The sequence below is a fragment of the Sporosarcina sp. CAU 1771 genome (assembly GCF_054482775.1).
On record NZ_JBTLRN010000026.1, the window covers coordinates 1 to 48911 of the forward strand.

A 48911-nucleotide genomic window follows, 5' to 3' on the forward strand; every position below is an offset into this window, starting at 1 on the left:
GTGGTGAAGTAGACCAGTTTTCAGTACGGATTCGAGATCCAAAGTCCAATTCGGTCTATTCTTCACCTCTACTATACAAAAAAATAGTAGTGCAAACCAATGCCTTGGTCTACACTACTAATCTTAGTATGTTTTCAGTGGCTTCCCTCTAGGCTGAGTGGATTTTTACGTTAAGTGTATCAAACAGTTCAAAGCTTCCATTTCCATTTTGAATAGACCCAAAGCATGATGAAGTTCGCAGCTGCACTAATAACGGTTCCATAGGCAATTGCTGAAGGACCCATTGAATCGATGAATAGATAAATCACCAATAAATTAATTCCAAAAACACTGATGGCACTAAATAGAACCGGGATCAATGAATTCCCTTTTGCATAATAAAATCGAGTAATGTATGTATTTGCAGCTAGGAAAAACATAGACAGTGTGAATGCTTGAAATATCGGCAAGGTCAATGCAACGGACTGCTCATCAAAACTCCCACGTTCAAACACAAGACGAATGATAGGTTCTGCAAAAAAGTAAGCAACTACCGTCGCCGGAACAAGTAGTCCAACTAAATAAAGCAACCCTTTTTTGTACAGGCGACGAATCGTTTCCGTATCCCCTATCCCTTCCTTTTTACTTAAAAGAGGATAAATAACGGTTGTTACAGCAGTCATCATAATTGCCTGGGGAAATCCGGTTAATTTGGAAGCGTAGTTGACGGAAGAAATTACGCCTTCGCCTAACGTATCCGCAACAATACGGTGAATGACAAAATAAAATTGCAACGATGCCCCGCCGAATAAGATTGGAAGAGCAATTACCCAGACACGCTTAACGTCATCAGACATCTTAAACTGTGGCTTAAGTGAATAAAGTTTTGACTTTCTGAGTCCGATGAAAAGAAATAAGCCCATCAAAATAGCTCCAACTAAGGCTCCGATTCCATACGATTCAACCCCGAATTGACGCGTGAGTACGACTCCAACGCCTACAAATACAACATTATAAATAAGTACCGAGATGCTTGATAAATTGAACTTCCCATTGATATTTAAAAGCCCACTCATCCACGTCGATAAAACAAGGATGATTGTCGATGGCATCATCCAAAGAAAAAGTTTGCGAACGAGTAGATAATCATCCTGTTCCAAGTCTTTAAAGAACAAATTAAGGAGCGGGTCTGTCAAAAGCATTAAAAGAACTGTAATTGAAACCGCAGCAAGTAGTACCGTCGCAAACGTCTTACGCACGAAAACCTCTTTATTTGTCTTCGTTGAATGATAAACAGAAATAAATGCTGTCGTAAGTGCCCCGCCGACAACTAAGTAAATGAAATTTGGAATTGTATAAGCTGTAGTTATTGCATCCGCTGCAGTCGAAGTCCCATATTCATGACTGATTGCAACTTCCCTAAGAAAACCAAACAATCTTGCCACAATATTAATGATCGCTACTGCACCTATGATTTTCATTAGCTTATTCATTCAATCGCTCCTACCGCTTTCCTACAGACTCATAAATACGAAGTAGCTTTCGCTCAATCGTTACAAATGAATGACTCGCTACAACTTCCTCACATACTGCTTGATTCACTGCTTCCGATTCTGGATTAAGTGCTTCTTGAAGCCCTGTAACCAAGGACCCCACATTTTTTGGTTCGACTAAAATCCCCGCTTGATTCGCCAATAAATAGGATAATCCACCAACGTCTGTCCCAACCACTTTCGTACCTACAGCCATTGCCTCCAATGCAACAAGTCCAAAACCTTCATGGTAGGAAGGTAGTACAAGTACATCGGCGGAATTCATCCAGTGAACAAGACTCTGTTGCGCTTGTGGTTCTATAAAATGAATGTCTTCCATCTTAAGTTCGTCAATTCGCGCCTTCAACTCGTCTACAAATTGTTGGTTTTTCTGCGAGCCCATAATATATAAAGTTGCATCGTCCTTCGTTTCTTTCAATGAATGGAACGCTTCTACAAGTTCAAGAAGTCCTTTTTCACGAATTACATTTCCTACAAAGAGAACGATATTTCCTTTATCATCAAGGCCAATGTTACGCATGCTCTCCTGTTTCGGTGAGCGCTTAAAAATAGACGTATCTACTCCCATGCTGATCACTTCAACCTGCTTCGCTGGAACCTCAAACTTAGCTGTTACATCTTCTTGTAATTTTTCACCAACAACGATAACAGAGCCTGCTTCATTCAATATCTTCTTTGTTAATTTTTCAATAAGCGGACTTTTCGCAGCCATTTTGTCAATATCCCCACCATGAACAGTAACTACATAGGGAATGCCCAACATTTTTTTACCGATCAATGAAATGAAACCTGTAGGGAAAGCATAATGTGCATGCGTTAACGCAAGGTGTTTTTTGTTCTTCACCATATAAATAAAAGAATGGAAAAACCACGACATGTATTTCTTTACTGTCGTAATTTTTCCTTTACCTGGATTTTGTATTGTTGAAACATCGACTTGTACGCCGGCTGACTCTAGAAGTTTCACTTGATTCTTCACGAAAATACCATAAGTCGGATGTTCGCTTGACGGATACATATTACTTAGAACGAATATCTTTTTCATTTACTTGTCCTTCCCCGCAGCTAGGAACTGTTTCATACCTAGCTTAGCCATGTTCCTCATTTTATCGCCAAGGTTCTCAGCTTCTTCAATTTTCGCCGTCCAGTCCTTGTCCATTAATTCTAAAATAGCAATTAAAGAATTTCTGTCTTTCGTTAAATCTTCAATTCCGATTGTTCGTTCACTCATTTCAACCATCGCCATAAAGTCAGCAACCTTATGGTGGTATGATATCGCCATTATAGGTGTATCTGCATTTGCAGCTAGGTATAACGAATGGAGCCTTGTCCCGATTATTAAATCTTGGGCGGCACTTATCTTAATGATCTCTTCTGGAGATAAATTCTCCTTATTTACAGTCACTCGGTCTTGGTGCACCATTCGATTAAAAACATCGACCGTTACGTCTACATCATGTGGATATTTTGTCGAAAACAAAGTGATTTCAACATCTTTTTTCTCAAGTATTTCATCCAAGTTTTCTGCCATACCTTGAACATAGTTTTCATACTTCACATCATTCGCTTCTGGCCAATAAGCAAGACTGTAATATGGAACGACTGTCACGCCTATTTTATGTATTCGGTCTTTCGACTTCTCAATCGGCGTTGCAGGTAGCGCAAATGATGGATCACCTATTAGTTGTATGTCTCTTCGTACGCCAATTTTCTTGAGCAATTTCAACGAATCAGGATCGCGGACCGATGCACTTTTTGCACGACCAACGAGATGCCGTATAAAGAATTTACCCATCAAAGAATTTATGGGGCCTGCTCCACATCCGTAAACGATGTAGGGGACCTTACCTCGTTTGGCCATAATTCCATAGGAACCAAACAACTGTGCTTCACGGTTATAAAAATCCATTAATATTCCACCACCACCAATAATAAGCATGTCCAACTCTTGGATTAGTGGGGAATTCTTTTTGATTGTTTCGAAAAAAGTTAAGATTGAAGAAGATCTTTTATAGTAAAGTGGAGCAGATGATACACCGAAACGATTCGACGTTTGTGGTGGATTATTACTGAAGACGCAAATATTTCTTGCCGGTAAATCGAATTGAACCTTAAGCTGTTCAATGATTCCTGCAAGAATTGCTTCGTCTCCATTATTATTATTTCCATAGTTACCAACAATGCCTATTTTCATTAAGTTTCTTCCTTTATAAAACGATAATCATGATAAATAAGTATAGCATAGTTTCCCCTAAAAACGACACTAGAAACAACCCGGCTAAATTAAGTCGGAAAACCTACACAATAAAGCCCCTAAACATGTATATTTCAACGGAATACGATTCCAACAATGACAATCGCTTACAACTTGTAATGCACTTGTAACACAACTGTAATCAAAGGCATGACTTTTCTATGTTAAGATTACGTCAGATAAAGCACACAAGGAACTTTAAAGGTACCTGTGCGAAAGGGGAAATTGAGATATTTATGAAACGTTTCTTAGTCGTTTTTTTAGCAAGCATATTGATTTCAACATCCATACCCGCTATGGCATCAGCAAGTTCATTCACTTCATTATTAAACACTGCAGAAAAATATATTGGAGTCCCATACAAATACGGAGGAACAACTACTTCCGGCATTGATTGTTCAGCGTATACGCAAAGAGTATTTCGCGAAAACGGAATTACAATACCACGTGATACAGTTTCACAGTATGCACAAGGTACACCCGTTTCAAAATCGAATTTACAACCTGGAGACTTAGTATTCTTTAACACGAATGGAAGAAGAGTTTCTCACGTTGGTGTTTACATCGGTTCGAATAACTTTATTCATGCATCTACGAGTCGTGGTGTAATGATTTCATCAATTTATGATAAATACTATTGGGGTAGCCGTTATATCGGTGCACGTCGAGTGAAGGACTTTACGCCAACACCACCACCTGTTGTTGTTGCAAAGCCGGCTCCACCAGTTGTCGCTAAACCAGCACCAGTAGCACCTAAGCCTGTCGCTATACCTTATCCAACACGCGCAGAAATTGCGGACACGTTAGCAAATGAATTAGATTTACCTACAACAAACACTACTATTCCTTTCAACGATGTAACTACTGATCATCCGAAAGTAGATGCTATCTTAGCTGTAGCAGATGCAGGTATTTTCACAGGAAGTAATGGAAATTTCATGCCAAACGGTAACTTGACACGTTCTCAACTTGCTAAAGTACTTGTCGAAGCGTTTGGACTTGAAGGTCAATCCGCTATTACTTTTAAAGACGTTCCACAAGATCATGAAGCTTACGAGTACATTGCAATTCTTTACCACAATGGAATTACAACAGGTTATGAGGATGGAAACTTTGGAGTTGCTGATCGAGTAACAATGTCACAGTTTAAAACATTCATTGACCGTATTAGTAAATAATTCAATTGTTATTCTGGGAATTCCGTTCACGGGATTCCCTTTTTTATACCCATACACTTATTCCTGCTACAAAGTTCCTTCTATTAAATGCGAATTTAACAAAATTCCCCAACGTTTAGTTATATTTTCTCATAGCTTAATAGTTTAGTAGTTGGTACACTAAATCTACATCTTCATAATATAGGGAGGGCATCATGAAAATACTAAGATGTGCAGCATTACTACTCATTTTTACAACTATTGTTTCTTTGGCCCCTGTTAAGTCATACGCACAGACTTCATTCAAGGATGTAAAAGTCAGTGACGAATATTTTAAAGAAGTAAATTACATAGCAAATAAAGATATTATTAGTGGCTATACCGAAAAAGATGGAACAAAAAGTTACCGACCAGAAAAAAACATCACACGCTTCCAAGCAGCTAAAATGGTCGTTGAAGCGTCTGGCAATCAAAATTACAATGCCAACCACATTACTTTAAAAAACATACGGCCTGGCACTGAAGAATACCATTACATTAGTAAAGCCGTTGCGTTAGGATTCTTTAAAACACAATCGGACGGAAGCCTTAAGCTAAACGAACATATTGATCGAGCCGAGCTTGCGTACGCTCTTTCAAAAGCTTTCAACCTTTCAACAAATATTACTGAAAATCAACCAACTATATTTAGCGACATTAATCAAGGCGATTCTTACATTAATGGCCTTTATTATGCCGGTGTTACGAGAGGTAGTAATGGGAAATTTGGTAAATCTCAATTATTAACACGAGGTCAATTTGCTTTGTTTGTTGCCCGCGCTTTGGACAAACAGTTTGCATTGCCAGTCCAATCTACAAACTCTAACTCGATCGCTCAAGGTAAAGTAAATGAAGACAGCCTGAACGTCAGAACAAGTCCAAGTGTCTCATCAGGAAATGTTATTGGTTCACTTAAAAAGGGACAGAATGTTACTGTTATTAAAGACGATGGGGATTGGGTAGAAATTAAACACTGGAGCCGTCCAGCATTTGTATCTAAGAAATATATCAACTTTTTAGATTCAGATTCAAAACCTATCGGCAGTGCATCCTATTTCGCGAAAATCAAAACGGATGGTACACTCCTAAACGTTCGTACGCTTCCTTCTACATCAGGTACTATTATCGGCAAGTTAAATTCCGATGATGTTGTCGAGGTATATGGCATTAAAGGAAGTTGGAGCTTAATTTTAGTGAATGGAATTCCAGGTTACATTCATTCGAACTATACAGTTCCCGTTCAGGATGAAATTGAAACTCCTACTCCCCCATCACAAACAACTGGGGATCTTATCGGTAAAGTAACTGTTTCTAGTCTTAATGTTCGAGCTTCCGCGAGTACTGGGTCTGCTATTTTAAGCAAGTTAAGTTTAGGTACAAAAGTAGATGTTCTTTCTTTAGAAGGGACTTGGGCTAAAATTAAATTTAATACGAACGATATTGGTTTTGTCGACAAGACGTTCTTGAAGTTACTAAACACAAACCCAAATGAACCTCTTAAAAATCGCATCATTGTCCTTGATCCTGGTCATGGAGCTCATGACCCTGGAGCAAACCGGGCAGGTGTCACTGAAAAAAGCATTGCTTTAACCGTTTCGAATCTTGTCTCTGAGAAATTAAAAAAAGCAGGTGCAAAAGTATTAGTTACTCGTTCAAATGATACGTACCTTACGTTGCAACAGCGGACTGATTTTGCAAAGAAATCATACGCAGAAACATTTGTCTCAATTCACGTAAACGCAGCTTCCAGTACCGCGGCAAAAGGTACTGAGGTTTGGATTGATTCAGCTACAAATCCAAATGGATCAGAAAGTAAAGTATTAGCTAGATATGTTCTAAATAACCTTGTTCGAGACGCCGGTATGGTGAATCGAGGGGTAAAAGACACAAACTTCTTTGTTATTCGAAATAACAATGTAGCTGCTATCCTGATTGAACTTGGTTTTATTTCAAACAAAGATGACTTTGCAAAACTTACCAACAGTAGATTTCTAGAAATCTATGCAGAGTCCATCTATCAAGGGCTTGTACAATACTATTCTATTGATTAATGAATTAGAACCAGAGAAACCTTAAATGGTCACTCTGGTTTTTTTATTACTTTTCGATAGTTTGTATAATTCGGAAAGGACGGGTATAATTAACATAATTGGTGTTTTGAAATCATTCAAACTTTTGATTCGACAAGAATGCACCAATAAAATGGAAAAAGGATGTGTAGCATGAAGAAAAGTATTTTTAATATTTTCGCTGTCGCAATTCTCTTATTCAGCATGTCAGGTTTCTCACCAGTATCAGCTGCTGACTCAACACCTGGAAGTTTTAAAATGACTGTATTCCATACCAACGACACACATGCAAATCTTGCTAACTTTTCAAAACGGGCAGCACAACTCAATGATCTTCGTGCAGAGTTCCCGAACAACCTCCTTCTTGACGCCGGTGATGTATTTTCTGGCACCCTTTATTTCAACGAATTTGAAGGGCAAGCGGATATTGTCGCAATGAATTACTTAAAGTACGATGCGATGACATTTGGTAACCACGAATTTGACCTTGGAAGTTCTCCGGATGGTCATAAGTCGCTTGTTGATTTTATTAAAGCAGCCGAATTTCCACTCGTAGGCGCTAACCTTAATTTTTCTCAAGATCCACTATTTGATGGTTTACAATCTCGTACGATTACAGAAACACCAGAAGATGGAAACATTTATAATGGAATCATTAAAGAAGTGAACGGCGAAAAAGTTGGAATCTTCGGATTAACAACAGAAGAAACCGTAGATATTTCTAGTCCAGATAAAGTAGTTTTTTCGAATTATATTGATGAAGCAAAACAAGCAGTTGCTGATTTTGAAGCTGCAGGCATTAACAAAATCATTGCAATTACACATATCGGTTTCGATGATTCTGATTTAGTTGACAATGATAAGTTACTTGCCGCAAATGTACCTGGCATTGATATTATCGTAGGTGGTCATACACACAAAAAACTTGAACCTACTTTTGTTACGAATGAAGATTCAGAACCTACTCTAATTGTACAAGCTAATGAGTATAATAAATTCCTTGGTCAACTTGACGTCACTTTCAATCAACAAGGAGTGATTACTGATTATGACGGTAAACTTCATACAGTACCTGGAGCTAAGGATGAAGACGCAAAAGTAGATGAAGTGGCTGCTGCCCTTATGAAACCTTTTGACGATAAAGTAAATGAAACAATGACGAAACAGACGGAAGCAACAGCAGGTGTATTCCTAAGCGGTCTTCGTAGCCTTGGTGGTGTTCGCGCAGGCGAAACAAACCTTGGAAACATTATTACCGACGGCATGCTTTCTAAAGCAAAAGAGATTCAACCGAAGACTGTTCTTGCGTTCCAAAATGGAGGCGGAATTCGCCAATCAATTCCAGTAGGGCCGATTACGTACGGTCAAGCAATTTCAGTACTTCCTTTCGGAAATACGCTAGCACTTATGGAATTAAGCGGTAAAGAGCTAAAAGCTGTTTTCGAACATTCTGTAAGAGATTATCCTAAAGAATCAGGTGCATTTCTTCATATTTCAGGAATGCAACTCGTTTTCGACGGTAAAGCTACTTCCGGCGATCGTGTAGTTTCAATGATGGTTGACGGTAAAGAAATTGAAATGGACAAGATGTATCACGTCACGACAAACGTTTTCACTGCAACAGGTGGAGATGGCTACGATATGCTGAAAGCTGCATACGATGAAGGTCGTGCAAGTGAACCAGGTTTTAGCGACTGGGAAAACTTTGTGAATCAAATGGAATCTATCGGAACGATTAAAACAGGTCTTGAGGGACGTATCCTAGCACAAGTTCCATTCACCGATATGTCAGTTAAGAATTGGTCGTATCAGTATGTTTCCGATTTATATTATCGCGATCTAGTAAACGGAACTACGCCTACTACATTCTCTCCAGCTACTCAATTGACACGTTCACAAGCTGCTTCTTTACTTGTTCGTGCATTGGATTTAAAGGCAGAGAATGCAGCACCATTTACTGATCTTGGCAAAGTCGGCGATGCAACGAAATCTGAAATTGCTGCTGCATTTGAAAATGGATTAGTAGTTAATAACGATGGAAAATTCAAGCCAGCTGAGTTAGTAACTCGCTCTCAATTAGCATTAATGATTAACCGCGCGTTTGAGAACTATACGGGTGAAAAAATAACAGCTTCTGCAAAAGCTCCTTTCACGGACTTTGGTAGCTCTGATGAAGAAACAGAAAATGCAATTTCCGTACTTTATGAGCTGGGCATTGCAACAGGTTCTGCAGGGAAATATATGCCTGCACAACCAACATCACGCGATCAAGCAGCAAAAATCATTTCTAACTTTATTTATAACACGAAACAAATGACAAAAGCAGAATAACGACAGAAACAAAAAGACCAGAACCGCCTCTCTCGAGAGAAGGGCTCTGGTCTTTTTTTCGATTAATTCAGCTCAACAAGTTCTGCAAAAACATGCCCATTATCTACCGTTCGAATCAATCCTACATTCGGTGCATAGAAATAGTGCCATCCATCTGCATCTTTTACTTCAATGACATTCTTATATATTTTCGCCCGTATGCTTACTTCCTGGCTTATTGATACGACAGTACGGCTAGTTGAATTTAACCCCCACTTCTTCCCTACATACAATGGATAGTGTAGTTCGGGCGAAGGTTCCTCACCATAGGATTCGCAAACAATACGATCAAAATAACGACACCCTATTTCAAACAAACCTTTTTCACTTTCATTTGCAATAAAATAACCTTCACTTGCTCCATCTTGTTCTTTCCATAAATCCCAACTTGATGGCCCTGAATACTCTAGATCTGATTTTTGCAGTTTCGTTTCAATTACTTCACCGTCATCGTAGTAAATCCATGAATAGGTTTTCGTCCTATCCTTAAGAAAACTAGGAGCTTTATTAACTTCAGATGGTTTGAATCGATCCTCTAACATTCGGGCAACAAAGACTGCAAAGTGCAGGCGGGAAATGTTATTGGCTGGTCGATACGTACCGTCTGCATAGCCTCCTGTAATGCGTTCGGAAGCAAGGGTCGATATGTAATCATGAAATCCATCTGAAGGCGGTACATCTAAAAAAAATGTAGTTTGTTTGATTGCTAGTTTTTTAGATTCCACAATTACCTTCGCCATTTGACCACGCGTTAAATGATTATCTGGATCGAAGAATTTCGTTCCGTCTTTAGCGGTCTTTCCTGAAATAATACCAAGTTGGACAGCTTTCGCGACTTCCTTATATCCATAACTCTTCGGATTCATATCTGTGAAGTTTGGATTGGGTGCTGTAAAATCAGTAATTTCAATCGCATCCAATAATATTTTGATTGCATGAAGTCGTGTTAATGGGTTCTCAGGTCGATACAAACCGTCTTCGTACCCACGAATAATAGACCTCTCTGACAGGTAATCAACTTCTTCTAGATACTGTTTAACATCTGGAAATTTTTTAGCATCAACTTTGGCTGAAGGGAATACATAACTGAAGAGCAAGACGAACATTACAAGTACACTTACTTTTTTCATCCAACGACCTCTTTCACTTTAAATTAACTAACTTCAAAAGATGATTTCTATCTCTGTAGGTAGAGGATGAAATACTAGGGATTCTCAATCAGTGGTAGTTCCGATTTGTTCTTATTATTGATTACCAAGTAGGAACGCCTAAATGATTAATGGCCCACTCTTCTCCGTAAATCGCCTTTGCTCCTGCTTCTTTCAATGGGATAACTTGAAATCTTTGTGCCGAATCTTTAATTACTGCTGTTGGGAAAAAGTTCGGTTCATGAATTTTTGTCGATGACTTCCCCGCAATGCTTTCTTTCGTTGCAGAAATCTTTGCAATTCCACCTATATTTGTAGAGTCAAATTGTTGTGCCGAATAGAAATTACCGAGCGAATAAAACACCTTTGTTTCATTTACTTCATCATACTTTTGAAGCACATGTGGGTGATGACCAAAAATGATATCCGCACCTAGTTCAGAAACAAACTGAGCCAACTCTTCCTGCTCACTCGAAGGTTTTAGCTGGTATTCATTCCCCCAGTGCATAGATACAATCATGACATCTACGAGATCCTTAAGTCGTTTAATTTCTTTCTCCATTCGCTCACGTTCAATGAGAGACACTAGATATTCTTTTCCTTGGGGAACCGGAATTCCATTCGTACCATATGTATAAGCCAATATACCAAGACGAACCCCATCCACATCCACAATTCGATCAACAGCTTGGTCTTCAAAAGACGAATATGCGCCAACATACGGCATATCGTATTCTTTAATGTTACGAATGGCACTCATTGTTCCTTTTTCAAGACGGTCAATTGTATGGTTGTTTGCAATCGACAGCATATCTACACCATTCGCTTTCAAATCTCTTACAATATGTTTTGGACTATTAAAGCTTGGATAACCCGAGTATCCAAGTTCTGCGCCACCAGGCATAGATTCTTGATTCGCCAAAAGAAAATCAATTCCTGTTAACTTTTCTTTCACACTTGCAAATGCAAAATCATAGTTGTCATACGTATACAACGGATTATGAAGAAGGATATCGCCAATCATTCCAATTGAAATGGTAGTTTGGGTCGAATGAATGTCCATTACAGGGATAGTTCCACGACTCGTAAAATCGTTTGGAATGTCTATTTCCACTGATTTTCCAGAGGTACAACCACTTAAAACAAATGCCATAACTAGAAATAGTAAGCAATTCTTTTTCAATAAATCATCTCCATATCCTTGTTGTGCTACTTCCTATTATAGAGTATTAGCGATGAAAGAGATAGACGACTTAAAGATACCGCATGAAAGTCTATCGACTCTCACGCGGTATGATTAGTTATTCTGAATAACTCATTTTAGTTCTATTAACTCTAACACCGTTTCGCCAAAAGCCACTAGTTTAATTGTCCCAACGTTTGGTGCATAATACAGAATGTCATTGTAATTACTTTTCACTTCAATTACATTATGAAAAGTTCCGGCTTTCGTTGTTACAGTTCGATCAAGAGATACAATTGTGTAAGTTCCTGGTGCGAACATAGTCGTGTCCCATTTCTGCCCGATTGATAATGGGTATTTAAGGTACGTAATTGAGTCGCCGTTACAGTTTGTCGTTGCATCCACACAGTTTTTAGTGAAATAACCATTGCTATTTTCTATCTCAATCGAATACCCCACATCTCCCTCCGAGTCTACAGATTTCCATAGGTTCCATCCAGGGGTTCCAGTATACTTGGTTCCCGCATATGTCATCGTCTCGAGCCAACCACTACCAAATACTTCATATACATACGTTTTCGTTTTATCCATTTGATAACTTTTCGCTACATTAACTGCTGCTGGTTTAAAATCATCGTTTAGCATTTCTATAGGTATAATTGACTTTACCGAATATTTTAATTAATGAACTTAGGTTTAAAGTTCCATTTAACAAATAATAATAATCCGATATAGTTAGTCAATCCACCAAACTACTTATTAGTATAATAGCAAGAATACTCTGAACAATTTCTGAACAAATTCACCAAAATTAGCGAAAAACAACAAAAAAACTAGCAATTTCACTAAATTAGTGAAATAAATGCTAGTTTTTTTAATAGATTCTGTTAGTTTATGAGACAATATATTTCTTGTAAACTTCTTCTACTTCAATAGGTATATCGATTCCTAACTCTTCTAACCATTTTTCTTTAAATTCTTTAAAAAAGTGGATCATCTTTTGTTTGTTCTTAGTTTTCCCGTAATGTTCCAGCAATAAATAGCTATATTTTTCATTATATGGTTCCAATCGAATCATTTTTTCATAGCATAATTCAAGTAGATGCTGATGATTTGGGTCTAATTGTACATTTGAAATAAAGTTTTCTAGATACTCTAATAATTCTTTTTTTATTTTTTGTTGCTTAAATTGAATCCAAAGATAATTTTCTTCTTCTAAATAGTCCCCTTGATACAAATCAATAATTTCCTTAATGCATGAAGTAGATTCCTGGGTTTCAAGGGCGCGTTCCAGTTGCTTAATATCACTATCTACCGGAACACTCAATACGTATCTTTCATTAATAAGCTTGACTGGATGTTCCACACCTACATTTTTCAGTGTTTTTCTTAATTGATAAACGGTCGTGTGCAATATCGTAGTTGCTTTATCTTCAGGAGTGTCTCGCCATAACTCTTCAATGATACGCGTTCGATGTAAAGGATTCTTGTGATTATGCCAAAGATAAACAAACAATTCCTTCACTTTTTTCGTGCGCCACTTTACTTCCTTTTGCTCAAAGTCTAGTAAGTGAAAGGTCCCCATCGTACGTGCGAATAACCGCCTAGTTTTAGGAGCAATCAATTCCACGTGTTCACTTTCTAAGTGTTTCTCTTTTAAGTTGCGAACTGTTTTCTTTAACCTTTTTTGATCTAAAGGTTTCAACAAGTAATCAAAAGCATTTACTTCAAATGCTTCAAACGCATATTCCGTATAGTCTGTAACAAAGACAAAAGACAAGTGAGGGAATTGAGACATGATGACGTCTGCAAATTGCAACCCTTGAATTTTTCCCAATTGAATATCTGAAAATATGACATTAGCCTTTGTTTTTTCAATGTCAGCATAGGCAAGTCGAGGATCTGTATATTTTCCGACCACTTGAATGTTTTCCATTTGCGAAAGTAATAATTCTAGTAGATTTAGCGCAGATTCATCGGAGTCTATTAAAAGCATCTTCATCTCAATTCACCTCCATTACTTGGAAACTAACTACTTTAACTGTCGTTATATTCCATCTTTTACATTAACTGAATGGTTCGAATGTTCCGTCTATATAACTTAATTATTACACATTATTGGTAATTTATCGAGTGTTTTCCATAAAAGTCGTCACTTTTCTACATTTTATTAATGCAAAAAACTTTTCTACATTTTATTAATGCAAAAAAACTAGGCACCTTAGTGAGTGCCTAGTTTTTTTGAGTTACATCTTATTTTGTTTTGTTAGCAATATCCATTGCACGGTTCGTACCTTCTGCCGCTTCGTCAAGCGCGGTTTGCGGGTCTTTACCTTGGTAGAGGTCTTCTAGTGCTGTAACAACTAGTTGACGTGACTCAGGGAATACAGAGATAAGCGCTCCTTGTGTTGCAAGGCCTGCCTTTGTATCTTGAAGTTGATCAACAACTACTTTAAGTTGTGGAACTTCTGCCCACTTCTCTTTTACTTTATCAATTTCATAAGCACTTGGGTTGATTGCAAAATAACCCGTATCAAGATGCCAATCTGCTTGCACTTCAGGAGTTGTTAAATACTTCATGAAATCCCATGCAGCATCTTGTTCATTTTCAGCAATTCCTTTTGACATCCATAGTGAAGCTCCACCGATTGCAACACCGTTACGTTCAGCTTCTTCTGAATATGGAATGTATGCTACACCTACTTCAAATGGTGAAGCTGCAATCATATTTGATACACCAGCAGATGAATCCATATACATTGCTACTTTTTCTGATGAAAATGCAGCACGGATATCATCCCAGTTTGTTCCGAAGTTACCAAAAGAACCTGCTTTGTTCATTGTATCTAGGAAATTAAATACACGAAGTCCTTCTTCGCCGTTAAACAATGACTCTGTTGCATCGCCAGCACGACCGTTATCTTCGTTTACATATAATCCGCCTTGTGTTGCAACGAGTTGCTCAAAGAACCAACCATACGTAAGCATCGAGAATCCAGCCATATCGTCTGTCTTCAACTTTGCAGCTGCTTCAATTACTTGTTGGAAAGTTTCAGGTGCCATTTCTGGATCTAGTCCAGCAGCTTTAAATGCATCTTTGTTATAAATCATTACCGGTGTTGATGAATTGAATGGCATTGAGTACAATTCGCCATCTACACGGTAATAGTTTAAAATATTATCTTCCAACTGTGAGATATCATAGTTGTCTTTGTCAATAAATGATTGCATTGGCTCAATAAATCCACTGTCAATCATGTATTTTGTTCCAACTTCAAATACTTGTGTGATTGCTGGCGCGTCTTTCGTTCCACCAACACTACGTAGCTTCGTTAATGACTCTTCATAAGACCCTTGGAACTCAGCCTTAACTTCGTACTTGTCTTGAGACTCATTGTAATTTTTTACAACGCCATCAAGAACTTCTTGTAAATGACCTGACATTGCATGCCAAAACTCAATAACTACTTTACCATCTTCAGATACTTCTGCATCTGGCTTTTCTGTTTCTACTTCAGGTTTTTCTGCATCTGTGCTTTCTGTAGCATCTCCGTCATCACTGTTAGAACAAGCAGCAATAACAAGTACGCCTAGGATCATCATTAAAAATAGTGAGGATTTTAATAGTTTCTTCATTCTTCCAAACACCCCTTTTTAGTTTTACTTCAGTGCGCCTTGTGAAAGGCCTTTCTGCAATTGCTTTTGACCAAGGAAAAGCAGAAGCAATGTTGGTATTATTACTACGATGACTCCTGCCATAACCACCCCCCAATCTGTTGCAACTTCTTGGGTCTGCAACTGTTTAAGGCCAATTTGTACGGTACGAACAGAACTGTTCGTCGTAATAAGAAGTGGCCATAAATACATATTCCATGTAGTCAGAAAACCATAGGCTCCTAAAGTTACCATACTCGTTTTCGACACAGGGAGGATAACTCGCCAGAAAAAGGCGAAACGTCCTAAACCAGCAATTTGCGCAGCTTCATGCAATTCTTTCGGAATTGTTTTGAAATGCTGCCTTAACAAGAAGGTACCAAAGGCTAATGCAAAAAATGGAATCGTTAAGCCTTGGTAAGTGTTCAACCAATTTAATTTTTGTATCGTAAAGAAGTTCGGAATCATCGTCGCTTCCCACGGAATCATCATCGTTGAAACAAATATGAAAAACACTAAGTTGCTTCCCCTAAATGGGATAAAGACGAACGCATATGCAGCAAGACTACATATTAAAAGTTGTCCTAACATAACAACGGTTGAAACAACAAAACTGTTAACCAAGTATTCTAGTAGAGGTAATCTAGTAAACACACGTATATAGTTATCTAAATTAAAGTTACTTGGGAAAAACTTACCTTGCAATACTTCTGGTCCGGTCATAAATGAAATGATGAATGCATATAGAACCGGGAAAAACACAATAAATGATGTAATTGATAATAAGATATAAAACCCTATTTTCTTTGGTGTGCTCATTGTCATTGATAATGCACCCTCTTTTCTCCAAGCTTGAACTGAAGAATCGTCACAACAAGGATGAATATAAACAACACCACTGCCTGTGCGCTTGCTGTTCCAAATTGGTAGTTAATAAAGGCTTCTCGGTAAATAGAATATACAATTAAGTTTGTCGATTGCGACGGTCCCCCTTTTGTCAAAATATCAATTTGACCGAAAGTTTGGAACGCGTTAATAAGCGAAATCGTAATAATAAAGAACATTGTCGGAGATAGCATAGGCAACGTAATTCTTCGTAAGCGATACCAGTAACCTGCTCCGTCAATTCGAGAACTTTCATATAAATGCTCGTCAATATTTTGTAACCCACCAAGTAATATTAAAAATGAAAATCCGGTATTCATCCAAATCGTTGAAGCGGATACGGATATGAGTGCCCATTCTGGATCGAGTAACCACTGCACTTGAGGGATGTTCAACACATTCAACAGCCTGTTAAACATACCTACACTTGGGTGAAATAAGAACAACCAAATAACAGATGATGCGGCAACGGAAATCCCCATTGTTGAAGAATAAAGCGTTCGGAAGATCCCGATTCCCTTTAACTTTTCATTTGCTAAAAGAGCTAAAAACAATGCCAAAGCAATCCCTATCGGAACCGTGTAAAGTACAAATAATCCGGTAGCTTTCATACTATTTAAGAAAGCAGTTGAACTCATTAAATATGTGTAGTTCTCCATTCCAACAAATAAAGCGGCTTCGCCCGATTGATCCGTTAAGAAAAAGCTTAAATAAATTGTTCTAAACATCGGGTAAAACACAAACACTGAAAAAATAACAATGGATGGCAATAAATACAAGAGTCCTGTTCGAACATTCACCGATCTACGCCAAGCACTTATTTTGTCCGGCGCATTCATGTCAGAACCTCTTTTCCAAACACATAATTACCTAAATCTGTTGGACGTTTTATTAATTTATCCGTAGCCTCATCAAAAATGCAAAGTGACTCGAAATTAATTACCACAGGTATCGTGTCGCCAATTTCAAGATGCCACTGCCCACTCCACTTGGCCATCCATTCATTTTCTCCTAACTTGAATGAGAATACCGTTTCATTCCCTAATATTTCAACGTTCGTTACTTCTAAATCAACTTTCCCTTTTTCAGGACCGCCTTGTACTGCAGCCAACATATGCTCCGGTCGAATACCAGCAATTACTTTGTCAGACTCAATACTATCCATTTCCTCTTTCGTTAAAGGTAGGCGGATAACACCTTCTATTAGTAATTCCGACGCATTTCTATCTACAGTAGCTTTTGCTAGATTCATAGCTGGAGAACCGATAAATGTCGCCACAAAAGGATTTGCAGGGTTGTTGTAAATATCGATAGGCTTTCCAACTTGCTGAATCTCCCCTTCGTGAAGAATCATAATTCGGTCACCCATTGTCATCGCTTCTACCTGATCGTGCGTGACATAAATCATTGTAATATTAAATTGGCGCTGAATTCGTCTGATTTCAGAACGCATCTGACCACGTAATTTTGCGTCCAAGTTCGATAAAGGTTCGTCCATCAAACAAATTGGAGCTTCTGTAACAATTGCACGTGCGAGCGCTACACGTTGGCGCTGTCCACCGGAAAGTTCACGAGGTTTCCGTTTCAAAAACTCAGCCAATCCTAACATTTCAGCAACTTCCTGCGTTCGTCTCTGCTGTTCCGTTTTTGAAACTTTCTTGACATGCAAACCAAAAGAGATATTTTGCTCAACAGTTAGATGCGGATAAAGAGCATAGTTTTGGAAAACCATCGACAACTCTCGTTTATTCGGAGGTAAATTGTTTGCAACGACCTCACCTATTTTAAGAGTACCTCCTGTGATATCTTCTAAACCTGCAATCATTCGCAGCATTGTGCTCTTTCCACATCCAGACGGACCAACAAGAACAAAAAACTCGCCTGGCTCGATTGTTACGTTTATATTGGAAATAACATCATTTTGCTTATCGTATGATTTAGAGATATCGATAAGTTCTACTTTTTTCATATATGTATCCTACCTTCCTACAAAAATTTCTATTTGCTACATCTAAATGAAGGAATCTGAACACCCCTATTTATATATACGAAGTGGAGAGATCATTCATGACTTTTAAAAAATTCGGCATTACTTTACTAACTGTTTTGTTAATTGGATGTAGCAATTCGTCAACTTCTCCCACACCTTTGCCCGAGGAACCTTTTTTGGTAATTGCTCATCGTGGTGCTTCCGCTTACGCCCCTGAACATACACTTGCTTCTTATCAATTAGCAGCTTCTATGGAGGCTGACTACATCGAACTCGATTTACATATGACAAAAGATCGTAAGTTGGTCGCACTTCATGACGAAGTACTTCCATTCCCTGATGGGCCTAAATTAGTGAGTCAGTTGACTTTCAAAGAATTACAAGCTTTCTCTCCTGGAATCTTATTTAATAAAAAGCATCCTGTTTTCGCATCCGATACGTATGAGAGTTCACGCATTCCAGAATTGAAGGAAGTTATCTCTTATTTCGATGGGACTGTTAACTTCTACATCGAACTGAAATCTCCTGCTTCTTATCCAGGAATCGAGAAACTTCTACTCGAAAACTTAGAAGCTGCAGGCTTACTTACTTTCGACTCAAAACTTCCTAAGATCATTATTCAATCTTTTGATGAGAAGAGTTTAAAAAAAGTTCGTAAAATCGAACCTTCAATTCCATTAATTAAACTCTATTCGTTTAAGCAGACGGCCGAGCTAAGTATAGGCGAGTTGAACCAATTGAAAACGTATGCCTCTGGCGTAGGCGTCAATGCCGACAGTCTCTCGCAAGAGTTCATTCAAAAAATGCACACCAACGAACTTCATGTCCATCCTTTTACCGTCAACAGCGAGGAATCTCTTATGAAATTTATCGATCTCGGTGTTAATGGAATATTTACCGATAAGCCCGATGTGGCCAAGCGCGTCTTACAAAACTATAAATAAGTTGATAAGAGCTGTTGGACATATACTTCCACAGAGGTTGTACTTAGGGACTTGTGCAATTAATCGTTGTACATTTCCCCTTCGAGTGCACCACCGTATAGCGGTATTGGAATACCTTTACAGCTTTTCCTTTTTTTATTAAACAGGGATAAAAAATGGCAACTCTTTCCTCAGTTACCGGTTACCTCAATTCTTAGTATAACTATGAATTGTTAAGAACTTATCAATATTGTGTAAAGGTCTTGTAAATTTTACGTAAAATTACTCACTCTCCAATCAAAAAGTCCCTCGACAAAACTCAAGAGACTACATTCGTAGACTTCATTCTATACATTTCGGAACAGAACTCGGGTCGTTTCAGTACGTTACACCATAAAAAAGATAGTACTCCAAGACAAGATTTATCTAGATTCGCTTCTACGTCGCCATCTAATTAATTGGAAAATTAAAATCCCCCACAACGAAAACGCTTTCACGAACGCCTGTTCAAGAAGTTATTCTTGTAGACTATTAATGGCTAACAATGATTATACCATTGATTGACAATTTTAAAAAGACTTTTTTGGTAAAATAGTTTTTATTGTACTTTTATTACCATAATTGATTGTTTGAAATACTCAGCCCTGTCTGATAATTACCTACTAGTATTCATCCATTAAACAGTAAACCCCCTTTCCTTTTACACATTTCGGAAGGGGGGTCTTTATACTTTTAGCTATAGTGTTACAGCGTTATTTTGTCGAGTCTTAACTTCCAGTCGTCTTCTATGCAAAATTGGTTCTGTATAGCCATTCGGTTGATCTCTAGCTGTAAAAATTAAGTCACATGCTGCCGCAAATGCGATTGAATCTTCAAATTCGGGTGCCATTGGATGATAATTTTCATCTTCCTTATTCTGTTTATCTACAATCACTGCCATTCTTCTCAATGTTTCATCGACTTGTTCAACTGTACAAACCCCTTGGTGCAACCAGTTTGCAAGATGTTGACTTGAAATACGCAAAGTAGCTCGGTCTTCCATTAATCCAACGTTGTTAATATCCGGTACTTTTGAACAGCCCACGCCTTGGTCAATCCAGCGAACAACATAGCCAAGAATCCCTTGCGCATTATTATCAAGTTCCTGTTGGATTTCTTCTGGAGTCCAGTTCGGATCCGCCTCTACTGGCAATTGCAAAATCGCATCCTGTAGGTCTGTTGATTGGATAAATTGTTTTTGAACTTCACTCACATCCACTTGATGATAATGAAGCGCATGCAATACAGCTGCTGTTGGGGAAGGTACCCAAGCCGTATTTGCACCGGATTTAGGGTGTGCGATTTTTTGTTCCAACATCGCAGCCATTAGATCCGGCATCGCCCACATTCCTTTTCCGATTTGGGCGCGCCCCGGCAATCCACAATCAATCCCGACAGCGACATTCGATGTTTCGTACGCTTGTAACCACACCGTAGTTTTCATTTCATTTTTGCGAACCATTGCACCCGCTTCCATCGACGTATGGATTTCATCGCCTGTGCGATCTAAGAATCCTGTGTTAATGAATGCGATTCGATCTTTCACCTCGTGAATGCACGCTTTTAAATTAAGTGAAGTGCGGCGTTCTTCATCCATCACACCTATCTTCAATGTGAAACGTGGCAACTGCAACAAATCTTCTATGCGATTAAATAACGTATTTGCGAAAGCAACTTCTTTAGAGCCATGCATTTTCGGTTTTACTATATATACGGAATTATGCTGTGAATTTTTGAACGTCACATCCGCTTTCATATTATGCTTCGCAATTAAACTCGTCAGCACGCCATCAAGAATTCCTTCGGGTACTTCTTCGCCGTTTTTATCCAAGATGGCATTGTTCGTCATTAAGTGTCCCACATTTCGAACAAACATGAGCGATCTTCCCGGCAATGTCAATCGTTCTTCATTTGGTGTTGTGTACGTTCGATCCGGTTGCAACGTGCGCGTAACCGTTTTTGGACCTCTAGTAAAAGAAGCCGTTAAGTTCCCTTTCATCAACCCCAGCCAATTTCGGTAGACCCCTACTTTATCTGTAGCATCTACTGCTGCAATTGAATCTTCACAGTCCATCAGTGTAGAAAGTGCCGCCTCTAAATACACATCTTTCACACCCGCACGGTCGCTTTTACCGATTGGATGATCCGGATCGATTTGAATCTCTATATGCATGCCATTGTTGACGAGTAAAATTGCAGTCGGATTTTGTGGCTCTCCTTGATAACCAACAAACTTGGTTGCATCTAGCAATTCAGTCTGTTGCCCACCCGATAACGTAGCACTTAGTTTCCCATTCAACACTTCATATTTTTCAACATTTGTGTGTGATGCATTCTTTAAAGGAACTGCTTCATCGAGAAAGTTCTTAGCAAAAGCAATGACCTTGTCGCCTCGAATCGGATTGTACTCTGTTCCTGCTTCAGCACCGTTTTCATTTGAAATGGCATCTGTTCCATAAAGGGCATCATACAGGCTTCCCCATCTCGCATTTGCAGCATTCAACGCATAGCGTGCGTTATCTACCGGCACAACAAGTTGCGGTCCCGCCTGCAATGCAACCTCGTTGTCCACATTCACAGTCGATACTTCAAAGTCTTCAACTTTTTCTTCTAAATAGCCTATTTCCGATAAGAACTGTTTATAAGTTTCTAGCTCAACATTTCCTTTATTCTCTTTATGCCATTCATCGATTGACCGTTGGAGACGCACACGCTCTTCCAATAGCTTCTTATTCTCAGGTGCCAACTCATGAATCAGTTGATCGAACCCTGCCCAAAATGTGTCTTTAGTGAGTTCAAGTTCAGGCAGCACTTCATTATGAATAAAATCTGCAAGTACTTCAGCAACTTGAAGATTGCCCATTTTCACGTAATTTTGCATTGACTCCACTCCTCTTCTTTAGTCAATTGTATCAAATGAAAAACGTCTCTTATCCTTTAGTTAGGAGCAGAGACGTTTTCAGTTATCCTTCATGTTGACCGATGCAACGCTCACATTCATATAAATAGGATTCACGTTGTTCAATAATTTGATTTCCACACTCGCGACATTCTTTATTCGTTGTCGTTTCATTCATTAAAATCTCCTCCTATTTTTTATAAGTACTCCCTCCCACTCATAAATTCTAAGTGGGAAGAGAGATTTGGTTGATCAGCTCTCTTACACAATAATGTTACTGATTTCCGTATTTCCACGCTACTAACCTAGAATCTAAACGATCCAGCGCAGAAGCGATAATTCCACGCCTTTCACTCCATTCGACATTCTTTATCTACTATCAAAGGGGTTATTTAACAAAGCCTACTAATTAATTGATTAGACGAACTGTGCTGTTTCTGTAGAGCCTGCCATTGCTGTTGTTGAAGATGTGCCACCAGAAATTACTTGAGATACTTCATCAAAGTACCCTGTTCCAACTTCACGTTGGTGACGAGTTGCTGTGTATCCTTTAGATTCGCTTGCAAATTCAGCTTGTTGCAACTTAGAATATGCCGCCATGCCATTGTCTTTGTAGTCATGTGCCAACTCAAACATCGAGTGGTTTAATGAGTGGAATCCGGCCAACGTAACAAACTGGAACTTGTAACCCATCTTGCCAAGTTCTTTTTGGTAACTAGCGATCTCTTCATCATTTAATTTTGCTTTCCAGTTAAATGAAGGTGAACAATTATAAGCTAGTAATTTTCCAGGGAACTGTGCATGAATCGCATCTGCGAATTGTTGAGCTTCTTCTAAGTTAGGATCTGACGTTTCACACCAAATTAAATCTGCATATGGCGCGTAAGCTAGCCCACGAGCAATCGCTTGGTCAATGCCCGGATTTGTACGGAAGAACCCTTCTGGAGTACGTTCACCCGTAATGAATTGTTGGTCAAGTGGGTCAATGTCACTTGTGATTAAATCTGCTGCATCCGCATCTGTTCGTGCAATTATGATCGTCGGCACACCCATAACATCCGCTGCTAGTCTTGCAGAAATTAAGTTCCGGATTGCGTTTTGAGTTGGAAGTAATACTTTTCCACCTAAGTGGCCACATTTCTTTTCCGATGCCAGTTGGTCTTCAAAGTGAACACCTGCAGCTCCCGCTTCAATCATCGATTTCATTAATTCAAAAACGTTTAGAGGTCCACCGAATCCTGCTTCTGCATCTGCAACGATGGGCGCGAACCAGTCAAAACCGTCTGTATTTTCTACATGGTCGATTTGATCGGCACGTTGAAGAGCCTGGTTGATGCGCTTCACAACATTTGGAACACTGTTTACTGGGTACAAACTTTGGTCGGGATACATTTGTCCAGCCATATTCGCATCTGCAGCAACTTGCCAACCACTTAAATAGATTGCTTTAAGACCTGCTTTTACTTGCTGAACGGCTTGGTTTCCTGTAAGAGCGCCGAGTGCATTAACAAAGTCTTCTTCGTGAATGGACTTGAACAGTCGTTCTGCCCCTCTTCTAGCAAGCGTATGTTCAATTTGAACGGAACCCCGAAGCTTTACAACGTCTTCTCCTGTGTACGATCGTTTAATTCCGTTCCACCTTGCATCATTTTCCCAACTTTTCTCCAATTGAATTGCTTGCTCTTCTCTACTTGTCATGCTCATCACGCCTTCCAGTTTAGTTGTTTGAACAACTGTGTGAAAAAATAATTTATTTATCTGTTCCACAACAGTTGTTGTTGATGTATACTACTATATAACAGTAGTTGAATAACTGTCTTGGTTTTTAGATGAAACACCATTTTTTCAGGATAAAACGAACTAGAAACAGATGAAACATGTTTTTATTCTAAGGGGGAAATCGAATGAGATATGAAGATTTGCAACAGTTCACTGCAATTATGGATGACTGGATTCCAAAAGATGCTTCTGTCGCTATTGCCATTGCCGATCACTATCACTATTACAATGCAGGCGCGCATGATATTCGTTTGAAGGTCGGGCAACTTGTGGAAAAAGGAGGGATTGCTGAGAGGACGCTTCATCACAAGTGCAAAGTCGATGCTCTAATAGAAGAAACTGCTGACGGTGTTCCTTATTATGGAATCGGTTATCCCATTCAATTAAAAGGAGAACCAGGTGCTGTCGTTGTCATTTTGCCACCAAACTACACTTCATCCAAAAAAGAAGTACCTACGTTTTTAACGGGAAGAAATGAAGATACTTGGAAGCCTGTACCCATCGAGAAAATTACTCATATAGAAAGCCTCCAAAAGAAAACGTGGTTTTATGCTGAGGAAAATGGCTATAGTTCGGTTCATACTTTAAAAAACCTGGAAGAAAGAATGCCGGCATCCTTTTTACGCATTCATCGCTCGTATATTGTACACATACCTTATATCGAATCGATTTCTCGTGATTTTTCATCTGGTTTACTCATTCAGCTAAAAGATGGAACAGAATTGCCAGTTAGTCAAACCTACGTGAATCATGTACGGAAGACACTCGAGTTTTAATATCCAATATATCAATCTTGCTCCATTACCTTTATACTAGATGAAAGGTTGTTTTGGATAAGGATGATTCGTATTGATAAAAAAACGATTTGCTAATTTGAAATTACAATCCAAGTTGGTCATATTAATTTTCAGTCTGTTTCTTCTCATTATTATTTTACTGGGTGCACTATTCAATACCATTTTGACGAATTCCATCGAAAACCAGATTGGAAAGAGAGCTCTGCATTTGGCGGAAACAATCGCAATAATACCTTCGATTCGGACTGCATTTGATTCACCCAATCCAGAAAAAGTGATTCAACCTCTCGCAGAGGAAATCCGATTGAAATCAGGTGCCGAATTTGTTGTTATTGGAAATAAGGAGAGCATCCGCTATTCTCATCCAAATCCAGATCGAGTTGGTCAGGTAATGGTTGGCGGTGACAATGCACTTGCACTTGAAGAGGGGATTTCTTATATCTCTCATTCTGAAGGTACACTAGGCCCTTCACTAAGAGGGAAAGCACCTATATTTGACGAGTACAATCAAATCATCGGAATTGTTTCAGTAGGCTTTTTAGCAGTTGAAGTTGATGATATTATTCAGCAGTATGAAAATAAAATTATTGTACTCGTTGTATTATTTTTGGGATTTGCAAGCATTGCTACCTATCAAATTTCAAAAGGAGTCAAAAAAGCTATTTTTGGATTAGAGCCTAAAGAAATCGGTTTATTATTCGAAGAGAGAAGCGCTATTTTGCAATCCATACGTGAAGGGATCATTGCAATTAATGAAAATGGATACATTTCGACGATAAATGAAGCCGCTTACAGTATACTAGGAATAGAACCTGATAAAGATATTTTCCAAAAACACATTTTAGAAGTATTGCCAAACTCAAAAATGATGGACGTACTTGCCACTGGAGAAGAGCAATTCAGTAAAGAAATGATGATTGGCACTAACCTAGTTATTGCAAGTCGTGTGCCTATTTTTACGAACGATAAAATAACTGGAGTTGTTTCAAGTTTTCGAAAAAAGACAGATATCGAACAATTATCGAGAGAACTTTCTCAAGTTCAGCAATATGCAGAAGTACTCCGTTCCCAGACACACGAATACTCCAACAAGTTATATACGATTTCAGGTTTAATCCAACTCGGCTCGTACCAGGAAGCAATGGACGTCATTTATAAGGAAACAAACGACTATCAAGAACTCATTTATTTTTTATTAGAAGCCGTACCTGACAAGTTAATAAGCGCTATTTTATTAGGTAAATATGCACGTTCCCATGAATTAAAGGTAGATTTTATTATTAATAAAGAAAGTACTTTAAGTGATATCCCTAAGGACTTCCCACGTGAAAAGTTGATAACGATTTTAGGGAATCTATTGGACAACTCATTTGAAGCAGTTTTGGAAGCATCTGTTTCTACGAAAGAAGTACATTTATTCATGACCGATTTAGGTCCAGATTTGATTTTTGAAATTGAGGATTCCGGAATTGGCATTTCAGATGATGAATTAGAGCATATATTTACAAAGGGATTTAGCACAAAAAATGGCGAGGATCGTGGAATTGGTATGCATTTAGTTCAAGAAGCTCTTGCCGATTTGAATGGGTATATGACCATTTCAACGAACGATGCGGGCGGTGTCTCATTTCTTATTGTTATCCCGAAAAAGGAGATATAAAATGCAGAATATACAAGTTCTTATTATGGAAGATGATTTTCGGGTCGCGGAAATCAATAAGAAGTTTACTGAAACAGTAGCGGGGTTTGAAGTTTGTGGTGTTTCCTCTTCCATTCAAGAGGCCAAAAAAATGCTCCCTATTCTTGAACCCGACCTAGTCTTGCTCGATGTTTATTTTCCTGATGGAGATGGTATTGAGATGCTCAGGTATATTCGAAATCATCACCGCTCTACGGATGTCATTTTAATTACAGCCGCAAAAGAAATAGACGTCGTCCAAGAGGCTGTTCGTAGTGGGGTTATCGATTATATTGTTAAACCCGTCATGTTAGACCGATTTGAAAAGACGCTTGTAAAATACAAAGAGCAACGTGCACATTTAACTTCTATTGACAATGTCGATCAAGAAAAAATCGATCAGCTGTTACATAGTGGTCGAAAAAACCTATTGAAAGAGCCAGACATTCCTAAAGGAATCGACCCTTTGACATTGAAAAAGGTAAAAGAGAAACTTTCGTTGTTAGCTGGAGAAGGTGTCACTGCGGAGGAATTTGGCCAATCTGTTGGGATGAGTCGAACGACCGCCCGTCGTTATTTGGAGTACATTGTTTCCACTGATATTATTTCAGCTGAGCTCGCTTACGGACAAGTCGGTAGGCCCGAGCGATTGTATCGATTAAATTCAGAAAAAAGCTGAAGTTGGAAACACTTCAGCTTTTTCAATCTACCTATTTATTGTGCTCCGTTCACTGACTTTTTCTTACCTACAAACTTTTTAATAAGTGCTGGTACTACAAGAGATGAGAGTGCAACAAGTAATAGCACTGCTGATACAGGACGTTCAATAAAGATTGCAAGGCTTCCATTGGAAATGGTTAGTGCTTGTCGATAAGACTGTTCCATCATTCCACCTAATATAAAAGCCAATATTAAAGGCGCTGCAGGGAACGATAACAAGCGCATGACATAACCAATGACGCCAAATAGGATTAATACGTATAAATCAAACTGGCTAAAACTAACCCCATATACTCCGATTAAACAGAAGACCAGAATAAGTGATATCAGCATCCCTTTAGGAATGTAAAGGATTCTTGCAATATACGGGATCAAAGGTAGATTCAACACAAGAAGCATGACGTTTCCTATATACATACTTGCAATAACTCCCCAGAAAATATCCGGGTGATCATTTAATAACATTGGACCTGGCTGAACTCCTACGACAAGTAATGCACCTAACATAATCGCAGTCGTCCCTGACCCAGGAATTCCAAGTGTTAGTAACGGAACAAAAGAACCACCTGCTGCTGCGTTATTCGCAGCCTCAGGAGCCGCAACGCCGACCACGTTTCCTTTTCCAAACGATTCAGGATTTTTGGAAATACGTTTTTCAGTAATATACGCTAAGAAGGAAGCAATCGTTGCCCCTGCACCAGGCAATACGCCAATGAAGAAACCTAATACAGACTGTCTGCCTACTGGGCCGGCCATACTCTTCGCTTCCGATTTCGTAATTCGTAAACTACCAATACTACTCCCACTTTTGAACAGACTTTCTTTTCGTGTGATGATCAAAGACGTTACTTCCGCTAAAGCAAAAAGACCTAGCGCAATGATTAGAAAGTCGATGCCATCCAAAAGATTCGTACTTCCGAATGTAAAACGTTGTGTTCCGGATTGCCCATCAATTCCGATTGTAGCAATCATAATTCCTGCTGTAGCAGAAATAAATGCCTTTACTACGGAACCTTCAGATAAAGAAGCAATTGCTGTTAAGCCCATTAACATCAATGCAAAGTATTCCGTAGGTCCAAATGTAATTGCCACTTTTGCAAGTTGAGGAGCAACTAACATTAAACCAATTGCAGCAACCGTTCCTCCGATAAAAGAAGATAATGCCGCAATTGCTAGCGCCTTCCCTGCTTTCCCTTGCTGTGCAAGTGGATAACCATCAAATGTCGTGGCTACTGTTGATGCAATTCCCGGTGCATTTAACAGGATCGATGATGTCGATCCACCAAAGATTGCTCCGTAATATACCCCTGCCATTAAGATTAAGGCTGACGATGGATCCATTCCGTAACTGAGCGGAATCATGACCGCTATCGCACTAATGGGTCCTAGTCCGGGCAACATGCCTATCACTGTTCCAGTTAAGACACCGACAAAAACAAACATAATATTTTGCCACGAGAGGGCTACTTCAAATCCGAATAGAATACTTTCAAATGTACCCATAATGTATATCCTCTCCTTCTAAAATGGCAAGATTCCCTGTGGTAGATAGATTTTCAATGCATAATTAAATGCAAAATAAAGAAAGAACGTAAAAACAAATGAAACAATAATATTTTTTATCCAATTTCTGTACTCATACATCCGCATCGTCAAACTCAAAAAGATAATTGTACTTATAATAAAACCGAGGATTTCTAAAAAGAAGACATATACAAGAAGGGCTACGAGCGTGGCAAGTAACAACATCAAGTCTGTTTTGTTAATATACCGTTTCTTTTTTTCCTCTTCCGTTTCTGGCTTATTTTGTAGGAATAATAGAGCGCCTAAACCCAACAATAGAAATCCTAAGCCTTTGGGTATTACATCAGCATCTACTTGCGTATAAGGAAATTCAGGTAACTGAAAGCTTAGTACTAAATAAAATACGGCAATCCCCATAATAACAAGCCCTATTTTTCGATCCATTGTCTTAATAGACATACGCTCACTCCTTACTAAGATTCAAGTATGTAGAAAGAAGGATGTCTAAAAACTACACCCTTCTTTAATTCATGTATTTATTTTAGTCCAATTTCTTGCATCAGCTTATCATACACATCGTATTGATCATCTAAAAATGCAGAGAACTCTTCGCTACCCATAAAATTAGGTTCCCAGCCAAAGCGATCTAACTCTTCTTTCCAAGCATCTGTTTCAGACATTTCTTTTAAAGCGTTTTCATAAAATTTTGCAGCCTCTTCACTCATGTTTTTCGGTCCCATAAATCCACGCCAAATGATAAACACATCATCAATGTCTTGTTCAAGAAGCGTTGGGAAATCTTCTAGCGTTTCTCCAGTTAAACGTTCAGGAGAAGTAATTCCTAGTACCTTAATATTTCCTGCTTTTGCTTGTTCAACAGCTTCACCAACACCTGTTGAATAAACTTGTACTTGTCCACCTAGAAGCATTGTCATACCCGCTCCATCTTGTGAAGATACATATTTAACTGCTTTTGCATCTACACCTGCAGCACTAATTGCTTTGATGAATTGCATGTGGTCCATACTGCCTGGTGCCGAGTCGCCGACTACAGTAATAGCCGTTGCATCCGCTTTCATTGCGTCCGCCAAGTCATTCATCGTGTTATATGGAGAATCAGCGTGTACGATAAATGCAGCATAATCCCCAGTAAGTGCAGCAATCGGTGTAAAGTCTTTGTGACCTAAATCTGATTGACCATTTAAAGGTACGAACATAATTGGTGGAGATGTAGGAAATAGAAGATGATCGTCTGTATCTTTACCATCCACATATGCCCAACCAATAGCTCCCCCGCCGCCCGGTTTGTTCACAGAAGCCATTCGTTGTTCAATAATCTTTTCGCTTTCTAATACTTTAGCAGCTGTACGTGCTGTAGTATCCCAACCCCCACCTGCTCCTGCTGGTACAACAACTTCAATTGGCTTACTTGGTTTCCAAGCTTCCGCCTCAGCATCAGACGAAACTTCTTGCTTATCTGGTGTATCTGTATCAGCAGCTTCCGGTGTTTCATCTTTGCCACCTGAACAAGCAGCAAGGATAACAGATAGACAGAATAGAAGTGCTAACAATAAGGATTTCTGTTTAAACATTACTCAATTCCCCCTCTTTTTTGAACTCTAATTTAGTATATAGGTAAATTAGGAGTGTAGAATGTTCTGAAAGTTTTGATTTTATTGTTTATAAAATTCGTTTTGTTCATAAAGTTCACGGTGCTTAGATTGACTTTTTATTAATAGAGCTCTGTTAAAAGTAGATAAATTATTTGTACACTCTTTGTTTAGTGGGAGGAGTGGAAATATCGCTTCGGCGCTTGGTGATGGCCTCCCGCAGTAAGCCCGTCAGAAGATCGCTGTCGGTCTTACTACTTCGGCTCACACTCGGCGCTTCTGCGCTGGACTGTTTGGATTCAAGGTTAGTAGTTTGGGAGTAGTGAAACAAGAAATATTGTACACTCCCAGTTGATTGAAGTGGAAGACGGCGACTCCGGGAGGACAGCAGGTCAGGTGAAACAACCAACGGGAGCATAGCGAACGGGTTGGTCCACCGCCTGCCCTCCGGAACGCGTCCGTCTGAAACGGAAATCAACTTGTTAGTTACACTCACTTGAGCACTATTGTGCACTAAGTTTATCAACAAAGTTATTTAACAGAGCCATTAATAAACGTAAAAAGTTTTATCAATAGGGGAAGTGTGAGAAACAATAACATAACTCTTACTATATGAAGACTTGAGACGACAGAGGGATTTAAGTCGAGCGCGATTGCAGTTGTAGACATTTCGGCTGCACCAGCAGGGACTGTTCCTATCAAACTTACGGAATAAGGCAACTGCGTTAACAAATGAAACAGCCAGCTCGTTCCAAGACTCACGATAAAAAACGTACTTATAATGACAACTGTAATTTTCCCGACTTTCATTAATTGAACAAGCACTGCTTTATCAAATCGAACACCTACCATTCCGCCAATCAATGCTTGTCCCATTCCTGATAAATAACTCGGTGGGGAACCTACTTTCATCACAAATGACGAAAGAACAAATCCAATAATGATTGAAAACAATAAGGTACCACCGGGGATATGAAACTTTTTATCTAACAATAAGGTCAAAATAATTACTACAGGAAAGAATACGAAATGGAGTCCTTCAATGGCGTTGGCACTTTGTACTAGGCCCGAACCCGTAGCAGAATTCATGAAACCAACTAGAAGAGGAATGAAAAGCACAAATACGGTAATGCGAACCGTATGAAACGCAGCGACAATCCGTTCATCTGCACCATACTCTTTACTGATGCCTATGATTTCTGAAGCACCGCCTGGTACACAGCAAAAGAATGCGGTCATTTCATCCAAATCGGACTTCTTATATAATAAAGTGCTCAAAAAATACCCCGTTGCCAACGTAATTAAGATGGTGAGCAGAAGGGGTAGGATGAGTTTATGTATTTCAGTAACGATTTTGGGATCCAGACGCAACCCGATATTTGCAGCGACAAAAGCGAGTACAATTTTAAAGGGAACGCCGTCGAACGACAATCTTTTACGGAAAATGCCCCAAAGTATTCCAGCTACAATTGCACCTAATAACCATCCTGCTGGAACACCTAAACTAGAAAATATATAACCTGTGAGTATGGATAGAATTAAAAAAAGAAATTTTTCATGAAACATTTTACCTCAGCTCATCTCTTTACAGAATGAATTCAGTATCTCTGCAGCTTTGTTTACTTGAGTTGATGAAACATTTTTATGCAGAACGAGTCTCAAATAATCTTCGCCGATTGTTTCCACAAGGAGTCCCTTCGTTTTCAATCGATTCATACATTCCTCTGCACTTAACTTGGTAGCCGTAATATCGATTTTAATAAAGTTCGTTTGTACAGTAGCTGGGTCGATTTGAAGGAGCGCTTGAGCGTTAATCTTGTGCAATAGCAATTGCGTATTCATGTGATCTTCTTTGATTCGACTAGCTTCTTGCAACGCAATAATTCCCGCTGCAGCAACGATACCGGATTGTCTCATGTTTCCACCAATTGCTTTTCGAGTTTCTCGCGCTTTGGCAATGACTTCTTTCGTCCCACAAAGCATGGAACCTACTGGCGCCCCGAGTCCCTTCGACAGGCAAAACATAACAGAATCTGCAGGTTTTACAAGATCAGCGACTGGGATATTCAAATAAGTAGCAGCATTAAAAATTCTTGCTCCGTCCAGATGTACAGGCACTTGATGCTTTTTCGCCACTGCACAGATGTCCTTAATTTCTTCCGCTGTCAAACATGTTCCGCCGTATTCACCGAGTGTATTTTCCAGGCAGAGAAGTTTAACGTCCTCATTCGCGACGAGGGATTGAATACTCAAAAGTTTCGGTTTCCCGTATGTATCCGAATCAATAAAACGTGCCTTTCTACCAAAATACTCCTCCGAAAAAATCGAGAATTCCGTTTCATAGATATGTGCCTCTTGATCGACTGCGACAGTTTCTCCGTGCTTTACTTGACTAAGAACCGCTACGATATTTGCCATTGTTCCACTGCAAAAAAACAGCGCCGCTTCTTTCCCTGTTAGTTGTGCAGAAAGAGCTTCTAACTTTGCAACTGTCGGATCCTCGCCTCTACTGTCGTCGCCCACCTCGGCATTTCGCATAGCATCCCGCATGATTTCTGTAGGCAATGTGCTTGTATCACTTCTCAAATCAATCATATTCTTCCTCCTTGGCAAAAGACACTGACTTTCGCGAATATGCCTTTAAATTTTTTTCAGATAAAGATTAAGTGTTTCTTTGGCAATTTGCAAATTACGAACGATGTGTTTGCGCATCTCATTTTCCACTTTCTCAGCATCGCCTTCTTGAATGAGTTGAAAAATTTCCATATGTTCTTTTACAGGAACGATCGGGCTGTAATCTGGGTTTTTATAGCCACCAATTCGACGGTAGCGCTCGATTTGGCCGTTTAGCTGTTCAAGAATCCGCTTCGCAGTTTGATTCGTACTTATGGAATAAAGAACGGCGTGAAATTCACTACCATATTTCACCGTATGTTCAATTCGATTTTGTTCAGCGGATCGTTTCATTAAATGAAGAATGTCCTCCAATTGTTGGCGCTTTTCTTCCGTCATGAGCAGTGTTGCTTCTCGTACTAACAGGCCTTCGATGACTTCTCTCACTTTGTACAATTCTTCAGCTTCTGTAAGTGTAATCGGTGCGACGTGCATCCGACCGTTCGCTTGTTTGATAATTAACCCTTCCAGCTCAAGTCGATACAAAGCTTGTCTCAGCGGTGTGCGGCTCACACTAAGTTCCGTTGATAGCTCTTCTTCGATTAATTGGCGTTCGGGTTCATAATGCATTTCAATTATTTTTTGTTTTAGTTCATTATAGGCAATGTCACTCGCTGACAATCTTTTTGCCGTTGGGTAGTCACTCATATTCAAATTCCCCTTTAACGTGCAAGGCCACTAAGCGATCTCTAGGTGGCCGTTTGCACTTGGTTTCAACGTATAACTTCATTATACCAATTCCTCGATGAATTGTTTCATTACAGACGGTAAAATCCCGCCACTCGTATAATACTCGACCTCTATGAGACTATCGATTCTGACGAGAACGTTGAATTCTTTCGTATCGCCATTTGAAGTTGTAGCTCGTACGGTTGCTTGTTGTCCTGGAGTTGGCGCTGAATCGAGTCCGATGACTTCGTAGTTCTCAGTTCCTGTTAATCCAAGACTCGGCGCACTTTCGCCTGCAAGAAACTGTAGAGGTAGAACCCCCATGCCAACAAGGTTATTGCGATGGATTCGTTCATAGCTTTCCGCGAGGACAACTTTCACTCCGAGTAAAGCGGTCCCTTTTGCTGCCCAGTCCCTTGAGCTGCCGGTTCCGTATTCTTTCCCTGCAATGACAAGCAAGTTGTGGTTGAGTTCTTTGTATTTCATCGCCGCATCGTAAACAGCCATAATTTCACCATTCGGCAAGAATTTTGTATAGCCGCCTTCTTTTCCATCGGCAAGTTGATTGCGCAAGCGGACGTTCGCAAAAGTTCCCCTCATCATGACGTTGTGATTTCCACGTCTTGATCCATACGAGTTGAATTGCCTTGGCGACACACCTTTTCCAGTTAAATACTTCCCTGCCGGAGAGTTCAATCCGATATGCCCAACTGGCGATATATGATCGGTCGTAATGGAGTCTTCTAATAGAAGCAACACGTTCATGTTTTTGAAATTATCCGCTGGAACTTCGTTTTGATTCCCCGTTGTAAAAAATGGCGCTTCTTGAATGTAAGACGAATCTTCGTCCCACTCATACAACGGGCCAGTCGGTGCGTCGATATTGTCCCACCGTTCATTTTCAAAAATATGGCCGTACTGTTTTTCAAATAGATCTGCATGGACAGTCGCTGCAATGACTGCCTCAATTTCTTGTGATGAAGGCCAAATGTCACTTAAGAAAATGGCTTCCCCTTCGGAATTAAACCCGAGCGCTTCTGTCAACAAATCCTTTTGGACCGTTCCAGCAAGTGCATATGCAACAACGAGAGGAGGCGACGCTAAATAATTTGCTTTAATAAGCGGATGAACCCGACCTTCAAAGTTTCGATTTCCACTTAACACAGAAGCCGCGACGAGATCATTGTCCGTAATCGCTGTTTCTACTTCTTCTGAAAGAGGGCCCGTATTTCCACAACATGCGCCGCAACCGTAGCCGTCGACAAAAAAGCCGAGCTGTTCTAAATACGTAAGTAGTCCGGATTCTTCTAAATACTTTGTAACGACAGTCGATCCTGGAGTTAGACTCGTTTTGACAAAACTAGGTGTAACAAGGCCCTTTTCAACTGCTCGTTTTGCTAATAAACCCGCGGCAATCATGACATATGGATTGGATGTATTTGTACAGCTTGTAATTGCTGCAAGGACAATTGAACCGGTTTTGATTGTTTCATTGGATTGAGGTAAATTGACCGAGCGCTCGATCTCCTCGCTAGGCAATCCATAACCACGTTCAGCAACGGGCTTTGAAATCGCATCTATAAAAGATTCCTTCATTAAAGAAAGGGGAACTTTGTCTTGTGGACGTTTTGGCCCTGCAAGTGTAGGTACGATTTCCGATAGATTGATTTCAACAACGTCTGTAAACGTTGGACTTGGTGTTTCGTCTGTGCGATACATACCTTGTGCTTTGTGATACGCCTTGGAAAGTTCGATGAAACGTTCTCTTCCTGTCAATTTTAAATAATCCATCGTCACATCATCCGTTGGAAAAAAGGACATTGTTGCGCCGTATTCAGGTGCCATATTCGCAATCGTCGCTCGGTCTGCAAGCGTCATGTATTTAAGTGAGGCTCCGAAAAACTCGACGATCTTTCCAACGACGCCTTTTTTACGAAGCGTACTTGTTACGGTTAATGCTAAGTCTGTGGCTGTCGATCCTTCGGGTAATTTGCCGGTAAGTTTCACACCGACAACTTCTGGGATCACGAAATAAAGCGGTTGCCCCAACATCGCGGCCTCTGCTTCAATTCCACCTACTCCCCAACCAATTGTTCCAAGTCCATTAATCATTGGCGTATGCGAATCCGTTCCAACGACTGTGTCCAAATAAATGTCACCTTGTTCTGAAGTCATGATGGATGTACCGAGATGCTCCAAATTCACTTGGTGAACAATTCCAGAAGCCGGTGGGACGACTCTGAAGTTATCAAACGCTTGCTGAGCCCATCTTACAAAACGATAGCGCTCCGCATTTCGTTCGTATTCGAGTTCCAAGTTTTGATTGAACGAATCTTTGTTGCCCGCTACATCCGTAATCACAGAATGGTCCACAACTAAATCGACTGGAATCTGAGGATTGATGCGTTCGATATCCCCGCCCAATTCAACGACTGCGCTACGCATCGCTGCAAGATCGACAATTGCCGGAACACCCGTGAAGTCTTGCAACACAATACGAGCCGGTTTAAACGGAATTTCACTGTCTTTTTTTTGGGTCGTTTTCCAATTGGCGATGAGATCGATATGTTCGTCCGTGATGTACTTCCCATCAAATTGTCTGATTGCACTTTCAAGCAATGCTTTTATAGAAAACGGTAACGACGTGATATCGCCAATACCGTTTTCTTCTAACTTTTTTAAGCTGTAATAGTTGTGCGAATTGCCTTCGACTTCCAATGAAGACTTCGTTTTGTTTCTTACCTCCGAATCGTTCATCATCCATGCACCTCATTCAGAATGTTATTCATCCAAAACCGTTTTGGCGATTGTGTTATCCAAGTCTTCGTACTCGAAGTATTTGATTGTTTCATAGAGTTCTTTACGTGTTTGCATGTTTTCGACCGCTAGTTTTTGTGATCCTGTTTCTTTAATCAAACTGTAGACGTCGCGAATCGCTTTCGATGCAATGCGTAGTGAAGTGACGGGATAAATGACCATTTTATAGCCCCATGCTTCAAATTGCTGCGCTGAGAAATAAGGCGTCTGGCCAAACTCCGTCATGTTTGCGAGAAGAGGTGCATCCACTTCTTGTGCGAACTGCTTGAACTCTTCCTCCGTTTGCAATGCTTCAGGGAAAATCGCATCTGCGCCGGCTTTCATATACGCGTTTGCACGCTCGATTGCCGCCTCAATGCCTTCAACACTTTTCGCATCAGTTCGTGCAACGATGACAATATCCGGACTCGCTTGTCGTGCCGCAAGAATTTTTTGAACCATATCTTCAGTGGAAACTAGCTTTTTACCATTTAAGTGACCACATTTTTTCGGAAGCTCTTGGTCTTCCATTTGAATCGCCGCCGCTCCTGCATCGACAAGTTCTTGAACCGTTCGAGTTACGTTGAGGACACTACCAAAACCTGTATCAATATCGACTAACAATGGAAGTCCTGTCGCACGCGTAATTTCTCTCGTACGCATTGCCAGTTCTGTCAGTGTAATTAATCCAAGATCTGGAAGTCCTAAACTCGCTGAAAATGCTGCTCCTGAAAGATACAATGTGCCGAATCCTTGCTCTTTCGCAAGGAGTGCAGCCATCGCATCATGCGTACCCGGGATTTGGATGATGCCTTTATCCGCAGAAAGTTGCTCTCTTAATTTCACAATTGGGTGTTCTTCTTGTTGTCTAACCAACCAGCTCATACAAGCACCTCCGCATTCCGAACGAAGCTTTGGACAATCTCTTCATAATCTGTAACGTTTTCCAAGTTATTTAACGCTGTGAATGCTTGTTTTTGTTGGTCTTCAGTAATAAATGCCTTTGTAAGACGGAAGAATTTCTCTTCGATTTCTTCGTCAGAAAACGGATTTCCGCTATGACCCGATGGATGTTTGACGATTTCTTGCAGTTTACGACCGTCTTTCATCGTCAACGTAATGCGATTTGGATTGCCGTCTGGATAGCCCGCGTTCATTTCCTCCGTTACTTCAATCGACATCATCGTTTTGATTCGCTCAAGTGTGATTTCGATTGCTAGGCGCTCTGGTGAAAATGTGTCGATGTTGATTTCTCCATCTTCAAGAGTCGCCATAACGATGTATGGGAGTGAGTGATCCGCAGTCTCACGCGTTTCCGGTGCCCATTTTTGTTCGTCTTTCGCTAGGATATCGTATGCCATTTGGAATGTTTCAACATGGATATGTTCGATGTCTTCAACCGAATCGATTTGTTTGTAGAGCGTAAGCGCCGCTTCAATTGCACTTTGCGTCATATACTCAACTGCCCATTTTTTAACGTATGTTTTTAGAATTCCTTCAGGACTCGTGACGTTTTCAAACTTTTTCACGACTGCTTCAGCGTCTAGTTTTTGTGCAAGCATTTGGTAATTCATTCCCATTGTTCCTTCAAACGGCTCATAAGGACCCTTCATGCCACATTCAGCAAGTTGTACTGCGAAAACTGCATTTCGTGCCGCGTTTGCTGCTGCCGCTGCTTTCCACATTGAAATTTCACCATTTCTCGTTTGACGCATTGCTGCGTGCGGAACGATTGCAAGTGCAAGTGCTTGTTCCGTTTGTTCTTTCGTGAAATCAAGCAAATTTGCAGCCCCAACAACTGTCGCCACTGTAATGTAATTTACGTGATCCCAACCATTCGACTTAAGGCTTGCGCTGTCACAGAAATTAACCCCAACTTCGTAGGCTGTTGCAATCGCAGCGATCAGTTTCTTTCCGGATAGATTGCGTTCTTCAGCCAGTGCGAAAAGAGGCGCGATTACGTCACTTGGATGCAAAGGCTCTACCGATAAATACGTGTCGTTGTAATCCAAATAACGAATCGCTGTTCCGTTCGCAAACGTTGCGTAATCGACAGCTGCTTTTTTATTCGTTCCGATGATTGAAGCACCGTTTGTTTTTTCGTAGCGATACGATAAATCTCTTGCCGATTTTGACGCATCGAATTCATACCCTGCCATCAAACACCCTAATGTATCAATGACACGCCTTTTCACCTCTGCAATTACTGGCGTTGATAAACTTTCATACGTTACCCCACTTGCGAATTCTGCTAATGTTTCTGTTATGCGATCTGACATAATAATTCCTCCTTGGAATATGTGAAAATATTTTTGGTTGTTTTATTCCCGTAACGCGTGGGTTTGCTCCCGGTGTGGCCGGTTTATTCCCGTAACGTGGTGTGTTGCTCCCGTAATGACTGAGTTTATTCCCGTAACGGGGTAGTTTGCTCCCGTAATGACTGGGTTTATTCCCGTAACGGGTGATTTTATTCCCGTAACGCGTTTTAAGAGTAGATTACTAAGCTCTTTATTTAGGAATATATAGGTTGCCTTTAATAATTCGTCTTGCCGTTCTTTCTAGACCTACATACTCGACGTCATTTCCGTCTGCGGTGAGTCGGACGTTTACTTCGGCGATTCCATCTGGATGACCAATTCGTATGACTTGCTCACCACTTACTTGTTTAATTCCCGCGCAGCGGTTAGGAATGGTTCCTGGCAAAAGTGTTGCGGCAGCCAAGTTATATAGGCCACTTCCTGCAAATGTGCGGTGAAAACGCCCCATCGAAACCATTTTTGCTACGATATCGACTTGTTCTTTTTTAATTTCTTTGCCTGAAACCGTGATGTAATCATGCGGTTCCGCAACGATAGCGATTTTAGGAATCGCGGGTGCACTGGCGGCTTCTTCACGTGATTTCGTTAGGCCCGTTTGAAAGGACATTTCACATCTAGCGGCCTCGAGCGTTTGGAGTAATTCTGCGTTTGCCGATAAATCCGTGAAGAGGCTATCCGTTGTTAATCCCACTGATTCGGCGGTCATGTAGACGAATGGATTCACAATATCGACGACGGATACTTCAAATTGCCCTTCATCGATCGACATTTCATACGTCTTTTCTAAAGGCAGTGTGTTGCCTGTCTTTCCTCCACCTGGCGATAAAATATCAACATTGTATTTCGCGCCCGGTAAAGTGAGTCCAGACATTTGGTAGTCTCCGGAAACTTTTGCTTGATTATCGATAACAGGAACTTGCAAGCGAATCATTTTTCCGATGTTCGTGTTGAAGGCGTTGACGGTGACATGCGGATCGTTTGTGCTGGCAATCAAACCTTCATCAACGGCGAAAGCCCCGACAGCTGCCATCAAATTTCCACACGTCCCCTTGTCATCAACAACTTCTTCATTAATCCCAATCTGATAAAACGTATAATCGACATCTGCATCGTCAACTGAAGGCGGCCCGATCACAACAACCTTACTCGTGTGTGAAGTCCCGCTGCCCAAACCATTCACTTGCGACAGATTATACGAATCAATGCCGTTCATGAAAATTGTTTCCATCTCACGGCGATTTTCGGGCAAATCTTTTTTATTGAAAAATATCCCCCTACTCGTACCTCCTCGATAAACAACGCATGGAACCGAAAACTGACCCATTTAACCACACTCCTTCTCGTTATGTATAATTGTATACAATTATACATAGTATTGCAACTAGTTTGGAGAATGCTAGTTTTGGTTGGTTGGAGGATGAGGTGAGTTGGTTGGTCAAGTGGGGTTGTTTGTTGAGCTATGGCGGGGTTTGGTTGGACTACGGGTTGTTGGTTGCACTCGTTGGCCAGTTCGTTGTACACGCCACACTTTTTGTTGCACTACAGCATAATTTGGTTGGACTTCGATCTTTGGTTGCACTCCATGCCCAGATGGTTGCACTTAGCAAGATATTGGTTGCACTACAGCATGATTTGGTTCGACTACGATCTTTCCTTGCACTCGCAGAACTATTGGTTGCACTACCGCGTGACTTGGTTGGACTCCGATTTCTTTGTTGCACTCCATGACGTATCGGTTGCACTCGCCACACTTTTTGTTGCACTACCGTGAGATTTCGTTGCACACTCCACGCAATTCGCACTTCATTCCAAACAAAAAAAGCGTGTCCTAACTAATTTCTAGTTAAGACACGCTTCTCTTATTTTATTTGTGGAATCTCTTTTACATAGTCACCAGATAGATATAACTCATCATAATTTAATGAATCGGAAACGATTTTCAACCATGGTTTTGGACTAGCTTCTTCTAAAATAATGAACGGCATACCAAATTTGTATGTGAACACCGTATTATTCGAAGTACCAGGGCCTACACGGACGTTGAGTGCCGGTGAAACGGATGTTGAAATCCCTACTTTATAAGGATTCGCCAAATCTTTTCCGCCCATCGCTTTGTCCATTCTGTATAAGTGGCCAGCTGCTTTCGCTCCCCAATACGGATCGGAAGCGTATTTCACGTTGAAGCCCATTGCTTTATTTCCAAAAACAGCTCCGTTTGAATGAACAGCTCCTGCTGGAATATAGTTTCTGTTTAAGAATGCATTCACAAGCTCATCAATACTAGCTTGCGGTGAAACAAACTCTTTATTTAAAGGATTGTCATCATAGACATAAAGTCCAAACAGATTGTTATATTTCTGAGCATGATTGCTCAATCCATAAGCACTTTCATGTTGCGCTAACGCTAGCATCATGAGAGCATTTACTTTTTTATCAGCTTCCATTTGTTTTAAATATTTACCCAAACCAACCAATTTGCTTTTTTCAAGCGCATTTGGATACGATTTCGGATTATCTATTTCTAGTTGGGTAAGCATTTTTACGATATACGCATCGATTTCCTCAGCCGTATAGTTTGTCTTGCTGCGTGCAGGTAGGTATTGGAAGTACTGATATGCCTCGCCCGCTTTAGTACCGTTCGTATTAAAGTAATTTATTCCGTCCCAGCTGTAGTACTTAGCTCCTTCTTGCATGAAGCTTGCCGTTTTCCCAGCTTGATAGGTAACGAATTTTTTACTGTGGTTCAAATAAACATAATGTGTCAAAATACCGCCTTTTGCAAGGTAGTAAGAACGCTCTTTTACTGCTTTCCAAGGCATTAGGATCGCATTTTCATGTTTAATAAATCCATTTTTTCCTGCAACCTTGATCTGTACATATTGATCCGTTGAAGCGACATATTCAAGTTCAGTATCCGCAGAAACATAAGTAAGTTGTCTGTTTAAGTTAGAATTCGAATATATAATCGTTAAACTACTTGCAACAGTAGGTTTCGAAACAACGATTCCGCCTGGCATATTCAAAATGGAAGTTCCGTATTGAACGACTTGTCCAGTTTTCATAGCGGCAAGCGCTTCAGTATAACTTTTATACTTCTTGACTAGCTTAGTCGAACCATCTTCTTGTATGGATGCAACGTCATAAGTTAGCTCAGGCACTTCTACTACTGGTGGTTTTTCTTCCTCAACCGGTGGCGTATCGTCTTCTACTTCAAGCGCCTCTAAAAATCGAGAAAGTACTTTTGCCGCATCGCCACGTGTTGCATTGGCGGCTGGCCTGAAATATAAACCGCCATTCGTTGGTGAGCCTTCGAATATTTTGTAATGAACCGCATTGCTTACTGCGGATTGATAGTCTTTATAAATATCGGTAGTATCTGTAAATGTAAGTGTCTTAGTCCGATCCGCAACGTTCATATAATCAAGCGCCCGCTTAATTATAACAGCCATATGTTCACGACTAATGTTATTTCCTGGTTTGAACGTTCCATCTGGATAACCAGTAATCAGGCCTGCACCTGCAGCAGCTAACATCTCGTCATCAGTGACGTCTGTTAAAATAACACCTTCAACTGGCATTTCCAAATGCAGAGCACGTTTCATCATAATCGCAAATTGACCACGCGTTATATGTGCATTGGGCTTGTAGATCCCATCGCCATACCCTTTCATGATTTCCTTATCTACCATTTCAAGCAAAAACTCTTTATGCCAGTGATTTGAAATATCATCTTGTGCCGCCGCATTTGCGGTAAATGGAACAACTAATAGCACTGCGAATAAAAAGGGAATTACTTTTTTCATCAGCTGATTCATTAAAAAACTCCTAACTCTTATTGTAATAAACTACTCTAGTTTTCTATCAACAGTTTATCACATTAGGTAATGTCCCGCTTTGAAAATTCAACATTTGAGACTACTTAACTACTACTTTTCTGATTATGTATTTGGTGTGGGAAGTTGGGGGGCTAATGGGCGTATTCGGGGGCGACGGCGGAGTTCGGAGGCTTGACCGCGGAGTTCGTGCACGCAACGGCGGAGTTCGTACGCGCCACGGCGGAGTTCAACGGCTTGACCGCGGAGTTCACGCACCCCACGGCGGAGTTCGATGTCGGCACAGCGGAGTTCTGGGGCGACGGCGGAGTTCAACGGCTTGACCGCGGAGTTCACGCGCGCCACGGAGGAGTTCGATGCCGACACCGCGGAGTTCGTGCGCCACGGCGGAGTTCAACGGCTTGACCGCGGAGTTCATGCACCCCACGGGGGAGTTCGATGCCGGCACAGCGGAGTTCGGGGGCGACAGCGGAGTTCAACGGCTTGACCGCGGAGTTCATGCACCCCACGGGGGAGTTCGATGTCGGCACAGCGGAGTTCGTGCGCCACGGCGGAGTTCAACGGCTTGACCGCGGAGTTCACGCACCCCACGGGGGAGTTCGATGTCGGCACAGCGGAGTTCGGGGGCGACGGCGGAGTTCAACGGCTTGACCGCGAAGTTCATGCACCCCACGGGGGAGTTCGATGCCGACACAGCGGAGTTCGTGCGCTACGGCGGAGTTCAACGGCTTGACCGCGAAGTTCACGCGCGCCACGGGGGAGTTCGATGCCAGCACAGCGGAGTTCGTGCGCCACGGCGGAGTTCAACGGCTTGACCGCGGAGTTCACGCGCGCCACGGGGGAGTTCGATGCCGGCACAGCGGAGTTCGTGCGCCACGGCGGAGTTCAGCGGCTCGACCGCGGAGTTCATGCACCCCACGGGGGAGTTCGATGCCGACACCGCGGAGTTCGTGCGCCACGGCGGAGTTCAACGGCTTGACCGCGGAGTTCACGCACTCAACGGAGGAGTTCATTCCAACAAAAAAATTCCCACTACGCTTTGTAGTGGGAATTCATGTGTTTCAATAATTAATTTTTAAAAGCGAAGAATCGCTGGCCTAGATAATTAAACCCGGTGAACAATACCATACCAACGGCCATTGCGATGTTTTCTTGCACGACTAGACTGTAGTCGGACAGTAGGATCAAGGTTAATGGCTTGGCGACGCCGTAGGCTAACCCAAAGCAAACGGCGATGTTAATGACAAAACGGACACTTACCCAAATCGACTTATCTTTATTTTGAAATGTAAAATACTTATTCAGGAAATAACTTAAAATACTTGTTAACGTGTAGTTGGCTGTAGAAGAAAACCAATACGATGCTCCCGCCAAATTATACAGGCCGAACATGATTGTCGTTCCAACAACTGTGTTTATAATACCTACTAGGATAAACTTCCATAGCTTTTCATCAAACAAAGATTTCATAGGGAATCCCTTTTTGAGGAAGCTGTTTCAGATACAATGTATCTTGGCCTTTTTCTTGTCTCTTCATATATTTTAGCGATGTAGTATCCGATAATTCCTAAGCTCATCATAATAACGCTACCAATTCCGAGAAGTAATAAGATAACAGTTGTAAATCCTTCAAGTGATTCGCCCCTTATAAAGTTGGCCAATGATTGGAAGCCGAGTACACAGGCAAAAATAAAGAAGAAGAAACCAAACATCGTCACAATCTGCATTGGTGCGGTTGAAAATGACGTTATATTGCCAACTGCATATTTAGTTAATGAATAAAAAGACCACTTTGTATTGCCTACTTCACGTTCACCTACATCAAATTCAACGGTGATGCTTTTAAAACCTAGCCAAAATGACAACGCTCGAAAAAATAATTTTCTTTCTGGCAACTCTAAATACTCATCGATTACTTTGCGATCAAGCAACTTAAAGTCTGATGAGTTCGCCATATCAAATCCGGTAGCTCTATCTATAATCGAGTAAAATGATTTGGCAAAAAATCCATCTAAGACGCCTTCTTTTCCTCGAGAAGCTTTAACGCCTTCGACGACTTCATAACCATTTAACCAGTGTTCATACATCTTGATCATCGTTTCCGGAGGATGTTGTAGATCACAATCCATTACAATGCAGCAATCACCTTTGGCTTGTTTTAATCCCGCTAAAATAGCTGCTTCTTTTCCAAAGTTTCTTGAAAAGCACACGCCCGTAACATGGTCATATTGTTCACTAGCCTTTTGAATTTCCTGCCAAGTGTTGTCTTTCGAACCATCGTTAACGAAAATAATTTCGATTGGAATATTTTCTTTTTCAAGATGTGCTGTAATCACTTCCGTAGCTTTAAGAATCATATTTCCTTCATTATATGCAGGAAGGACAATTGATAATAACGTCATATTTACTTACCCTTTCTTCGTTCAAGGATTTCTTTTGCACTCACTAGTTGAGTATCGAATAATTCAGGTATAACTAGTCTACATCAGGCTATAGTATAGCGTAAATACTTCATTTAATCCATAAGGACCTATATCGCGGAACATGAAAAATCGACCAAAACAACTAGTGTTGTTTGGCCGACTTTAAACTCTTTTTACAATTCTACTTGAATAACTAGTGGATCTGGCGGGAACATCAGTAGTCCACCTACAATGTAATCCGCCCCCAAGAATCTTTTAGGTTCCAAAAACAATCCAAATACTCTATGGGCCGAGACAGAACCTTTATATACGGATGCAGTAAATTCGAAGCTTCTGTTATCGCCAAAAAATGCAGAGTCTCGAAGTAATTCCTTCTTATTAAAGTCTATATACTCAGAACCCTTTGAGAAAAACCAAGCGGATTCTACACGGTTGTCTTGAGGCCATAATAAAACATAGCCTGGTTGATCGGCTGATTTATTAGGAATAAGTAAACTCATATTCTTTTCATCAATCGCAGCCAATACAATTTTTAAGTCATTCACAATAACTTGGTAACGATTTATATCAGCTGTCATTGTTGTAGTGTTTGCCTTTTTATCAAGCATTTTATAAGCGTTGAGCTTATCTTTCGCGGCATTAATTTGGCCTTGTGCAATTGCTGGATCTTTTACATATTTGATTTGCGCATATAAGTTATGAATAGCAACTGTTGCTGCGCTTCTTGCTTCAGATGTATCCAAATGACGTTTTTCAATTAATTTATTTTGTGCACTTAGTACACCATCCCAATTGGAAACATTATATTGAGGGTATTTATTTTTAACAATTCCTACTGCATTATCTGCTAAAGTCCACTTTTGTGTTGCTTCCAATGCATTTCCTGCATTTTTCACATCAAGTGGCAAACTGACTATTAATGCATTTGCTGTTTTATATTCAGCTGGTGCATTGGGCGGAACTGGAACAATAATAACTGGGTCCCCAGGCAATCCTGGAAAAGTAGGTAATACAAATTTTGCTACATTGACAGTTAAAGGTACAGTGAAAGTAGTATCTTTCACGTTGCCTACTAACTGATGTGTACCTACTGGTAAATTCCCAACACTTTTATTCCAAGTAACGGAATGATCTTTTTCAGTTTCATCACTATAAACGACAGGAATCGTTTTCGGCATCAATCCTTCTTTATATGAATCACTAAAGATTTCAGAAAAGGTAATTGGCAGTAAATCTTTCGCAAATAGTGCAACCACTGGTTCAGGCTCTGGTTCTGGCACCGGCGTAGGTTCAGGACGAACAGGTATCTCAGGCTGACCAGGAGGCGCAGGCTGATTCCCTTCTGCAGCATTGTTTGCATTTGTTAAAAATGTAGCAAACTGTGCGCGTGTTGTTGTTTCACCCGGACGGAAATTCGTGACCGTCGTTACATTATTTTCGGATAAAATATGAATGTACTCGCGGAATTCCTCCCCCGCTAAGTTGGCGTCAATCACTTTAGATTGTTGGCCAGGCACACGTTTCAAATCGAACGCATTGACTAATACTTTCGCCATTTGTTGGCGAGTCATTAGATTCATTGCTAATAAATTATTGTTGCTTCCTGTGAAAATACCTGCTTCTTTCACAATAATTGAATATTTATAAAGCTCGTTGTCTGAATGTGTTGCGGGCACATCCTTAAATGGAACCGCATTCGAAAAGTCATAGTTGGCTAAGCTGACACCCGACTTTATCAAAACAAGTTTTCCTAAAGACTTTGTAACGTTAGCCCGAGACAATGTGTGCGCCGGCTTGAATGTACCGTCTGGATACCCAGATAGAAACCCATTTTCATAAGCTTCCAAAATGCCTGTATAATGACTATTTGACGGGTTGACATCTGAAAATATTTCTTGGGCCGAGGTTGGTTGAGGTGAAAAGGCAAAGATAAACGCAATACCTACCATGATGCGAACAATCCACTTTTTCAAGGAGTTTTGTTCTATTCCAATTGTTTCTGTCATTTCTATTCATCTCCTACTCTTTTATGATTCCCCTCATTGTATAGATGAAAGGTTAAGAATAGGTTAAGTCAAAAAAACATGTGTGAATTTAAATTGCATTGCAATTTTAAAGCGATAATTGATAACCCTACATTAAAAGGCTATACTGAGTGTTGATATTTAGTAAAACATGGAGGAATAGTATGCCTGACAATTTAGTAGAACGAGCGAAAACGTATATTACGCCTCAATGGCGGCTTGCATTTATCTCGACATTCGTAATTGGTTTATTAACTCATTTTTATGTATTTGTAAATCGGTTACCTAATCATGATGGAATGTACAATATATACAGCTCTCAAGCAAAAGTAACATCTGGACGCTTCTTCCTAGGTCCTGCAAGTGGAATGAGTTCCTATTTTGACTTACCTTGGATCATCGGTCTATTTTCGATTTTCTTCTTAGCTCTCACTGCGGTCTGCGTTGTTTCGCTCTTTAATTTGAAACATAAAGTCCCGATCATATTAGTTTCTGGGATTATTGTCGCCTTCCCAAGTGTCAGCTCAACGTTTGCCTATATGTTTACGGCTGACGGGTATATGTTTGGAACGCTTTTAACGATTTTCGGAATCGTGTTAACAAAGAACTATAAATATGGATTTGTTGCAGGTGCGATTGCTTTAATGTTAGGTGTCGGCATCTACCAGGCGAATATTTCTGTAGCTTTAGGATTTATCACATTCTTTTTACTTTCAGTTATTTTATTTTCAGAAAGTACCGGAAAACAATTATCGGTTTATATCGCACGATTTGCGATGATGACCGGGTTTGGAATGGGTTTATATTTGGTCGTTTATAAACTTTACACGAACTTTTTCCAAGGTAAAATCACGAGTTATCAAGGTCTTGATAAAGTTGGAAAAGTCAGCTTCAGTGACATTCCTGACCGTATCGAAGATATTCAGGATTCGATTAAAGCGTTTTTCTTTCCTAGTATCTACTCGCACGATCAATATAACTTTCTAGAAATTTTAAACATCATGATTCTTAGCTTAGTTGTAATTGGTATGGTTGTATGGATAATAAAGAAGAAAATCTATATGAAGCCTTTGCACTTAGTTGTACTCGCTTTACTTATCTTTACATTGCCATTCAGTAATTACATTGTTTACTTCATATCGCTTGAATCTGAATATCATATGTTAATGGTTTTCAGTCTCACAACCGTCTACATATTTCTAGCGATTATGATGGATCAAATCAATCTTGGCAAGATAAAGTTCTGGGGTTATTTGAGCGGCGTACTAACGACTGTTCTTTTAGGAGCTACGATACTTAACTTTGCTATTATCGCAAATATTGCTTACATGAACATGGAATTGCGCTATGAAAAGTCCATGCATTTAGCAAACCGAGTACTTGACCGAATCGAACGTTTGGAAACGTATGATGAAGTAGAGAAGATTGGTGTTGTTGGACGTGCACCACTTTACTCGGAACTTACTTCCGAGACGATTCCCCGTCAAATTCCAAGAATGGTCGGGACAACCGGAGAAACATTCTTAGCACAAACCGATCACTACCAAAAAGCATTTGAACACTTTTTTGGTTACACAATTGAAGCTGCATCTCCAGAAGAAATTGAGATAATTAAAGAAACGGCTCAATTTAAGGACATGCCCATATGGCCTGCAGAAAAGTCGATTCAAACGTTTGATGAAATTGTAATAATTAAATACATCGATTGATTTGTTGGAATGAAAAACACCTTTCATGTAAATGGCTATTGTCCATTTAATGAAAGGTGTTTTCTATTTACTTAATTGAGTCAATTTCATAATTCCAAGCCCTTACATACCAAGGGTTTCTAGGCATAAAAAATAGAGCACCTCCCCAAATCCTGTATAATGTAAGTTACCACACAAACATAAAGACAGGAGAGAGTGCCCTTATGTCCATTATAC

At 40.2% G+C, this 48911-nt stretch carries 37 protein-coding genes; 9 read left to right on the top strand and 28 right to left on the bottom strand.

Going from position 1 to position 48911, the window contains the following annotated elements; translation table 11 throughout:
• Positions 1-188 precede the first annotated feature (188 nt).
• From murJ to ACXYMX_RS14230, 3 genes are read right to left on the bottom strand one after another with little or no spacing between them, the layout of a single operon-like run.
• A complete protein-coding gene (gene murJ, locus ACXYMX_RS14220) occupies positions 189-1472 on the bottom strand; it encodes a murein biosynthesis integral membrane protein MurJ (RefSeq protein ID WP_459044914.1) in 1284 nt (427 codons plus the stop codon).
• A 10-nt stretch (positions 1473-1482) separates the two neighbouring features.
• Positions 1483-2577: a glycosyltransferase gene (locus tag ACXYMX_RS14225; protein WP_459044915.1), complete on the bottom strand. Its 1095-nt coding sequence runs from the start codon at positions 2575-2577 to the stop codon at positions 1483-1485.
• On the bottom strand, positions 2578-3726 hold the full coding sequence (locus tag ACXYMX_RS14230; RefSeq protein ID WP_459044916.1) for a polysaccharide pyruvyl transferase family protein: 1149 nt from the start codon (positions 3724-3726) through the stop codon (positions 2578-2580).
• A 296-nt stretch (positions 3727-4022) separates the two neighbouring features.
• Here ACXYMX_RS14230 and ACXYMX_RS14235 point away from each other — a divergent pair, with 296 nt between their 5' ends.
• The 3 genes from ACXYMX_RS14235 (at position 4023) to ACXYMX_RS14245 (ending at position 9382) form a co-directional block, all read left to right on the top strand.
• The gene (locus ACXYMX_RS14235) at positions 4023-4964 is read left to right on the top strand and encodes a C40 family peptidase (protein ID WP_459044917.1); all 942 of its coding nucleotides are present in this window, start codon (positions 4023-4025) and stop codon (positions 4962-4964) included.
• 194 nt (positions 4965-5158) lie between these two features.
• On the top strand, positions 5159-7033 hold the full coding sequence (locus ACXYMX_RS14240; protein ID WP_459044918.1) for an N-acetylmuramoyl-L-alanine amidase: 1875 nt from the start codon (positions 5159-5161) through the stop codon (positions 7031-7033).
• Positions 7034-7204: 171 nt separating this feature from the next.
• Positions 7205-9382, top strand: coding sequence for a 5'-nucleotidase C-terminal domain-containing protein (locus tag ACXYMX_RS14245; protein ID WP_459044919.1), 2178 nt, complete (start codon positions 7205-7207; stop codon positions 9380-9382).
• A 62-nt stretch (positions 9383-9444) separates the two neighbouring features.
• Here the strand turns inward: ACXYMX_RS14245 and ACXYMX_RS14250 are convergent, their stop codons facing one another.
• The 8 genes from ACXYMX_RS14250 to ACXYMX_RS14285 form a co-directional block, all read right to left on the bottom strand.
• On the bottom strand, positions 9445-10551 hold the full coding sequence (locus ACXYMX_RS14250) for an S-layer homology domain-containing protein (protein ID WP_459044920.1): 1107 nt from the start codon (positions 10549-10551) through the stop codon (positions 9445-9447).
• Between the two features lie 121 nt (positions 10552-10672).
• Positions 10673-11752: a CapA family protein gene (locus tag ACXYMX_RS14255; protein WP_459044921.1), complete on the bottom strand. Its 1080-nt coding sequence runs from the start codon at positions 11750-11752 to the stop codon at positions 10673-10675.
• Positions 11753-11884: 132 nt separating this feature from the next.
• Positions 11885-12343, bottom strand: coding sequence for a hypothetical protein (locus ACXYMX_RS14260; RefSeq protein ID WP_459044922.1), 459 nt, complete (start codon positions 12341-12343; stop codon positions 11885-11887).
• A 301-nt stretch (positions 12344-12644) separates the two neighbouring features.
• Positions 12645-13754, bottom strand: a complete 1110-nt coding sequence (locus ACXYMX_RS14265) for a response regulator (protein ID WP_459044923.1) — start codon at positions 13752-13754, stop codon at positions 12645-12647.
• A gap of 251 nt (positions 13755-14005) precedes the next feature.
• Entirely contained in the window at positions 14006-15388 is a 1383-nt protein-coding gene (locus ACXYMX_RS14270) for an ABC transporter substrate-binding protein (protein WP_459044924.1), read from the bottom strand.
• 24 nt (positions 15389-15412) lie between these two features.
• Positions 15413-16225: a carbohydrate ABC transporter permease gene (locus ACXYMX_RS14275; RefSeq protein ID WP_459044949.1), complete on the bottom strand. Its 813-nt coding sequence runs from the start codon at positions 16223-16225 to the stop codon at positions 15413-15415.
• Between the two features lie 2 nt (positions 16226-16227).
• Entirely contained in the window at positions 16228-17130 is a 903-nt protein-coding gene (locus ACXYMX_RS14280) for a carbohydrate ABC transporter permease (RefSeq protein WP_459044925.1), read from the bottom strand.
• Positions 17127-18260, bottom strand: coding sequence for an ABC transporter ATP-binding protein (locus ACXYMX_RS14285; protein WP_459044926.1), 1134 nt, complete (start codon positions 18258-18260; stop codon positions 17127-17129). Before ACXYMX_RS14285 ends, ACXYMX_RS14280 begins: the two co-directional genes overlap by 4 nt.
• Positions 18261-18358: 98 nt before the next feature.
• Between ACXYMX_RS14285 and ACXYMX_RS14290 the strand changes: the two genes are divergently transcribed.
• Positions 18359-19225 carry a glycerophosphodiester phosphodiesterase family protein gene (locus ACXYMX_RS14290; RefSeq protein ID WP_459044927.1) on the top strand — a complete coding sequence of 289 codons (867 nt, stop codon included), beginning with the start codon at positions 18359-18361 and terminating at the stop codon, positions 19223-19225.
• A 715-nt stretch (positions 19226-19940) separates the two neighbouring features.
• On the opposite strand, the gene ACXYMX_RS14295 is transcribed toward ACXYMX_RS14290, so the two are convergent.
• The 3 genes from ACXYMX_RS14295 to aceA all read right to left on the bottom strand — a co-directional run bounded on the left by ACXYMX_RS14295 (position 19941) and on the right by aceA (position 23840).
• Complete coding sequence (locus ACXYMX_RS14295; protein ID WP_459044928.1) at positions 19941-22124, bottom strand: malate synthase G; 2184 nt, start codon at positions 22122-22124, stop codon at positions 19941-19943.
• Positions 22125-22206: 82 nt separating this feature from the next.
• Positions 22207-22320, bottom strand: coding sequence for a protein YhfH (gene yhfH, locus ACXYMX_RS14300; protein ID WP_459044929.1), 114 nt, complete (start codon positions 22318-22320; stop codon positions 22207-22209).
• A gap of 239 nt (positions 22321-22559) precedes the next feature.
• Positions 22560-23840, bottom strand: coding sequence for an isocitrate lyase (aceA, locus tag ACXYMX_RS14305; RefSeq protein WP_459044930.1), 1281 nt, complete (start codon positions 23838-23840; stop codon positions 22560-22562).
• Between the two features lie 206 nt (positions 23841-24046).
• On the opposite strand from aceA, the gene ACXYMX_RS14310 reads away from it, so the two are divergent.
• From ACXYMX_RS14310 to ACXYMX_RS14320, 3 genes are all read left to right on the top strand, one after another.
• Positions 24047-24697, top strand: coding sequence for a LytR/AlgR family response regulator transcription factor (locus tag ACXYMX_RS14310; RefSeq protein ID WP_459044931.1), 651 nt, complete (start codon positions 24047-24049; stop codon positions 24695-24697).
• A gap of 73 nt (positions 24698-24770) precedes the next feature.
• Positions 24771-26378 carry an ATP-binding protein gene (locus ACXYMX_RS14315; protein ID WP_459044932.1) on the top strand — a complete coding sequence of 536 codons (1608 nt, stop codon included), beginning with the start codon at positions 24771-24773 and terminating at the stop codon, positions 26376-26378.
• 1 nt (position 26379) lies between these two features.
• On the top strand, positions 26380-27075 hold the full coding sequence (locus ACXYMX_RS14320) for a response regulator (RefSeq protein ID WP_459044933.1): 696 nt from the start codon (positions 26380-26382) through the stop codon (positions 27073-27075).
• A gap of 35 nt (positions 27076-27110) precedes the next feature.
• Here ACXYMX_RS14320 and ACXYMX_RS14325 read toward each other — a convergent pair whose 3' ends face one another.
• The 10 genes from ACXYMX_RS14325 to ACXYMX_RS14370 all read right to left on the bottom strand — a co-directional run bounded on the left by ACXYMX_RS14325 (position 27111) and on the right by ACXYMX_RS14370 (position 40030).
• Positions 27111-28619, bottom strand: coding sequence for a tripartite tricarboxylate transporter permease (locus ACXYMX_RS14325; RefSeq protein ID WP_459044934.1), 1509 nt, complete (start codon positions 28617-28619; stop codon positions 27111-27113).
• 18 nt (positions 28620-28637) lie between these two features.
• On the bottom strand, positions 28638-29099 hold the full coding sequence (locus tag ACXYMX_RS14330; protein WP_459044935.1) for a tripartite tricarboxylate transporter TctB family protein: 462 nt from the start codon (positions 29097-29099) through the stop codon (positions 28638-28640).
• Positions 29100-29176: 77 nt separating this feature from the next.
• Complete coding sequence (locus ACXYMX_RS14335; protein WP_459044936.1) at positions 29177-30232, bottom strand: tripartite tricarboxylate transporter substrate binding protein; 1056 nt, start codon at positions 30230-30232, stop codon at positions 29177-29179.
• 549 nt (positions 30233-30781) lie between these two features.
• Entirely contained in the window at positions 30782-31816 is a 1035-nt protein-coding gene (locus ACXYMX_RS14340; protein WP_459044937.1) for an AbrB family transcriptional regulator, read from the bottom strand.
• Between the two features lie 6 nt (positions 31817-31822).
• Entirely contained in the window at positions 31823-32845 is a 1023-nt protein-coding gene (locus ACXYMX_RS14345) for a threonine aldolase family protein (RefSeq protein WP_459044938.1), read from the bottom strand.
• Between the two features lie 45 nt (positions 32846-32890).
• On the bottom strand, positions 32891-33571 hold the full coding sequence (locus ACXYMX_RS14350; protein ID WP_459044939.1) for a GntR family transcriptional regulator: 681 nt from the start codon (positions 33569-33571) through the stop codon (positions 32891-32893).
• 81 nt (positions 33572-33652) lie between these two features.
• Positions 33653-36349 carry an aconitate hydratase AcnA gene (gene acnA / locus ACXYMX_RS14355; RefSeq protein WP_459044950.1) on the bottom strand — a complete coding sequence of 899 codons (2697 nt, stop codon included), beginning with the start codon at positions 36347-36349 and terminating at the stop codon, positions 33653-33655.
• Between the two features lie 24 nt (positions 36350-36373).
• Positions 36374-37273 (bottom strand): methylisocitrate lyase, encoded by a 900-nt coding sequence (gene prpB, locus ACXYMX_RS14360; protein ID WP_459044940.1) that lies wholly within the window; start codon positions 37271-37273, stop codon positions 36374-36376.
• Positions 37270-38667 carry an MmgE/PrpD family protein gene (locus ACXYMX_RS14365; protein WP_459044941.1) on the bottom strand — a complete coding sequence of 466 codons (1398 nt, stop codon included), beginning with the start codon at positions 38665-38667 and terminating at the stop codon, positions 37270-37272. The genes prpB and ACXYMX_RS14365 overlap by 4 nt, the downstream gene beginning before the upstream one ends.
• A gap of 229 nt (positions 38668-38896) precedes the next feature.
• Positions 38897-40030, bottom strand: a complete 1134-nt coding sequence (locus tag ACXYMX_RS14370) for a PrpF domain-containing protein (RefSeq protein ID WP_459044942.1) — start codon at positions 40028-40030, stop codon at positions 38897-38899.
• A gap of 98 nt (positions 40031-40128) precedes the next feature.
• Here ACXYMX_RS14370 and ACXYMX_RS14375 point away from each other — a divergent pair, with 98 nt between their 5' ends.
• On the top strand, positions 40129-40434 hold the full coding sequence (locus ACXYMX_RS14375) for a hypothetical protein (RefSeq protein ID WP_459044943.1): 306 nt from the start codon (positions 40129-40131) through the stop codon (positions 40432-40434).
• 131 nt (positions 40435-40565) lie between these two features.
• On the opposite strand, the gene ACXYMX_RS14380 is transcribed toward ACXYMX_RS14375, so the two are convergent.
• The 4 genes from ACXYMX_RS14380 to ACXYMX_RS14395 form a co-directional block, all read right to left on the bottom strand.
• Positions 40566-42521 (bottom strand): S-layer homology domain-containing protein, encoded by a 1956-nt coding sequence (locus ACXYMX_RS14380; protein ID WP_459044944.1) that lies wholly within the window; start codon positions 42519-42521, stop codon positions 40566-40568.
• Between the two features lie 1086 nt (positions 42522-43607).
• Entirely contained in the window at positions 43608-44009 is a 402-nt protein-coding gene (locus tag ACXYMX_RS14385) for a GtrA family protein (RefSeq protein WP_459044945.1), read from the bottom strand.
• The gene (locus tag ACXYMX_RS14390; protein WP_459044946.1) at positions 44006-44941 is read right to left on the bottom strand and encodes a glycosyltransferase family 2 protein; all 936 of its coding nucleotides are present in this window, start codon (positions 44939-44941) and stop codon (positions 44006-44008) included. The genes ACXYMX_RS14385 and ACXYMX_RS14390 overlap by 4 nt, the downstream gene beginning before the upstream one ends.
• 194 nt (positions 44942-45135) lie before the next feature.
• Complete coding sequence (locus ACXYMX_RS14395; RefSeq protein ID WP_459044947.1) at positions 45136-46968, bottom strand: S-layer homology domain-containing protein; 1833 nt, start codon at positions 46966-46968, stop codon at positions 45136-45138.
• 182 nt (positions 46969-47150) lie between these two features.
• Here ACXYMX_RS14395 and ACXYMX_RS14400 point away from each other — a divergent pair, with 182 nt between their 5' ends.
• Positions 47151-48695 (top strand): glucosyltransferase domain-containing protein, encoded by a 1545-nt coding sequence (locus ACXYMX_RS14400; RefSeq protein ID WP_459044948.1) that lies wholly within the window; start codon positions 47151-47153, stop codon positions 48693-48695.
• Positions 48696-48911: the final 216 nt, after the last annotated feature.

Excerpts from the sequence above, each read along its gene's own strand:
- murJ (WP_459044914.1), bottom strand. The coding sequence starts at position 1,472 with ATGAATAAGCTAATGAAAATCATAGGTGCAGTAGCGATCATTAATATT.
- ACXYMX_RS14225 (WP_459044915.1), bottom strand. The coding sequence starts at position 2,577 with ATGAAAAAGATATTCGTTCTAAGTAATATGTATCCGTCAAGCGAACAT.
- ACXYMX_RS14230 (WP_459044916.1), bottom strand. The coding sequence starts at position 3,726 with ATGAAAATAGGCATTGTTGGTAACTATGGAAATAATAATAATGGAGAC.
- ACXYMX_RS14235 (WP_459044917.1), top strand. The coding sequence starts at position 4,023 with ATGAAACGTTTCTTAGTCGTTTTTTTAGCAAGCATATTGATTTCAACA.
- ACXYMX_RS14240 (WP_459044918.1), top strand. The coding sequence starts at position 5,159 with ATGAAAATACTAAGATGTGCAGCATTACTACTCATTTTTACAACTATT.
- ACXYMX_RS14245 (WP_459044919.1), top strand. The coding sequence starts at position 7,205 with ATGAAGAAAAGTATTTTTAATATTTTCGCTGTCGCAATTCTCTTATTC.
- ACXYMX_RS14250 (WP_459044920.1), bottom strand. The coding sequence starts at position 10,551 with ATGAAAAAAGTAAGTGTACTTGTAATGTTCGTCTTGCTCTTCAGTTAT.
- ACXYMX_RS14260 (WP_459044922.1), bottom strand. The coding sequence starts at position 12,343 with ATGGATAAAACGAAAACGTATGTATATGAAGTATTTGGTAGTGGTTGG.
- ACXYMX_RS14265 (WP_459044923.1), bottom strand. The coding sequence starts at position 13,754 with ATGAAGATGCTTTTAATAGACTCCGATGAATCTGCGCTAAATCTACTA.
- ACXYMX_RS14270 (WP_459044924.1), bottom strand. The coding sequence starts at position 15,388 with ATGAAGAAACTATTAAAATCCTCACTATTTTTAATGATGATCCTAGGC.
- ACXYMX_RS14275 (WP_459044949.1), bottom strand. The coding sequence starts at position 16,225 with ATGAGCACACCAAAGAAAATAGGGTTTTATATCTTATTATCAATTACA.
- ACXYMX_RS14280 (WP_459044925.1), bottom strand. The coding sequence starts at position 17,130 with ATGAATGCGCCGGACAAAATAAGTGCTTGGCGTAGATCGGTGAATGTT.
- ACXYMX_RS14285 (WP_459044926.1), bottom strand. The coding sequence starts at position 18,260 with ATGAAAAAAGTAGAACTTATCGATATCTCTAAATCATACGATAAGCAA.
- ACXYMX_RS14290 (WP_459044927.1), top strand. The coding sequence starts at position 18,359 with ATGACTTTTAAAAAATTCGGCATTACTTTACTAACTGTTTTGTTAATT.
- ACXYMX_RS14295 (WP_459044928.1), bottom strand. The coding sequence starts at position 22,124 with ATGCAAAATTACGTGAAAATGGGCAATCTTCAAGTTGCTGAAGTACTT.
- yhfH (WP_459044929.1), bottom strand. The coding sequence starts at position 22,320 with ATGAATGAAACGACAACGAATAAAGAATGTCGCGAGTGTGGAAATCAA.
- aceA (WP_459044930.1), bottom strand. The coding sequence starts at position 23,840 with ATGACAAGTAGAGAAGAGCAAGCAATTCAATTGGAGAAAAGTTGGGAA.
- ACXYMX_RS14310 (WP_459044931.1), top strand. The coding sequence starts at position 24,047 with ATGAGATATGAAGATTTGCAACAGTTCACTGCAATTATGGATGACTGG.
- ACXYMX_RS14320 (WP_459044933.1), top strand. The coding sequence starts at position 26,380 with ATGCAGAATATACAAGTTCTTATTATGGAAGATGATTTTCGGGTCGCG.
- ACXYMX_RS14325 (WP_459044934.1), bottom strand. The coding sequence starts at position 28,619 with ATGGGTACATTTGAAAGTATTCTATTCGGATTTGAAGTAGCCCTCTCG.
- ACXYMX_RS14330 (WP_459044935.1), bottom strand. The coding sequence starts at position 29,099 with ATGTCTATTAAGACAATGGATCGAAAAATAGGGCTTGTTATTATGGGG.
- ACXYMX_RS14335 (WP_459044936.1), bottom strand. The coding sequence starts at position 30,232 with ATGTTTAAACAGAAATCCTTATTGTTAGCACTTCTATTCTGTCTATCT.
- ACXYMX_RS14340 (WP_459044937.1), bottom strand. The coding sequence starts at position 31,816 with ATGTTTCATGAAAAATTTCTTTTTTTAATTCTATCCATACTCACAGGT.
- ACXYMX_RS14345 (WP_459044938.1), bottom strand. The coding sequence starts at position 32,845 with ATGATTGATTTGAGAAGTGATACAAGCACATTGCCTACAGAAATCATG.
- ACXYMX_RS14350 (WP_459044939.1), bottom strand. The coding sequence starts at position 33,571 with ATGAGTGACTACCCAACGGCAAAAAGATTGTCAGCGAGTGACATTGCC.
- acnA (WP_459044950.1), bottom strand. The coding sequence starts at position 36,349 with ATGAACGATTCGGAGGTAAGAAACAAAACGAAGTCTTCATTGGAAGTC.
- prpB (WP_459044940.1), bottom strand. The coding sequence starts at position 37,273 with ATGAGCTGGTTGGTTAGACAACAAGAAGAACACCCAATTGTGAAATTA.
- ACXYMX_RS14365 (WP_459044941.1), bottom strand. The coding sequence starts at position 38,667 with ATGTCAGATCGCATAACAGAAACATTAGCAGAATTCGCAAGTGGGGTA.
- ACXYMX_RS14370 (WP_459044942.1), bottom strand. The coding sequence starts at position 40,030 with ATGGGTCAGTTTTCGGTTCCATGCGTTGTTTATCGAGGAGGTACGAGT.
- ACXYMX_RS14380 (WP_459044944.1), bottom strand. The coding sequence starts at position 42,521 with ATGAATCAGCTGATGAAAAAAGTAATTCCCTTTTTATTCGCAGTGCTA.
- ACXYMX_RS14385 (WP_459044945.1), bottom strand. The coding sequence starts at position 44,009 with ATGAAATCTTTGTTTGATGAAAAGCTATGGAAGTTTATCCTAGTAGGT.
- ACXYMX_RS14390 (WP_459044946.1), bottom strand. The coding sequence starts at position 44,941 with ATGACGTTATTATCAATTGTCCTTCCTGCATATAATGAAGGAAATATG.
- ACXYMX_RS14395 (WP_459044947.1), bottom strand. The coding sequence starts at position 46,968 with ATGACAGAAACAATTGGAATAGAACAAAACTCCTTGAAAAAGTGGATT.
- ACXYMX_RS14400 (WP_459044948.1), top strand. The coding sequence starts at position 47,151 with ATGCCTGACAATTTAGTAGAACGAGCGAAAACGTATATTACGCCTCAA.